This window comes from Pseudomonas sp. M1 (assembly GCF_022760135.1).
GTDB classification, from domain to species: Bacteria; Pseudomonadota; Gammaproteobacteria; order Pseudomonadales; family Pseudomonadaceae; genus Pseudomonas; species Pseudomonas citronellolis.
In genome coordinates, this window is record NZ_CP094343.1 from 2,424,675 (window position 1) to 2,482,345 (window position 57,671).

General features: G+C 65.4%; 47 protein-coding genes (1 of these 47 only partly in view). 36 read left to right on the forward strand and 11 right to left on the reverse strand.

The features are described from left to right. Positions 1-30 precede the first annotated feature (30 nt). Positions 31-765 carry a proteasome-type protease gene (locus PM1_RS10970; protein WP_009618786.1) on the forward strand — a complete coding sequence of 245 codons (735 nt, stop codon included), beginning with the start codon at positions 31-33 and terminating at the stop codon, positions 763-765. Positions 766-1,454: 689 nt separating this feature from the next. Here the strand turns inward: PM1_RS10970 and PM1_RS10975 are convergent. The 3 genes from PM1_RS10975 to PM1_RS10985 all read right to left on the reverse strand — a co-directional run bounded on the left by PM1_RS10975 (position 1,455) and on the right by PM1_RS10985 (position 6,364). Further along, a complete protein-coding gene (locus tag PM1_RS10975; protein ID WP_009618787.1) occupies positions 1,455-2,801 on the reverse strand; it encodes an HlyD family type I secretion periplasmic adaptor subunit in 1,347 nt (448 codons plus the stop codon). Positions 2,802-2,805: 4 nt separating this feature from the next. Beyond that, positions 2,806-4,968: a type I secretion system permease/ATPase gene (locus tag PM1_RS10980; protein WP_009618788.1), complete on the reverse strand. Its 2,163-nt coding sequence runs from the start codon at positions 4,966-4,968 to the stop codon at positions 2,806-2,808. A gap of 106 nt (positions 4,969-5,074) precedes the next feature. Further along, positions 5,075-6,364, reverse strand: a complete 1,290-nt coding sequence (locus tag PM1_RS10985; RefSeq protein WP_446731348.1) for a TolC family outer membrane protein — start codon at positions 6,362-6,364, stop codon at positions 5,075-5,077. A 549-nt stretch (positions 6,365-6,913) separates the two neighbouring features. On the opposite strand from PM1_RS10985, the gene PM1_RS10990 reads away from it, so the two are divergent. Next, a complete protein-coding gene (locus PM1_RS10990) occupies positions 6,914-13,267 on the forward strand; it encodes a retention module-containing protein (protein ID WP_024128636.1) in 6,354 nt (2,117 codons plus the stop codon). 168 nt (positions 13,268-13,435) lie between these two features. Beyond that, on the forward strand, positions 13,436-14,620 hold the full coding sequence (locus PM1_RS10995) for a thiolase family protein (RefSeq protein ID WP_009618792.1): 1,185 nt from the start codon (positions 13,436-13,438) through the stop codon (positions 14,618-14,620). 441 nt (positions 14,621-15,061) lie between these two features. On the opposite strand, the gene PM1_RS11000 is transcribed toward PM1_RS10995, so the two are convergent. Next, positions 15,062-15,271, reverse strand: a complete 210-nt coding sequence (locus PM1_RS11000; RefSeq protein ID WP_009618794.1) for a DUF6316 family protein — start codon at positions 15,269-15,271, stop codon at positions 15,062-15,064. A gap of 236 nt (positions 15,272-15,507) precedes the next feature. Between PM1_RS11000 and PM1_RS11005 the strand changes: the two genes are divergently transcribed. The 10 genes from PM1_RS11005 (at position 15,508) to PM1_RS11050 (ending at position 24,281) form a co-directional block, all read left to right on the forward strand. Beyond that, positions 15,508-16,146 carry a peroxiredoxin gene (locus PM1_RS11005; RefSeq protein WP_009618796.1) on the forward strand — a complete coding sequence of 213 codons (639 nt, stop codon included), beginning with the start codon at positions 15,508-15,510 and terminating at the stop codon, positions 16,144-16,146. A gap of 184 nt (positions 16,147-16,330) precedes the next feature. After that, the gene (locus tag PM1_RS11010; protein WP_009618798.1) at positions 16,331-17,338 is read left to right on the forward strand and encodes an aliphatic sulfonate ABC transporter substrate-binding protein; all 1,008 of its coding nucleotides are present in this window, start codon (positions 16,331-16,333) and stop codon (positions 17,336-17,338) included. A 3-nt stretch (positions 17,339-17,341) separates the two neighbouring features. Further along, positions 17,342-18,175 carry an ABC transporter permease gene (locus PM1_RS11015; RefSeq protein WP_009618800.1) on the forward strand — a complete coding sequence of 278 codons (834 nt, stop codon included), beginning with the start codon at positions 17,342-17,344 and terminating at the stop codon, positions 18,173-18,175. Then, on the forward strand, positions 18,172-18,921 hold the full coding sequence (locus PM1_RS11020; protein ID WP_009618802.1) for an ABC transporter ATP-binding protein: 750 nt from the start codon (positions 18,172-18,174) through the stop codon (positions 18,919-18,921). The genes PM1_RS11015 and PM1_RS11020 overlap by 4 nt, the downstream gene beginning before the upstream one ends. A 430-nt stretch (positions 18,922-19,351) precedes the next feature. Next, on the forward strand, positions 19,352-19,945 hold the full coding sequence (ssuE, locus tag PM1_RS11025) for an NADPH-dependent FMN reductase (protein ID WP_009618803.1): 594 nt from the start codon (positions 19,352-19,354) through the stop codon (positions 19,943-19,945). Positions 19,946-20,113: 168 nt separating this feature from the next. Further along, the gene (locus PM1_RS11030) at positions 20,114-21,091 is read left to right on the forward strand and encodes a sulfonate ABC transporter substrate-binding protein (protein WP_009618805.1); all 978 of its coding nucleotides are present in this window, start codon (positions 20,114-20,116) and stop codon (positions 21,089-21,091) included. Positions 21,092-21,201: 110 nt separating this feature from the next. Beyond that, positions 21,202-22,353, forward strand: a complete 1,152-nt coding sequence (ssuD, locus tag PM1_RS11035; RefSeq protein WP_009618807.1) for an FMNH2-dependent alkanesulfonate monooxygenase — start codon at positions 21,202-21,204, stop codon at positions 22,351-22,353. A gap of 63 nt (positions 22,354-22,416) precedes the next feature. Beyond that, positions 22,417-23,211, forward strand: a complete 795-nt coding sequence (ssuC, locus tag PM1_RS11040) for an aliphatic sulfonate ABC transporter permease SsuC (protein WP_009618809.1) — start codon at positions 22,417-22,419, stop codon at positions 23,209-23,211. After that, positions 23,208-24,017, forward strand: a complete 810-nt coding sequence (gene ssuB / locus PM1_RS11045; protein WP_009618811.1) for an aliphatic sulfonates ABC transporter ATP-binding protein — start codon at positions 23,208-23,210, stop codon at positions 24,015-24,017. Before ssuC ends, ssuB begins: the two co-directional genes overlap by 4 nt. Positions 24,018-24,065: 48 nt before the next feature. Then, positions 24,066-24,281, forward strand: a complete 216-nt coding sequence (locus PM1_RS11050) for a TOBE domain-containing protein (RefSeq protein ID WP_009618813.1) — start codon at positions 24,066-24,068, stop codon at positions 24,279-24,281. A gap of 90 nt (positions 24,282-24,371) precedes the next feature. On the opposite strand, the gene PM1_RS11055 is transcribed toward PM1_RS11050, so the two are convergent. After that, positions 24,372-25,172, reverse strand: a complete 801-nt coding sequence (locus tag PM1_RS11055; protein ID WP_009618814.1) for a c-type cytochrome — start codon at positions 25,170-25,172, stop codon at positions 24,372-24,374. Positions 25,173-25,843: 671 nt separating this feature from the next. Between PM1_RS11055 and PM1_RS11060 the strand changes: the two genes are divergently transcribed. The 4 genes from PM1_RS11060 (at position 25,844) to PM1_RS11075 (ending at position 31,297) form a co-directional block, all read left to right on the forward strand. Then, complete coding sequence (locus tag PM1_RS11060) at positions 25,844-27,049, forward strand: acetyl-CoA C-acetyltransferase (protein WP_009618816.1); 1,206 nt, start codon at positions 25,844-25,846, stop codon at positions 27,047-27,049. 161 nt (positions 27,050-27,210) lie between these two features. After that, positions 27,211-29,355: a 3-hydroxyacyl-CoA dehydrogenase NAD-binding domain-containing protein gene (locus PM1_RS11065; protein ID WP_009618817.1), complete on the forward strand. Its 2,145-nt coding sequence runs from the start codon at positions 27,211-27,213 to the stop codon at positions 29,353-29,355. A 454-nt stretch (positions 29,356-29,809) separates the two neighbouring features. Next, a complete protein-coding gene (locus tag PM1_RS11070; RefSeq protein WP_009618818.1) occupies positions 29,810-30,367 on the forward strand; it encodes a cysteine hydrolase family protein in 558 nt (185 codons plus the stop codon). A 192-nt stretch (positions 30,368-30,559) separates the two neighbouring features. After that, positions 30,560-31,297, forward strand: a complete 738-nt coding sequence (locus tag PM1_RS11075; protein WP_009618824.1) for an amidotransferase — start codon at positions 30,560-30,562, stop codon at positions 31,295-31,297. Between the two features lie 332 nt (positions 31,298-31,629). Here PM1_RS11075 and PM1_RS11080 read toward each other — a convergent pair whose 3' ends face one another. Together PM1_RS11080 and PM1_RS11085 are read right to left on the reverse strand one after the other, a co-directional pair. Next, positions 31,630-32,601 (reverse strand): magnesium and cobalt transport protein CorA, encoded by a 972-nt coding sequence (locus PM1_RS11080; RefSeq protein WP_009618833.1) that lies wholly within the window; start codon positions 32,599-32,601, stop codon positions 31,630-31,632. A gap of 97 nt (positions 32,602-32,698) precedes the next feature. Continuing rightward, on the reverse strand, positions 32,699-32,920 hold the full coding sequence (locus PM1_RS11085; RefSeq protein ID WP_009618835.1) for a hypothetical protein: 222 nt from the start codon (positions 32,918-32,920) through the stop codon (positions 32,699-32,701). 231 nt (positions 32,921-33,151) lie between these two features. Here PM1_RS11085 and PM1_RS11090 point away from each other — a divergent pair, with 231 nt between their 5' ends. Next, positions 33,152-33,658: a macro domain-containing protein gene (locus PM1_RS11090; RefSeq protein WP_009618837.1), complete on the forward strand. Its 507-nt coding sequence runs from the start codon at positions 33,152-33,154 to the stop codon at positions 33,656-33,658. A 71-nt stretch (positions 33,659-33,729) separates the two neighbouring features. Here PM1_RS11090 and PM1_RS11095 read toward each other — a convergent pair whose 3' ends face one another. Both PM1_RS11095 and PM1_RS11100 read right to left on the reverse strand, forming a co-directional pair. Next, positions 33,730-33,918, reverse strand: a complete 189-nt coding sequence (locus tag PM1_RS11095) for a hypothetical protein (RefSeq protein WP_009618839.1) — start codon at positions 33,916-33,918, stop codon at positions 33,730-33,732. 1,585 nt (positions 33,919-35,503) lie between these two features. After that, positions 35,504-36,193: a crotonase/enoyl-CoA hydratase family protein gene (locus PM1_RS11100; RefSeq protein ID WP_009623400.1), complete on the reverse strand. Its 690-nt coding sequence runs from the start codon at positions 36,191-36,193 to the stop codon at positions 35,504-35,506. Positions 36,194-36,418: 225 nt separating this feature from the next. On the opposite strand from PM1_RS11100, the gene PM1_RS11105 reads away from it, so the two are divergent. Both PM1_RS11105 and PM1_RS11110 read left to right on the forward strand, forming a co-directional pair. Further along, positions 36,419-37,693, forward strand: a complete 1,275-nt coding sequence (locus PM1_RS11105; protein ID WP_009623399.1) for a hypothetical protein — start codon at positions 36,419-36,421, stop codon at positions 37,691-37,693. 22 nt (positions 37,694-37,715) lie between these two features. Further along, positions 37,716-38,000, forward strand: coding sequence for a GNAT family N-acetyltransferase (locus PM1_RS11110; protein WP_009623398.1), 285 nt, complete (start codon positions 37,716-37,718; stop codon positions 37,998-38,000). A 578-nt stretch (positions 38,001-38,578) separates the two neighbouring features. On the opposite strand, the gene PM1_RS11120 is transcribed toward PM1_RS11110, so the two are convergent. Further along, positions 38,579-39,286, reverse strand: a complete 708-nt coding sequence (locus tag PM1_RS11120; RefSeq protein ID WP_152604479.1) for a hypothetical protein — start codon at positions 39,284-39,286, stop codon at positions 38,579-38,581. Between the two features lie 462 nt (positions 39,287-39,748). On the opposite strand from PM1_RS11120, the gene PM1_RS11125 reads away from it, so the two are divergent. The 4 genes from PM1_RS11125 (at position 39,749) to PM1_RS11140 (ending at position 42,301) form a co-directional block, all read left to right on the forward strand. Beyond that, positions 39,749-39,979: a helix-turn-helix transcriptional regulator gene (locus PM1_RS11125; RefSeq protein ID WP_009623396.1), complete on the forward strand. Its 231-nt coding sequence runs from the start codon at positions 39,749-39,751 to the stop codon at positions 39,977-39,979. Between the two features lie 674 nt (positions 39,980-40,653). After that, positions 40,654-41,025, forward strand: a complete 372-nt coding sequence (locus tag PM1_RS11130; protein WP_009623394.1) for a histone-like nucleoid-structuring protein, MvaT/MvaU family — start codon at positions 40,654-40,656, stop codon at positions 41,023-41,025. Positions 41,026-41,096: 71 nt separating this feature from the next. After that, the gene (locus tag PM1_RS11135) at positions 41,097-41,759 is read left to right on the forward strand and encodes an inovirus Gp2 family protein (protein ID WP_009623392.1); all 663 of its coding nucleotides are present in this window, start codon (positions 41,097-41,099) and stop codon (positions 41,757-41,759) included. A gap of 233 nt (positions 41,760-41,992) precedes the next feature. After that, complete coding sequence (locus PM1_RS11140) at positions 41,993-42,301, forward strand: hypothetical protein (protein WP_152604480.1); 309 nt, start codon at positions 41,993-41,995, stop codon at positions 42,299-42,301. A gap of 786 nt (positions 42,302-43,087) precedes the next feature. On the opposite strand, the gene PM1_RS11145 is transcribed toward PM1_RS11140, so the two are convergent. After that, on the reverse strand, positions 43,088-43,396 hold the full coding sequence (locus PM1_RS11145; protein ID WP_152604481.1) for a hypothetical protein: 309 nt from the start codon (positions 43,394-43,396) through the stop codon (positions 43,088-43,090). A 267-nt stretch (positions 43,397-43,663) separates the two neighbouring features. Between PM1_RS11145 and PM1_RS11150 the strand changes: the two genes are divergently transcribed. From PM1_RS11150 to PM1_RS11205, 12 genes are all read left to right on the forward strand, one after another. Then, positions 43,664-44,620 carry a hypothetical protein gene (locus PM1_RS11150; RefSeq protein WP_009623390.1) on the forward strand — a complete coding sequence of 319 codons (957 nt, stop codon included), beginning with the start codon at positions 43,664-43,666 and terminating at the stop codon, positions 44,618-44,620. 142 nt (positions 44,621-44,762) lie between these two features. Further along, a complete protein-coding gene (locus PM1_RS11155; protein ID WP_009623387.1) occupies positions 44,763-45,785 on the forward strand; it encodes an ornithine cyclodeaminase family protein in 1,023 nt (340 codons plus the stop codon). Between the two features lie 25 nt (positions 45,786-45,810). Next, complete coding sequence (locus tag PM1_RS11160) at positions 45,811-46,830, forward strand: dihydrodipicolinate synthase family protein (RefSeq protein ID WP_009623385.1); 1,020 nt, start codon at positions 45,811-45,813, stop codon at positions 46,828-46,830. A gap of 9 nt (positions 46,831-46,839) precedes the next feature. Continuing rightward, complete coding sequence (locus PM1_RS11165) at positions 46,840-48,315, forward strand: NAD-dependent succinate-semialdehyde dehydrogenase (protein ID WP_009623383.1); 1,476 nt, start codon at positions 46,840-46,842, stop codon at positions 48,313-48,315. A 78-nt stretch (positions 48,316-48,393) separates the two neighbouring features. Next, complete coding sequence (locus PM1_RS11170) at positions 48,394-50,070, forward strand: DUF1302 domain-containing protein (protein WP_009623381.1); 1,677 nt, start codon at positions 48,394-48,396, stop codon at positions 50,068-50,070. 39 nt (positions 50,071-50,109) lie between these two features. After that, positions 50,110-51,459 (forward strand): DUF1329 domain-containing protein, encoded by a 1,350-nt coding sequence (locus tag PM1_RS11175; RefSeq protein ID WP_009623379.1) that lies wholly within the window; start codon positions 50,110-50,112, stop codon positions 51,457-51,459. 13 nt (positions 51,460-51,472) lie between these two features. Continuing rightward, entirely contained in the window at positions 51,473-52,525 is a 1,053-nt protein-coding gene (locus PM1_RS11180; protein ID WP_009623377.1) for a WD40/YVTN/BNR-like repeat-containing protein, read from the forward strand. A gap of 14 nt (positions 52,526-52,539) precedes the next feature. Beyond that, the gene (locus PM1_RS11185) at positions 52,540-54,972 is read left to right on the forward strand and encodes an efflux RND transporter permease subunit (RefSeq protein WP_009623375.1); all 2,433 of its coding nucleotides are present in this window, start codon (positions 52,540-52,542) and stop codon (positions 54,970-54,972) included. A gap of 81 nt (positions 54,973-55,053) precedes the next feature. Beyond that, positions 55,054-56,454: an aromatic ring-hydroxylating oxygenase subunit alpha gene (locus PM1_RS11190; RefSeq protein ID WP_009623373.1), complete on the forward strand. Its 1,401-nt coding sequence runs from the start codon at positions 55,054-55,056 to the stop codon at positions 56,452-56,454. Further along, positions 56,454-56,960, forward strand: a complete 507-nt coding sequence (locus tag PM1_RS11195) for an aromatic-ring-hydroxylating dioxygenase subunit beta (protein WP_009623371.1) — start codon at positions 56,454-56,456, stop codon at positions 56,958-56,960. The genes PM1_RS11190 and PM1_RS11195 overlap by 1 nt, the downstream gene beginning before the upstream one ends. A 31-nt stretch (positions 56,961-56,991) precedes the next feature. After that, positions 56,992-57,210, forward strand: a complete 219-nt coding sequence (locus tag PM1_RS11200; RefSeq protein WP_009623369.1) for a ferredoxin — start codon at positions 56,992-56,994, stop codon at positions 57,208-57,210. Between the two features lie 16 nt (positions 57,211-57,226). Beyond that, positions 57,227-57,671, forward strand: the 5' portion of a protein-coding gene (locus PM1_RS11205) for a VOC family protein (protein WP_009623368.1). Its footprint extends 95 nt past the window's final position; 445 of the gene's 540 nt are visible here — the first part of the coding sequence; the start codon lies at positions 57,227-57,229; its stop codon lies beyond the right edge, outside the window.

Sequence of the window (57,671 nt, forward strand, 5' to 3'; positions counted from 1 at the left end):
TGCCGGGCAACCCCTGAAGAAGGCCATCCCATGACCTATTGCGTAGCCATGTGCCTGGACGAGGGCCTGGTGTTCGCCTCGGACTCGCGGACCAACGCCGGCATCGACCACATCGCCACCTTCCGCAAGCTGTTCACCTTCGGGGTGCCCGGCGAGCGCCTGATCGTGCTGCAGAGCGCCGGCAACCTGGCCACCTCGCAGTCGGTGGTGAACCTGCTGAAGCAGCGCCTGGACGACGCCAGCCAGGTGAACCTGCACAGCGTGCCGACGCTCTACGAAGCCACCGCGCTGGTGGCCGCCACCGTGCGCGAAGTGGTGGCCCGCGACGCCGCGCCCCTGGCCGGCAACACCGACCTGACCTGCTCCTTCCTGGTCGGCGGGCAGATCGCCGGCGGCCCGCCGGAGCTGTACAGCATCTACCCCCAGGGCAACTTCATCCAGGCCACCGAGGACACGCCCTTCCTGCAACTGGGCGAGAGCAAGTACGGCAAGCCGATCCTCGACCGCAACCTGGAATTCACCACCAGCCTGGCCGAGGGCCTGCGTTGCGCGCTGGTGTCCTTCGATTCGACTATTCGAAGCAACCTTTCGGTGGGCATGCCGCTGGACCTGCTGGTGTACCACCGCGACAGCCTGATCGTCCCGGCGGGCTACCGGGTGACGGAGGAGGATGCGTACTACGCGAGCATCCGCAAGCAGTGGTCGGCGGGGTTGCATGAGCTGCTGGCGGAGCTGCCGGCGCCGCCGGTGGAGTACAACATCTAGCGGAGGGTGTTGGGTTCAAGAGCGCCCTCTCCCCAACCCTCTCCCGCAAGCGGGAGAGGGGGCTGTCCTGAGCGGGGTTGGAGTCAGGCACCATCCTCCACCCTCGTCATTCCCGCGAACGCGGGAACCCAGTGACGGCCAGGTTCGCGAGCAAGCTCGCTCCTACGAAAAGCAAAAGCAAAAGCGCGTTTGCTCTTGGACTTCCAGAGAAACCTCCGAGCGCACCGAAACGCCCCTTCAGCAGGCCGAGCGAAACCGGCGCTCAGGAGGTCATGCGACATGGATGTCGCGAGAGCCCCGATGGGCTACAGGGACGTACCCTCGGGGCGGGCCTCCGTGGCGGGGGAGTTCGTGAGGGTAGCCCGACTCTGTCGGGCCCGTATGCGGGGCAAGCCTTTTTGGTTCCTTTTGTGGCGTTTGACAAAAGGGACTCGCCCGAGGGGGCGAAACAAGACGGTCGGGCAGACTCGGAGCGGCGCAGAAACACCCAAGCTAAGGCAGCTGGGTTCCCGCGTTCGCGGGAATGACGAGGGGGAGTGAGGAGTTTCAGGATGACTCCAGATTTTCCGCCTACTCAGGACAGCCCCCTCTCCCTTCAGGGAGAGGGCTGGGGAGAGGGCGCTCTTCCCCCCAACACCACAGCCCCCGGCAAACCCCATTCGCAAGCAAGCTCGCCCCCACAACACCCCTCACCGCTCCCGCAACGCCTCCCAGCGCGCCTTCAGCACCGGCTTGAGCAGATAATCCAGCACACTCTTCTCGCCCGTGATGATGTCCACCGTCGCCACCATCCCCGGAATGATCAGCAGCGGCTTGTTGTCCGGCCCCAGATGATTCTTGTCGGTGCGCACCTGGATCAGGTAGAAGGCGTTGCCCTTGTCGTCGGTGATGGTGTCCGCGCTGATCATCTCCAGCTTGGCCTTCAGGCCGCCGTAGATGGTGTAGTCGTAGGCGCTGAACTTCACCGTGGCCGGCTGGCCGGGGTGGAGGAAGGCCACGTCCTGCGGGCGGATCTTCGCTTCCACCAGCAGGTTGTCCTCCAGCGGGACGATTTCCACCATGTCGCTGCCCGGCTGCACCACGCCGCCGATGGTGTTGATCTTCAGCTGCTTGACGATGCCGCGCACCGGCGACACCACGGTGGTGCGGCTGACCTTGTCGTCGATGGCGCGGCTGGTGGCGGTGAGTTTGTTCAGCTCGGTGCGGGCCTCGTTGAGGTCCTTCAGGGCGTCGGTGCGGAAGCCCTGGCGCGACTCGTCGATCTTCCGCGCGATCTCCTGCATGGCCGCCTCGGCGCGGGGGATGGCCAGGGTGGTGGCGTTCAGCTCGCCGTTGATCTCCACCACGCTGCGGCGCAGGCGCAGCAGTTCCACCGGGGAGATGGCGCCGCTCTTGACCAGCGGCGTGGACATGTTCAGCTCCTGCTGCACCAGGCCGAGGCTGGAACGGTACTGCTGGGCCTTGGCGCGGAATTCCTGCAGCTCCTGGGTCTTCTGCCGCAGCTGTTCCTGGAGGATGCTCACCTCGCTGGCCTGGCGCGCCTGGCGGCTGTGGTAGAGCTGCAGCTGGTCGTCGACCACCTGCGGCGCGGTCTGCTTCAGGGTGTCGGAGAAGGCCGGCTCGCGGCCCTCGGCCTCGGCGCTCAGGCGTTCCACCCGGGCCTCCAGGGCGTTGCGGTCGGCCTCGGTCTCGCCCTTGTTGGAGGCGAAGCGGGTGTCGTCCAGGCGCAGCAGGGTCTGGCCCTTGTCCACCACCTGGCCTTCGTGGACGAAGATTTCCGAGACGATGCCGCCCTCCAGGTTCTGGATGGTCTGCACCTTGCTGGAGGGGATGGCCTTGCCTTCGCCCTTGGTGACTTCCTCCAGGTGCGCGTAGTGCGCCCAGGCCAGCGCGCAGACCAGCAGCGCGAGCACCGCCCAGAGGGTGATGCGCGCGGCCAGCGGCGAGTCCTCCAGCACCGTGCCCTGGACCTCGGGCATGAACTCGGTGTCGCTGCGGCCGCCGAGGTAGCCCGGCGTCGGTTGCATGCTGCTCATGGCTTCACCCCGCTGCCGGGCCGACGTGGCCCTTGCGCAATGCTTCGATCACCGCGTCCTTCGGCCCGTCGGCGACGATGCGCCCGGCGTCGAGGACGATCAGCCGATCGACCAGGGCGAGCATCGAGGTGCGGTGGGTGACCAGCAGCAGCGTCTTGTCCGCGCAGCACGCCTGCAGGCGCCGGCGCAGGGCTTCCTCGCTGCTGTTGTCCATGGCGCTGGTGGGCTCGTCGAGCACCAGGATCGGCGGGTCCAGCAGCAGCGCGCGGGCCATCAGCACGGCCTGGCGCTGGCCGCCGGAGAGCAGCTGGCCGCGCTCGCCCACCGGGCGGTCGAAGCCGGCCGGGTGCTGCCGGGCCAGTTCGCTGACGCCGGTCAGCTCGGCCACCTCCAGCATGCGCGCATCGCCGACGTAGCGCGCGCCCAGGGTCAGGTTGTCGCGCAGGCTGCCGGCCAGCAGCGGCAGGTCGTGGGCCACGTAGCCCACCTGCTGGCGCAGGTCGGCCACGTCGATCTGCCGCAGGTCCAGGCCGTCGAGCAGGATCTGCCCCTCGTCCGGCTGGTAGAAGCCCAGCAGCAGGCGCGCCAGGGTGCTCTTGCCCGAGCCGCTGCGGCCGATCAGCCCGACCTTCTCGCCGGGGGCCAGGCGCAGGCCGATCTGGCTCAGCGCCGCGGCGTTCTGCTCGGGGTAGCGGAATTCCACCTGGCGCATCTCCAGCGCGCCGTGCAGCTGGGTGCGCTCCAGCGGGCGCTGGCTGGCCTGGCGCTCCTGGGGCAGGGCCATGAGCGCGTCGGTGCTCTTCATGGTCAGGCGCGCCTGCTGGTGGCGGGTGATCAGCCCGGCGATCTGCCCCAGCGGCGCTAGCACCCGGCTGTTGAGCATGTAGCAGGCGACCAGGGCGCCGACGCTGAGCTGGCCGTCGAGGATGGCGTAGACGCCGCAGATGATCAGGGCCATGCCGGCGAACTGCTGGACGAACAGGGTGCCGTTGGTGGCCAGGGTGGCGAGGAAGCGGGCGTGGTTGTCCAGGCGGGTGAGGGCGCCGTGGGTGGCTTCCCAGCGGTACTGCCGCTCGCTCTCGGCGCCGCAGGCCTTGAGCGTTTCCAGGCCGCCGAGGGTCTCGATCAGCAGGGCCTGGCGCTCGGCGCCGAGGGTCAGGCTCTTCTGCACGGTGTCGCGCAGGCGCACCTGGATCAGGTAGGCGAAGCCGATGGTCAGCGGGAAGGCCAGCAGCGGCACCGCCACCAGAGCGCCGCCGAGCAGGCCGATGACCACGATCATCAGCAGCGAGAAGGGCAGGTCGATGAGGCTGGTGAGGGTCAGCGCGGTGAGGAATTCGCGCAGGCCCTGGAAGTCGTGGATGCTCTGGGCGAAGCCGCCGACCGTGGCCGGGCGGAACTTCATGGCCATGCCGGTGATGCGCTCGAACAGCGTGGCCGAGAGCACCACGTCGGTCTTCTTCCCAGCCATGTCCAGCAGGTGCGAGCGCAGCACCCGCAGCAGCAGCTCGAAGAGGGTGCCCAGCAGCAACCCGCTGGCCAGCACCCAGAGGGTGGAGATGGCCTGGTTGGGCACCACGCGGTCGTAGGTCTGCATGACGAACAGCGGCACCAGCATGCTCAGCAGGTTGATCAGCAGGCTCGCCACCAGGGCGTCGGTATAGAGCCAGCGCGACAGCTTTAGGGTGTCGCGGAACCAGGCCTCGACCCGCGGCACCAGCGGCTGGCGCGCCGCTTCCAGCTCGTGGCGCGGGCGGGCGAACAGGGCCAGGCCGCTGTACTGCGCGGCCAGTTCCTCGGTGCCCACCCACTGCTCGCCGCCCTCGGTCTCGCAGGGCAGGATCAGCGCCTGGCCGTCCGCGCCCCACTGGCGCAGCACCGCGCTGCGCCCGCCTTCGAGCAGCAGCAGTACCGGCAGGTTCAGCGCCGGTATGGCCTTCAGCTCGCGGCGCAGCAGGCGCCCCTGCAGCCCGGCGCGGGCCGCGGCGCGGGGCAGCAGCTCGGCGTTCAGGCGTTGCTGCGGCAACGGCAGGCCGGCGCTCAGGCTGGTGCGGCTGACCGAACAGCCGTGCAGGCGGCAGAGGATCAGCAGGCCGTCGAGCAGGGGGTCGTCGTGGCTCAGGCGGGGGTCGTCCGCTGCGGGGTTGCCGCGCTCCTGGATGATCATGGTCACGCTACTTCTCCCGGGCTTCTGCGAGCCCCGTGCGGCCGCCGCGCCCCGCAGGCGCCGCCGGCCGGACGGGGCCGGCGGCGGGCGCGGGGCGGGCAGGGCCTTATTTCATGTCGGGCAGGCGTGTCTCGGTCTTCACGTCGGACAGCGCCACGCCCTCATGGGGCGGCACGACGTTCTGCGAGCGCAGCAGGGCGCCCATGGCGGCCAGCACGCGGTAGCGCGAGTACTCCTCGGTGTAGCGCACCTGGGTGTAGCGGCGGTTGGCGGTGAACAGTTCGTTCTCGCTGTCCAGCAGGTCGAGCAGCGTGCGCTGGCCGAGGGTGAACTGCTGCTGGTAGGCCTCGCGGACCTTGCGCGTGTAGTCGGCGTATTCGCGCGCCGGGCCGGTCTGCTTGCTGGCGTTCTCCATGGCGTCCCAGGCCAGCGAGAGGTTCTCGTTGAGCAGGCGCAGGGCGTTGTCGCGGACGTCCTTGGCTTCGTCGATCTGGTGCGAAGTGGCGCCGAGGCGGTTCTTGTCGCGCATGCCGTTGAACAGGTTGTAGCGCATCACCACCTGGGCTTCCCAGTCGTTGTAGTGGCCCACTTCGCCGTCGACGTTGTTGTTCGCCGCCTTCGACAGTTCCAGGTCGAAGCGCGGGTAGAAGGGCGACTTGGCCGCCTCGTACTGCTTCTCGGCGGCGTTCACGTCGGCCTGGGCCGACTTGAGCAGCGGGTTGTTGCTCAGCACTTCCTGGCGCGCCTTGTTGATGTCGCTGGGCACCAGGGCCTTGACGGTGGAGGGCGTCTCCAGCTCGTCGGGCTGCTTGCCCACGGCGCTGTAGAAGTTGGCCTCGGCGTCGCGCAGGTCGACTTCCTCGGTGTAGAGGTTGTTCTGCGCCAGGGCCAGGCGCGCGGTGGCCTGGTCGTTGTCGGCGGTGCTGCCGACGCCCTGCTGGCTGCGCATGCGGATCTGGTCGCCGATGCGCTGGTGGGCCTGCAGGTTGTTGCGCGCCAGGCTCACCATCTCGCGGTGCTGCAGCACGTTGAGGTAGACCTCGACGGTGCGCAGCGCGGCGTTCTCCGAGGTGCCCAGCACGCGGAACGCCTTGGAATTGACGTTGGCCTCGTTGCGCGCCACCTCGTTGGGCGTGGCGAAGCCGTCGAACAGCATCTGCTGCAGGCGAATCTCGGCGTCGCCGCGGTTGAGCGTTTCCTTGTTGTGGTTGCCTTCCTGACGGGTAGAGGGGCTATCGACGCCTTCGCGGCCGTAACCCAGCAGTAGATCGACGGTGGGCAGGTAGCCGCCGCGGGCGATCTTCAGTTCCTGGTCTGCGGTCAGCCGGCTGTTCATGCTCTGGCTGATCTCCGGGTGATATTGCAGTGTGCTCTGTATGGCTTGGGTCAGGCTCATCGCGTTGGCTTGAGCGCAGGTGGCCGCCAGAAATACACCGCTCCATAGCGTCGCGTTACGACTGCGCATGGCGTTCTCCTGGTGTTCTCGACTTCGATGCTCTTGCAATTCGCCAAAAACTTGGCTTTTTTCTGATATCAAGCGTTTCACGCCTGTAACATCAGAGCTAAGAACAACTTTTCGCGAACCTCAGAAGAATTTTTCACATCCCATATTCAGAAAAAGTCTTATGACACCTGTGAAAAGCGGCACATTGTAAAACTCGCAAACCCTGATTTTTCTTGGCTATGGGGACGAATAGGGCTTGCACATACAGCCATGTACGTTTCAGGCGGCTAGGGCGGGCGTTTCCGCGAAGTACCGAAGCAAGCGTGGTCAAAAAAATGGCGGATTCATCCGCTGGCTTTTTGATGCCAAAGCGCCTTCAGGCTTCTACTTCCCTCTACGCATCACTGCGCGCCGGTGACGGCATGGCCAACTCGGAGGTCTTGGGTGCCGCCGGAGGCGGCGCCGGGCGGCAAGCGCAGAGTAAGCGCGGAGGATGCAGTCATGGCCAGCTTGGTAGGTATCGTCAGCAAGGCGGTGGGCGAGGTTTTCGCCGTGGCCGCGGATGGTTCGCGTCGCATCCTGCACCAGGGCGACAAGCTGTTCGTCGGCGAACAACTGGTGACCGGGCACGAAGGTGCCGTGGCCGTGGCGATCGCCGGTGGCGGCGAACTCACCCTGGGGCGCGACAGTTCGATGCCGATGAGCAATCAACTGGTCGCCGCCGCCCACCACCAGTACGCGGACAGCGCGCCGGCGCAGGCGCCGGTCGCGCCCAGCCAGCAGGACATCACCGACGTCAAGGCGCTGCAGGCGGCCATCGCCGCCGGGCAGGACCCGAGCCAGGTCGCCGAGGCCACCGCGGCCGGCCCGTCGTTCTCCGCCGGCGGCAACGCCAAGGCCGGTGGTGGGCACTCCTTCGTGCTGCTGACCGAGATCGGCGGCCACATCGATCCGGACATCGGCTTCCCCACCGGGCCCCTGGCCAGCGGCCCGCTGTTCCCGCGGCTGTTCGACGGCATACCCAGCCCCGAGCAGGCACAGGCGGCGCCGCTGACCCCGCCGGAACCGCCGACCCCGCCCGTCGACGGCGTGCCCAGCGCGGGCAACGCCAGCGCCGTGGTGGATGAGGACGGCCTGCCCGGCGGCATCCAGGGCAACGACGGCCTGCCCGGCGTCGGCGCCAGCGCTTCCGGCAGCCTCGGCTACGACTTCGGCGCCGACGGCCCCGGGACCTTCGCCTGGGGCACCAGCGGCCTGCCGGCGCTGACCTCCGGCGGCGTGGCCCTGAGCTACAGCGTGAGCCCCGACGGCCACGTGCTGACGGCCTCGGCCAATGGCCAGACGGTGTTCACCCTGACTCTCACCAACCTCGCCAACGGCACCTATGAACTGGTCCTGCAGCAGCCGCTGGACCACCCGCAGCACGGCGTCGAGGACGACATCGCCCTCAGCGTCCCCTACACCCTGACCGACGGCAACGGCACGTCCGCCGGCGGCAACCTGGCCATCCTCATCAACGACGACAGCCCCACCGCCTCCCTGGCCCAGGAGGGCGAGGCGCCGAGCCTGCTCAGCCATGACGAAGGCACCCGCGGCGGCGCTTCCGAGAGCGTCTCGGCGGACTTCGCCAGCGCCTTCAAGGCGACCCTGGCCTATGGCGCCGACGGCGCCGGCAGCGTGGCCTGGCACTACAGCCTGAACGTCACCAGCCAGGGCGAGGCCTCGGGCCTGAGCAGCGGTGGCCAGGGCATCCACCTCTACCTGATCGATGGCGTGGTGGTGGGCTCCACCGCCGCCAGCGCCGGCGCGGTCAGCAGCGCCAACACCGTCTTCTCGCTGGTGGTGGACGCCGCCAGCGGCAAGGTCACCCTGACCCAGTACGCCGCCATCGACCATGCGTTGCCGGGCGCCACCAGCGGCTTCGACAGCCAGCAGGTCACCCTCGGCAGCGACCTGGTGCAACTGCAGGGCAGCGTCACCATCACCGACCGTGACGGCGACCCGGCCAGCGCCAGCCAGAACCTGGACCTGGGCGGCCGGATCGGCTTCGCCGACGACGGCCCGAGCATCGGCATCGGCGCCAGCGGCGCGCAGCTGGGCAACCTGGTGACCCAGGATGCGGACACCATCGGCGGTAACTTCGACACCGCCACCACCAGCTTCGCCGCGGCCTTTGCCATCACTTCGCAGAACGCTGGCGCCGACGGCCCGGCCGCGGTGAGCTGGAGCTACGCGTTGAAACTGGACGTGGCCGAAGGCAGCCAGTCAGGCCTGAACAGTGCCGGACAGAAGATTTATCTGTACGAGCAGAATGGCCAGATCATCGGTAGCACTTCCAGCACCGAAGCCGGCATCGATTCCAGCAACACCATCTTCAACCTGAAGGTGGACGGCAGCGGCAACGTCACCCTGACGCAATACGCCGAGATCGATCATGCGCTGCCGGGTGCGACCAGTAACTATGCCGCGCAGCAGGCCTTCCTCGGCACCGGTCTGGTCAGCCTGGATGCCAGCGCGACCATCACCGACTACGACGGTGACAAGGCCTCGTCCAGCGCCAGCATCGACCTGGGCGGCAAGGTGGCCTTCGACGACGACGGCCCCTCCATCTGTATCGACCTCAGCGGTAAGGTTCCGGTGCTGCTGCACACCCAGGACGCCGACACCATCGGCAGCAACTTCGACAGCGCCACCACCAGCTTCGCCGCGGCCTTCGCCGTCACTTCGCAGAACGCTGGCGCCGACGGCCCGGCCGCGGTGAGCTGGAGCTATGCGTTGAAACTGGACGTGGCCGAAGGCACCCAGTCAGGCCTGAACAGTGCCGGACAGAAGATTTATCTCTACGAGCAGAACGGCCAGATCATCGGCAGCACCGCCAGCAGTGAAGGCGGCGTGAACGCCAGCAACACCATCTTCAGCCTCAAGGTGGATGGCAGCGGCAATGTCACCCTGACGCAGTTCGCCGAGATCGATCACGCGTTGCCGGGCGCGACCAGCAACTATGCGACCCAGCAGACCTCCCTCGGCACTGGCCTGGTGAGCCTGCAGGCCAGCGCCACCATCACCGACTACGATGGCGACAAGGCCAGCTCCACGGCCTCGCTCGACCTGGGCAACAAGGTCGCGTTCGACGATGACGGCCCTTCCATCTGCATCGACCTCAGCGGCAGCAAGCCCATCGTGCTGCTGACCCATGACGCGGACACCATCGGCTCGAACTTCGACACCGCCACCACCAGCTTCGCCGCGGCCTTTGCCATCACCTCGCAGAGCGCCGGCGCCGATACCCCGGCCGCAGTGAACTGGAGCTATGCGCTGAAGCTGGACGTGGCCGAAGGCACCCAATCGGGCCTGAACAGTGCGGGACAGAAGATCTACCTGTATGAGCAGAACGGTCAGATCATCGGCAGCACCTCGAACACCGAAGGCGGGGTGAATGCCAGCAACACCATCTTCAACCTGAAGGTGGATGGCAGCGGCAGTGTCACCCTGACGCAGTACGCCGAAATCGACCATGCGCTGCCGGGCGCCACCAGCAACTACGCCACCCAGCAGGCCCCCCTGGCCACCGGCCTGGTGAGCCTGCAGGCCACCGCGACCATCACCGACTACGACGGCGACAAGGCCAGCTCCACGGCCTCGCTGGACCTGGGCAACAAGGTGGCCTTCGCCGACGACGGCCCGTCCATCAGCGTCGGCCTGGGCAGCCAGTCCGCCGTCGTGCTGACCCAGGACGCCGACACCATAGGCGCCAACTCCGACACCGCCAGCGGCGACTTCACCGGCGCCTTCGTCATCACCTCGCAGAGCGCTGGCGCCGACGCCCCGGCCTCTGCGGTGAGCTGGAGCTACAGCCTCAAACTGCTGGCCGGGCAGGGCGCCGACAGCGGGCTGAGCAGCGGCAACGCGACCATCCACCTGTACGACGTCGGCGGCAAGATCGTCGGCAGCACCGCCACCAGCCTGCAGGGCGTGACCACGGCCAACACCGTGTTCGACCTGCGCCTGGACGGCAACAGCGGCAAGGTGATCCTCACCCAGTACTCGGCCATCCAGCACGACGGGCCGGGGGCTTCCGGCAACTACGACAGCCAGGTGGCCTGGCTGAAGACCGGGCTGGTCGGCCTGGAAGGCACCGCCAGCATCACTGACTACGACGGCGACAAGGCCAGCAGCAGCCAGACCCTCGACCTGGGCAACAAGATCGGCTTCGCCGACGACGGCCCCACCGCGGTGGACGACCACCCGGCATGCCTGCTGGTGCAGCCGCCGCCGGCGGTCAACCTGACGCTGGTGCTCGACGTCTCCGGCAGCATGCAGGGCAGCAAGCTGGCCCAGGCCAAGGCCGCGCTGATCAACATGCTGCACGAGTACGCGTCCATGGGCCTGCTGATCCAGGTCTCGCTGATCAGCTTCGCCACCTCGGCCAGCGCCGCCAGCCACTACAGCTTCGACGACGCCGGCGACAGCGGCTACACCAGCCTGGTGAACGCCATCAACGGCCTGCAGGCCGGCGGCAACACCAACTACGAGGCCGCCCTGAACCGCGCCCAGACCAGCATCAACGCCGACCTGAACGCGCCGGGGGCCGACCCCGCGGCGATCAACCGGGTGTACTTCATCTCCGATGGGCAGCCCACCACCGGTAGCACCAACGCTGCGCTGAACGCCTGGCAGAGCTTCCTCGCCGCGCACAACGGCAGCACCAACAACGTCGAGGCCTTCGCCGTCGGCGTCGGCACCTCCATCACCGACCAGGACCTGGTGCGGGTGGATAGCCACGGCACCCCGGTCATCGTCACCGACCCCAGCGACCTCAGCGCCACCCTGGTCAACCTCAGCCACCTCGACGCGGTCAGCGGCAACGTGCTGGCCAACGACCTGCCGGTCAGCGCCGACGGCACCGTGCGCATCACCCAGGTGAGCATCGGCGGCGAGACCTTCGCGGTGGACGCCAACGGCAACCTCACCAACCTCAACCCCAGCGCCAGCCATGCCACCGGCAGCTACAACGCCAGCAGCGGCCTGCTGACCATCAGCACCGACAACGGCACCCTGACGCTGTACCTGAAGGATGGCGGCGGCCACCACGCCGGCGACTACACCTACGCGGTCAAGGCCAGCGTGAGCTTCCCGGAAAGCGGGCAGATCAGCGAGTCGTTCCAGTACACCATCGTCGATGGCGACGGCGACACCGCCTCGGCCAACCTCGACATCTGCGTGAAATACGGCGCACCGATCCTGGTGGTGGGCAGCAATGCCAGCGACACCGACGGCTCGACGACGCCCCACGTCGTGCCCAGCCCGCTCGGGCCGGACCACGGCACCATCGCCGGCAGCTTCGGCAACGACGTGCTGATCGGCGACGTGGGCGGCGTTTCCGTCACCACCACGCCCGGCAAGAACTACAACATCGCGCTGATCATCGACACCTCCGGCAGCATGGCCGACGCCTCCGGGACCACTGGGCTCAGCCGCATGGCCCTGGCCAAGGCGGCGCTGATCAACCTGCTGAACCAGATCAAGGGCCACGACGGCACCATCAACCTGGCCCTAGTGTCCTTCGCCGACGGCTCGACGCTGACCCAGGTGCATGGTCTGAACAGCACCAACGTCGCCACCCTGATCAGCGCCATCAATAGCCTCGGCGCCGTGGGCGGGACCAACTACGAGGCGGCGCTGAAGTCCACCGTCGACTGGTTCAACGCCACGGTGGGCGGGGGCGCCAACGCCGCCCACGACTACATCAACCTGGCGTTCTTCCTCACCGACGGCAACCCGACCACCTACATCGGCGACAACAGCAACAGCGGCACCGTCACCAACTACCACGACATCAAGGACGCGCTGGACGTCGCCAACAACCTGCTCAACGGCGGCGGCCTGTTCAGCGGCAGCGACCATGTGTCGGTGAACGCCATCGGCATCGGCGACGGCATCAACAGCGGCATCCTGCAGTTCTTCGACAACACCAGCACCACGGGCACCGCCACCCTGCATTTCACCGGCAACACCCCGGACCTCACCGCCAACGTCGGCCAGCCGCAGATCATCAACACCGCCGAACAGCTGCAGACCGCGCTGCAGGAAGGCTTCAGCAACACCTCGCCGCAGGCGGTGGGCCACGACCACCTGGTGGGCGGCGACGGCAACGACATCCTCTTCGGCGACGTGATCAACACCGACGCCCTGAGCTGGACCGGGCACGCCGCCGGCACCCACAACGGCGCCGGCTACCAGGGCCTGGTGGACTACCTGACCGCCGCCAACGGCGGCGCCGCGCCGTCCCAGGGCCAGGTGACCAACTACATCGTCGCTCACGCCTATGAGCTCAACGTCGCCGGCGACACCCGAGGCGGCAACGACACCCTCGAAGGCGGCAAGGGCGACGACCTGCTGTTCGGCCAGGGCGGCAACGACACCCTGCTCGGCGGCGACGGCAACGACATCCTGTTCGGCGGCATGGGCGACGACACCCTTACCGGCGGCGCCGGCGCCGACCAGTTCGTCTGGCAGAAGGGCGAGGCCGGGCATGACGTGATCAAGGACTTCAACATAGGCGAGGGCGACTCGCTGAACCTGGCCGACCTGCTGCAGGGCGAGCACGCCACCGCCGATTCGCTGGCGCAGTACCTGACCTTCTCGGTCAACGCCACCACCTCGACCACCACCATATCGGTGAACCCCACCGGCGCGACAGGGGGCGCGACGACCCAGACCATCGACCTGGCCAACGTCGACCTGGTGGCCAAGTACACCGACCACCACGGCGGCGCCATCGTCTCCAGCGGCGACACCCACGCGGTGCTCAACGGCCTGCTGGCCGACCATGCGGTGAAGGTGGACACCGTCTGAGCGCGCCGCAAGGGCGCCTGCGACCGCCGCCCTTGGGCGGCGGTCGCGTATCCGCTGGGGGATGGCAGCGCATATCCGGGATGAATGATCGTCGCGCCCCGGCATTCGCTCGCCCTATGCTTGGCCGACTGCACCTCCCCAATCGAACAACAAGCAACGAGGTTTCCCATGCGTGAAGTGGTGATCGTCGACAGCGTCCGTACCGGCCTGGCCAAGTCGTTCCGCGGCAAGTTCAACATGACCCGGCCCGACGACATGGTGGCCCACTGCATCGACGCGCTGCTGGCGCGCAACGGCCTGGACCCGCTGCTGGTGGACGACTGCGTGGTCGGCGCCGGCTCCAACGAGGGCGCCCAGGGCCACAACATCGGCCGCAACGCCGCGGTGCTGTCGAAGCTGGGCATCCACGTCGCCGGCATGACCCTCAACCGCTACTGCTCCTCGGGCCTGCAGGCCATCGCCATCGCCGCCAACCAGGTGGCCTCCGGCTGCAGCGACATCCTGGTGGCCGGCGGCGTCGAGTCCATCACCCTGACGGCCAAGTCGCGCAACACCGACCACTTCGTCAACCCGCGCCTGGAAGCGGAATTCCCGGGGATCTACTACCCCATGGGGCAGACCGCCGAGATCGTCGCCCGTCGCTACAACGTCACCCGCGAGGAACAGGACCTCTACGCCCTGCAGAGCCAGCAGCGCACCGCCCGCGCCCAGGCCGAGGGCCTGTTCGACGACGAAATCGTGCCGATGAACGTGCGCTACGCCGTGGAAGACAAGGCCACCGGCGAGAAGAAGGTGGTCGAAGGCGTGGTCGACCGCGACGACTGCAACCGTCCGGACACCACCCTCGAAGGCCTCAACTCGCTGAAGCCGGTGTTCGCCGAAGACGGCTCGGTGACCGCCGGCAACGCCTCGCAACTCTCCGATGGCGCCTCCATGACCCTGGTGATGAGCCTGGACAAGGCCCTGGAACTGGGCCTCAAGCCCAAGGCCTTCTTCCGCGGCTTCACCGTGGCCGGTTGCGAGCCGGACGAGATGGGCATCGGCCCGGTGTTCTCGGTGCCCAAGCTGCTCAAGGCCCGCGGCCTGCAGATCGACGACATCGACCTGTGGGAGCTCAACGAAGCCTTCGCCTCGCAGTGCCTGTACGCGCGCAACCGCCTGGGCATCGACAACGAGAAGTACAACGTCAACGGCGGCTCCATCTCCATCGGCCACCCCTTCGGCATGACCGGCTCGCGCCAGGTCGGCCACCTGGTGCGCGAACTGCAGCGGCGCAACCTGCGCTACGGCATCGTGACCATGTGCGTGGGCGGCGGCATGGGCGCCACCGGCCTGTTCGAAGCGCTCCGCTGAGTCTGACGGCCGTCCCCACGCAGGAGGGCCGATAGCGAAGCCCCGGCAGCGATGCCGGGGCTTTTTTCGTTGGAGGGGCTTTTCGTAGGAGCGAGGGGGCACCTAGCTCGCGAATGGTGTTCTGCCGGCCAGGTTTGGCGTGCGTCTTGAAGAGCGCCCTCTCCCTAACCCTCTCCCTGAAGGGAGAGGGGACCGTTCGGTGTGCTTGGATGCTCTGGAGTCAGCCGGCCACGACGGTGGTTTCCAGCTGAACCATCCTTCCCCACTAGCACGGACAAGCCCCCTCTCCCTTCAGGGAGAGGGCTGGGGAGAGGGAAGGGAGGTCACCTGATGTGCCAGTGCATCAGGGAAACTCCCATTCGCGAGCAAGCTCGCTCCTACAGAAAAGCCCACCCCGGCACCATCAAAGAAAAACCCCGGCACCAGGCCGGGGTTCAACACCTACTGCGCCACCCGCGCATACAACCCGGCGGCCTGCTGCATCCGGCTGATGTACTGCATCACTTCGCGTTCCGCATCGAAGCGGGTGAAGAACGGCCCTTCCAGCGTGCCTTCGCGGGTCGAGAAGAAATACTGGCCATTGACCGCGCTGATCCGGTCGCTCCGATAGTGGGTGCCCGGCTCGCCGTCAGTCACTCGTTTACCGAACATGAAAATACCTCCCACACCTTGCGGGTTAATGATTTCAGTGTAGTCAGGCCGGGCGGCGGCGGGGCGCAGGCGACGAATGGACGGCGGTGGGGGCCCTGGCGGCTATGCTCAATGGCCAGTGGCGCGAGGCCAGGCGGCTGCATGTCTTTTTGGTTATAAGAAAATCAAAATATATTCTTTTTAATGCAATCCGGCCTTGTGCATAGTGAACCCCACACGAACCAGGAGCCCAACCCATGAGTCTGCGTCTTGGCGACATCGCCCCCGACTTCGAACAGGAATCCAGCGAAGGCCGCATCCGTTTCCACGAATGGCTCGGCGACAGCTGGGGCATTCTCTTCTCCCATCCGGCGGACTTCACCCCGGTGTGCACCACCGAGCTGGGCCTGACCGCCAAGCTCAAGGACGACTTCGCCCAGCGCGGCGTCAAGGTGATCGCGCTGTCGGTGGACCCGGTGGAGTCCCACGTGAAGTGGATCGACGACATCAACGAAACCCAGAACACCGTGGTCAACTTCCCGATCATCGCCGACGCCGACCGCAAGGTCTCCGAGCTGTACGACCTGATCCACCCGAACGCCAACGACACCCTGACCGTGCGTTCGCTGTTCGTCATCGACCCGAACAAGAAGGTGCGCCTGACCATCACCTACCCGGCCAGCACCGGGCGCAACTTCAACGAGATCCTGCGGGTGGTGGACTCGCTGCAACTGACCGACAACCACAAGGTCGCCACGCCCGGCAACTGGCAGGACGGCGACGAGGTGGTCATCGTGCCCTCGCTGAAAGACGAGGACGAGATTCGCCAGCGTTTCCCCAAAGGCTACCGCGCGGTCAAGCCGTACCTGCGCCTGACCCCGCAGCCCAACCGCTGATTTTCCCGCGGCTGCCCCGCGCAGCCGCGCCGTTGTTCCAAACCACGAGTAGGGTATTCGGCCGGTTCGTCCGGCCGCCTTTTTTTCCGTTCCCGCCCGGCTTCGCGCCGCGCTTTGTTTTCCCGCTCTGACTTGCCCGCCACACGGGGAGAAGACGTCAGCCACGTTGCCAAGGAGATCGACCATGGGTCCGTCCACCTGGCGCCGCAGCCTGACCGCCGCTCTCCTGGCGTGTCTGCCGTTCGGCGCCTTCACTGCCACCGCCTCCGCACAAACGCCAAGGGAAGTCCGCCTGGACTATGCCTACTACGCGCCCACCAGCCTGGTGCTCAGGCACTTCGGCTGGCTGGAAGACGCGCTCAAGCCCCAGGGCACCGAGGTGCGCTGGGTGTTCAGCCAGGGCAGCAACCGCTCGCTGGAATACCTCAACGCCGGCAGCACCGACTTCGCTTCCACCGCGGGGCTGGCCGCGGTGCTCAGCCGCGCCAACGGCAGCCCGCTGAAGACCGTGTACATCGCCTCGCGCCCGGAATGGACCGCGCTGGTGGTGCCCAAGGACTCGCCGCTGAAATCCCTGGCCGACCTCAAGGGCCACAAGGTGGCCGCCACCAAGGGCACCGACCCCTACCTGTTCCTGCTGCGCAGCCTGCAGAGCGTCGGCCTGGGCAAGGGCGACGTGGAGATCGTCCACCTGCAGCACCCCGACGGCCGCACCGCGCTGGAGCGCGGCCAGGTGGACGCCTGGGCCGGGCTCGACCCGCACATGGCGGCCAGCGAGCTGCAGGCCGGCTCGCGGCTGCTGTACCGCAACGTGAACTTCAACAGCTACGGCGTGCTCAGCGTCACCGAGCGTTTCGCCAACGAGCAGCCGCAGCTGATCAAGCAGGTCATCGGCGCCTACGAGCGGGCCCGCCACTGGGCCATCGAGCATCCGGAGGAGACCGCCAGGCTGCTGGCCGAGGAGGCCAAGCTGCCGCTGGAAGTGGCCAGGCTGCAGCTCTCGCGCACCGACTTCAGCCAGCCGCTGCCCGGCGCCGAGCAGGTCGCCGCGCTCAAGGCCGCCGCGCCCATCCTGGTGGATGAGCAACTGGTACGCCCCGGCACCGACGTGGCCAAGGTGGTGGACCAGTTGATCGACCCGCAACTGGCCGGCGAAGTCATCGGCAAGCAGCCCCTGGCCAGGGCGGAATGAACCATGGGCGTGCCGAGCCGGCCCCTCGACCTGGGCCGTAGCCGCCGCCTGGCCCTGTCGTTGCGGCCGCGCCCGCTGCGCTGGCGGGCCTGGGTGCTGCCGCTGCTGCTGTGCGCCGCGCTGGAGCTCGCGGTGCGCGCCGGCTGGCTGGCGGAGAACCAGATGCCGGCGCCCAGCAGCGTCGCGCTCACCCTCTGGCAACTGGGCCATGGCGAGCTGTGGCAGCACATCGGCGCCAGCCTGGCGCGGGTGGCCAGCGGCTTCGCCATCGGCTCCTTCGCCGCCTTGGTGATCGGCACCTGGGTGGGCCTCAGCCAGCGCGCCGAGGCCTACCTGGAGCCGAGCTTCCAGGCGCTGCGGGCCATCCCCAGCCTGGCCTGGGTACCCTTGCTGCTGCTCTGGCTGGGCATCGACGAGACGCCCAAGGTGGTGCTCATCGCCCTCGGCGCCTTTTTCCCGGTGTACCTGGCGCTGGTCGGCGGCGTGCGCGGGGTGGACCGCAAGTGGGTGGAGCTGGGCCGGCTGTACCACCTGTCCACCTTCACCCTGGCGCGGCGCATCCTCCTGCCGGCGGCGCTGCCGAGCCTGTTCACCGGGCTGCGCGGCGCCCTCAGCCTGAGCTGGATGTTCCTCGTCGCCGCCGAACTGATCGCCGCCACCCGCGGCCTGGGCTACCTGCTCAGCGACGGCCGCGAGACCTCGCGGCCGGACATCGTCATCGCCGCCATCCTGGTCCTGGCCGTGCTCGGCAAGCTCAGCGACGGCTTGCTCAAGGCCGTGGAACGCCGCGCCCTGGCCTGGCGCGACAGCTTCGAAGGCCTGGAGGGCAAGGCATGAGCGCGCTGCTGGAACTCAACAACATCCGCAAGAGCTTCGACGGCCTGCGCGTGCTCGACGACGTCAGCCTGGCGCTGGCGCCGGGGGAGGTGGTCAGCCTGCTGGGCCCCAGCGGCTGCGGCAAGAGCACCCTGCTGCGCATCGCCGCCGGCCTGGACGCCGACTTCGCCGGGCAGCTGCAGCGCAACCCGCTGCTGGGCTTCGGCCCGGACGGCGAGAGCGGCCGCGGCGGCGGCATCGGCGTGGTGTTCCAGGAGCCGCGCCTGCTGCCCTGGCTGACGGTGGCGCAGAACGTCGGCTTCGCCGACGGCTGGCTGGCCGACGACCAGCGCATCGCCCGGCTGCTGCGCGACGTCGGCCTGGAAGGCAAGGGCGGCCTGCTGCCCAAGCAGCTCTCCGGCGGCATGGCCCAGCGCGCGGCCATCGCCCGCGGGCTCTACGGCCGCCCGCAGGTGCTGCTGCTGGACGAGCCCTTCAGCGCGGTGGACGCCTTCACCCGCCTGCGCCTGCAGGACCTGATCCAGCAACTGGCCCTGGAATACGACATCAGCATCCTGCTGGTCACCCACGACCTCGACGAGGCCTTCTACCTGGGCGACCGCGTGCTGCTCCTGGGCGGCGCCCCGAGCCGCCTGCGCCGAGAGTTCCCGGTGCCCCTGCAACGCCCGCGCGACCGCCGCGCGGTGGAGCTGGCGTACCTGCGGGGAGAGGCGTTGACGGAGTTGCAGCATTCCCATGTGATCTAGATGCCGCGCTGTTCGTAGGAGCGAACTTGCTCGCGAATTGGCGTTTGCTGGTGGCGTAGGTGCTGGGTTCAAGAGCGCCCTCTCCCCAGCCCTCTCCCTGAAGGGAGAGGGGGCTTGTCCGTGCCGAGAAAGGATTTGGTGTCAGCCGGGGCTCGGTGCAAGCCGGCTAACACAGAAACACCAGCGCACTCCGAACGGTCCCCTCTCCCTTCAGGGAGAGGGTTAGGGAGAGGGAGCGGAGTCCCCCCAGAACACCGCTGCCACAAGTAACTCCCGTTCGCGAACAAGCTCGCTCCTACAGTCTTTATCCAAGTTATAAGCAAATGAATAAATAACATTTATTGGAATATCAAAACCCCTGTTAAGGTCTATGCACGTTGGTTAGCGAGCCGGCTTCAAGCCGGCTCTTTCAGTTATAAGGAAGCGTGCAATGTATGTGGTGACCCTCGCCGGCAGTCCGAGCCAGCGCTCCCGTTCCGCGGTCCTGCTGGACGTTGCCCGCCGGTGGCTGCATGAGCGTGGGGTGGAGGTGCGCTCCTACCAGGTGCGCGACTTCGCCGCCGAGGACCTGCTGCATGCCCGCTTCGACAGCCCCCAGGTGCTGGAGCTGCTGGAGCAGGTGGCGCGGGCCGACGGCCTGGTGATCGCCACCCCGGTGTACAAGGCCTCCATCGCCGGCGCCCTCAAGGTGCTGCTGGACCTGCTGCCCGAGCGCGCCCTGAGCCACAAGGTGGTGCTGCCCCTGGCCACCGGCGGCAGCAGCGCCCACATGCTCGCCGTGGACTACGCGCTCAAGCCGGTGCTGGCGGCGCTGAAGGCCCAGGAGATGCTCCACGGCGTGTTCGCCGAGGATTCGCAGATCGCCTATGCCACGGCCGATGCGCCGGCGCAGCTGGAGCCGGCCCTGGAGCGGCGCCTGCTGGAGTCCCTGGAACAGTTCCACGGCGCCCTGGCGCGGCGGCCCCGGCCCATCGACCCGAACCTGCTCAGCGAGCGCCTGCTCAAGGCACGCTGGAGTATTTGAAAGAAGCGGCTGCAGGCTGCAAGCGGCAAGCTGCAAGAAAAAGCGTGGAGCGCTACCGAGCCTCGAATAGGCAGGTGCGTGACTGCCAGACGACAAGAAATCAGGCCCTCAGCATTCCGCCAACGGGAGCGCAGGTCCGGCGAGCACACAACGACAAAGGAGCATGCAATGCGCAACCTCACTTTGCGTGGTGGACTGGCGGCCCTGCTGATCGCGGCCCTGGCCCACGGCGCCCAAGCCGAAGAACGACCCGGTACCCTGCGTATCGGCTACCAGAAGTATGGCACCCTGGTGCTGCTCAAGGCCCGCGGCACGCTGGAGAAGCGCCTGGCCGAGCAGGGCATCAAGGTGCAGTGGACGGAGTTCCCCGGCGGCCCGCAACTGCTGGAAGGGCTGAACGTCGGCAGCATCGACTTCGGCGTCACCGGCGAGACGCCGCCGGTGTTCGCCCAGGCCGCCGGCGCCGACCTGGTCTACGTCGCCAACGAGCCGCCGGCGCCCACCAGCGAGGCCATCCTGCTGCCGAAGGACTCGCCGATCAAATCCGTCGCCGAGCTCAAGGGCAGGAAGGTCGCCCTGAACAAGGGCTCCAACGTGCACTACCTGCTGGTGCGCGCCCTGGAGGAGAACGGCCTGAAGTACAGCGACATCCAGCCGGTGTACCTGCCGCCGGCCGACGCCCGCGCCGCCTTCGAGCGCGGCGCCGTCGACGCCTGGGTGATCTGGGACCCGTACCAGGCCGCCGCCGAGAAGCAGCTGCACGCCCGCACCCTGGTCGACGCCCGCGGCCTGGCCGACAACCACCAGTTCTACCTGGCCACCCGCACCTACGCCAAGGCGCACCCGCAGGTGCTGACCACCCTGGTGGAAGAAGTGCGCTCGGTGGGCGAGTGGTCGCAGAAGAACCCCGAGCAGGTCACCGAACAGGTCGCCCCGCTGCTCGGCCTGCCCGCCGACATCACCCTCACCGCGGTCAAGCGCCAGGGCTACGGCGCGCAGTTCATCACCCCCGAGGTGGTGGCCAAGCAGCAGAAGATCGCCGACGCCTTCACCCAGCTGAAGCTGATTCCCAAGGCGCTGAGCATCAAGGACGTGGTCTGGACGCCGCCGGCGGACAGCAAGGCCAAGGTGGCCCAGGCGCAGTAAGCGTTCATTGGGTTCCCGCGCACGCGGGAACCCAGCGACTTCACCCGATTCCGACACCCCATCATCGCGCGGCTACGCCACGCCGGCGCGCTCAATCTGGAGTTATAGCGATGAGCCTCAACATCTTCTGGTTCCTTCCCACCCACGGCGACGGCCATTACCTTGGCACCGCCGAGGGCGCCCGCGCGGTCGACCACGGCTACCTGCAGCAGGTGGCCCAGGCCGCCGACCGCCTCGGTTTCGGCGGGGTGCTGATCCCCACCGGGCGCTCCTGCGAGGACTCCTGGCTGGTCGCCGCCTCGCTGATCCCGGTGACCCAGCGCCTGAAGTTCCTGGTGGCGCTGCGCCCGGGGATCATTTCGCCGACCGTGGCCGCGCGCCAGGCAGCGACCCTCGACCGCCTGTCCAACGGCCGCGCGCTGTTCAACCTGGTGACCGGCGGCGACCCGGACGAGCTGGCTGGCGACGGCCTGCACCTGAGCCATGAAGAGCGCTACGAGGCCTCCGTCGAATTCACCCGCATCTGGCGCCGCGTGCTGGAAGGCGAGACCGTCGACTACGACGGCAAGCACATCCAGGTACAGGGCGCCAAGCTGCTCTACCCGCCGATCCAGCAGCCGCGCCCGCCGCTGTACTTCGGCGGCTCCTCGGAAGCCGCCCAGGACCTCGCCGCCGAGCAGGTCGAGCTGTACCTGACCTGGGGCGAGCCGCCGGCCGCGGTGGCCGAGAAAATCGCCCAGGTCCGCGAGAAGGCCGCCAAGCAGGGCCGCAGCGTGCGCTTCGGCATCCGCCTGCACGTGATCGTGCGGGAAACCAACGAGGAAGCCTGGAAGGCCGCCGACCGCCTGATCAGCCACCTCGACCAGGACACCATCGACCGCGCCCAGGCCTCGCTCGCCCGCTTCGACTCGGTGGGCCAGCAGCGCATGGCCGCTCTGCACGGCGGCAGCAAGGACAACCTGGAAGTCTCGCCCAACCTCTGGGCCGGCGTCGGCCTGGTGCGCGGCGGCGCCGGCACCGCGCTGGTCGGCGACGGCCCGACCGTGGCCGCGCGGGTGAAGGAATACGCCGAGCTTGGCATCGACACCTTCATCTTCTCCGGCTACCCGCACCTGGAAGAGTCCTACCGCGTCGCCGAACTGCTGTTCCCGCACCTGGACCTCGCCCGCCCGCAGCGGCCCGAAGCCCGCGGCTACGTCAGCCCCTTCGGCGAGATGGTGGCCAACGACATCCTGCCCAAGCAGCAGGCCGCGCAGAGCTGAAGTCGACTTTGTAGGAGCGAGCTTGCTCGCGAACCCCGCGAGCAACCCGGAGAAGCACAAGACATGAAGACAAATACTCTCAACCAAGTGGCTCAGCGCCTGGCGCCCTGGGCCCTGCCGGTGGCCCTGGTGCTGGTCTGGCAGGTGGCGGTGGAGGGCGGTTTCCTCTCCAGCCGCATCCTGCCGGCGCCCAGCGCGGTGGTCGAGGCCGGCTACCAACTGGTGAAGAGCGGCGAGCTCTGGCAACACCTGGCGATCAGCACCTGGCGCGCCGCCATCGGCTTCGTCATCGGCGGCTCCATCGGCCTGGCCCTGGGCCTGGTCACCGGCCTGTCGAAGTGGGGCGAGCGCTTCCTCGACAGCTCGGTGCAGATGATCCGCAACGTGCCGCACCTGGCGCTGATCCCGCTGGTGATCCTGTGGTTCGGCATCGACGAGTCGGCGAAGATCTTCCTGGTCGCCCTCGGCACCCTGTTCCCGATCTACCTGAACACCTACCACGGCATCCGCAACATCGACTCCGGCCTGCTGGAGATGGCGCGCAGCTACGGCCTGTCCGGCTTCGCCCTGTTCCGCCAGGTGATCCTGCCCGGCGCGCTGCCATCGATCCTGGTGGGCGTGCGCTTCGCCCTGGGCTTCATGTGGCTGACGCTGATCGTCGCCGAGACCATCTCCGCCAGCTCCGGCATCGGCTACCTGGCGATGAACGCCCGGGAGTTCCTGCAGACCGACGTGGTGGTCCTGGCGATCCTGCTCTACGCCGTGCTCGGCAAGCTGGCCGACCTCGCCGCCCGCGGCCTGGAGCGCGTCTGGCTGCGCTGGCACCCGGCCTACCAGGCCAAGGGAGGTGCGGCATGAACGCCCTCAGCACTCCGCAGAACCTCAAGCAGGGCATCCCGCTGGCGCTGAACGGCGTGGTCAAGCGCTTCGGCGAGCGCGAGGTGCTCAAGGGCATCGACCTGCGCATCCCGGCCGGCCAGTTCGTCGCCATCGTCGGCCGCAGCGGCTGCGGCAAGAGCACCCTGTTGCGCCTGCTGGCCGGCCTCGACGCCCCCAGCGAAGGTGAGTTGCTGGCCGGCTCCGCGCCCCTGGAAGAGGCCCGCGAAGGCACCCGCCTGATGTTCCAGGACGCCCGCCTGCTGCCGTGGAAGCGGGTGATCGACAACGTCGGCCTGGGCCTGTCCGGCGACTGGCGCAAGCAGGCCCTGGAGGCCCTGGAGGCGGTGGGCCTGGCCGACCGCGCCCGGGAATGGCCGGCCAGCCTGTCCGGCGGCCAGAAGCAGCGCGTGGCCCTGGCCCGCGCGCTGATCCACCGGCCGCGCCTGCTGCTGCTGGACGAGCCGCTGGGCGCGCTGGATGCGCTGACCCGCATCGAGATGCAGCGGCTGATCGAGAACCTCTGGCAGCGCCATGGCTTCACCGTGCTGCTGGTCACCCACGACGTCAGCGAGGCGGTGGCCGTCGCCGACCGGGTGATCCTCATCGAGGAAGGCGAGATCGGCCTGGACCTGAACGTCGACCTGGCCCGCCCGCGCTCCCGCGGCTCGGCGCGCCTGGCCGCGCTGGAGGCCGAGGTGCTCGACCGCGTGCTGGCGTTGCCGCCGCTGCCGCCCGAGCCGGAACCCGTATCCCCACTGCCCACGCAACTGCGCTGGGCGCTCTGATCCACCGTTCATCCGTGCACTACCGACATTCCCCATAGGAGAAACGCCATGACCATCAAAGCCATCAACGTCCGCAACCAGTTCAAGGGCACCGTGAAGGAAATCCTCGAAGGCCCGGTGCTCTCGGAAATCGACGTGCAGACCGCCGCCGGCATCGTCACCTCGGTGATCACCACCCGCTCCGTGAAGGAACTGGAACTGGCCGTGGGCAGCGAAGTGATCGCCTTCGTGAAATCCACCGAGGTGTCCATCGCCAAGCTGTGAGGCGGGGAGGGCGGCGTTTGCGCTGCCCTGGGTGCGAAAAAAAGGCGGACGCCCCTGTGGCGCGTCCGCCTTTTTCTTTGCCGGCGCGCTCTACATCAGCGCCTGGCGCCGCGCCGCCATGTGCGCGAGGTAGTCGATCAGCTGGTCCAGCTCGGTATCGTCGAGGGTTTCCGGGGCGAAGCCGGGCATCTTCGCCTGGGGCCAGCGGCGCAGGCTCTGCGGGTCGCGGATATAGGCGTGGAGGAAGTCCCTGGCGAAGTACTCGGTGGGGCTGTAGGGCTGGTTCAGGTCCGGGCCGAACTGGGCGTCGCCGGCGCCGTTCAGGCGGTGGCAGGCCAGGCAGTGCTTCTGGAACAGGGCGAAGCCGGCCTGCACGTCGGGGCTGGCGTCCTTGGCCGGGAGCAGGGCCGGGAAGCGGATTTCCACCGAATCCAGCACGCGCAGGCTGCTGACCTGGAAGGGCCATTGCTCCGGGCCGATGGCCGAGGCCTGCGGGTCGGTCCAGACCAGGTAGAAGGGCCCGGCCGAGGGCTTGCCCTGGCCCAGCGGCGGCCAGGGCTTCTTTTCGTCCTCGATGGCCAGCCAGGCCCGCGCGCCCTCTTTCTGCAGCAGCGGCGCGGCGGGCAGCTCGGCGGCGAAGCCTTCCAGCGCCACGGCCTGCACGTGGGCGCGGCCGTCCACGCCCTCCAGCAGCGCCGCCAGCGGCACCGCGCGGTAGTGCATGGTGCGCTTGTAGGCCACGTCGTCCTTGATCTCGATGTTGCGCGCCTGGGGGTTGCCCAGCAGCTCGGCGCTGCTCAGCGTGCGCGTGCCGGCGGGCAGCTCCAGGGTCAGTTCGGCGGCGAATACGGTGGGGCAGAGCAGGATCAGCAGCGACAGGATGAAGCGCATGGGCGGGCTCCAGCGATGGGCTGCGCAAACATAGCAGAGGATGCCGACGAACGGCACTGCCACCTGCGCTGCGAGGGCGCGGCCCCTCGGGCGACGCCGGCTTCGCAGCGGCAGGCGGACGGTTGGCTAGCCGACCAGGCGACTGAGGTTGGGGATGATGAGCACCACTGCGGTAACGAAGACGATCAGGCTGGCCTGCCGCCATTTCTTCGGTTGTTGATCCATCATGATGTTCCCGCCTTTCTTGTTGTTGGCCCGCTCCCGCGCGCTCATACGGCCCGGCGCCGGGTGGCTGCGACCTTGGCTTGGCATACCGGCCGCCCCGGCAAGACCCGGCAGCGACGTCCCATAGGTACTGCGAAATTTCAGTCTAAGCCCCGGCTGGCGCGGGCTTAGACGATCTGGCAGCAAATCCTATGGTTCCAGGCATATTCCATCTATATGACAACGCGGTGACGGCTCTGGCTCGCGGCCCGACCGCTCATCCGACCGCCCGTCGGGGCGCCGCCCAGAGCGGTGCGCCAGGCGACCGCCGGTCGGCGCGGCTGAGCGCGGGGGTCAATCCGCCTGAGCGATCCGGTCATTGCCGGCCGCCGCCGCGCGGTTAAGGTAGGCCGACACGCTGCCTGCGTGACCTCCACGCCAAGAGAGCACTCCCAAGAGAGAACGCCATGACCGAAGCATTGATTTACGACGCGGTGCGCACGCCCCGCGGCAAGGGCAAGAAGGACGGCGCGCTGTACAGCGTCAAGCCGGTCGACCTGATGGCCGGCCTGCTGCGCGAAGTGCAGCGGCGCAACCAGCTGGACACCGCGCAGGTCGACGACATCGTCCTGGGCTGCGTGACGCCGGTGGGCGACCAGGGCGCCGACATCGCCAAGACCGCCGCCCTGGTGGCCGACTGGGACGAGCAGGTGGCGGGCGTGCAGATCAACCGCTTCTGCGCCTCGGGCCTGGAGGCGGTCAACCTGGGCGCCATGAAGGTGCGCTCGGGCTTCGAGGACCTGGTGCTGGTGGGCGGCGTGGAATCCATGTCGCGCGTGCCCATGGGCTCGGACGGCGGCGCCTGGGCGCTGGACCCGCAAACCAACCTGCACACCAGCTTCGTGCCCCAGGGCATCGGCGCCGACCTGATCGCCACCCTGGAAGGCTTCAGCCGCAGCGATGTCGACGCCTTCGCCCTGCGCTCCCAGCAGAAGGCCGCCAAGGCCCGCGCCGAGGGGCTGTTCGGCAAGTCCCTGGTGCCGGTCAGCGACCAGAACGGCATCGTCATCCTCGACCACGACGAATTCATCCGCGCCGACTCCACCCTGGAAGGCCTCGGCGCGCTCAAGCCGAGCTTCGAGATGATGGGGCAGATGGGCTTCGACGCCACCGCCCTGCGCAAGTACAGCTACGTCGAGCGCATCGAGCACGTGCACACCCCGGGCAACAGCTCGGGCATCGTCGACGGCGCCGCCGCCATGCTCATCGGCTCCGAGGCCAAGGGCCGCGAGCTGGGCCTGAAGGCCCGCGCGCGGATCGTCGCCACGGCGGTCACCAGCACCGACCCGACCATCATGCTCACCGGCCCCGCGCCGGCCACCCGCAAGGCCCTGGCCAAGGCCGGCCTGCGCGTGGACGAGATCGACCTGTTCGAGGTCAACGAGGCCTTCGCCTCGGTGGTGATGAAGTTCATGAAGGACATGGGCGTGCCGGAGAGCAAGGTCAACGTCAACGGCGGCTCGATCGCCATGGGCCACCCCCTGGGCGCCACCGGCTGCATGATCCTCGGCACCCTGCTCGACGAACTGGAGCGGCGCAACCTGCGCTACGGCCTGGCCACCCTCTGCGTGGGCGGCGGCATGGGCATAGCCACCATCATCGAACGCGTTTAAGGATCGATCATGGGCTACTGCGCTCGGCCATGCTGCGTTGGAAATTCTCCGGGAATGCTCATTGGCTGCAGCCAACTCCGCTTGCCGAAGAATTTCCGCCTTGCCTGACCTTCGCTCGTGACGCCCCTGAAGCGATCCCCCACCCTGGGAAGAAGATAAAAATGACCGAAGCCATCCGCTACGAAAAGGGCCAGGACAACATAGTCGTCCTGACCATGGACATGCCCGGCCAGAGCGCCAACACCATGAACGGCGCCTACCGCGAGGCCATGGCCGCCACCGTCGCCCGCCTGGAGGCCGAGAAGGATTCCATCGCCGGCGTCATCCTGACTTCCGCGAAGAAGACCTTCTTCGCCGGCGGCGACCTCAACGAACTGATCAAGGTCACCAAGGCCGACGCCCCGGCCTTCTACGCCGGCATCCTGGTGCTCAAGGGCCAGCTGCGCCGCCTGGAGACCCTCGGCAAGCCGGTGGTGGCCGCCATCAACGGCGCGGCCCTGGGCGGCGGCTGGGAAATCGCCCTGGCCTGCCACCACCGCATCGCCCTGGACGAAAGCCACGTGCAGCTGGGCCTGCCGGAGGTCACCCTGGGCCTGCTGCCCGGCGGCGGCGGGGTGGTGCGCATGGTGCGCCTGCTGGGCCTGGAGAAGGCCCTGCCGTACCTCGCCGAAGGCAAGAAGGTGCGCCCGGAACAGGCGCTCAAGGCCGGGCTGATCCACCAACTGGCCTCCAGCCGTGAAGACATGCTGGCCAAGGCCCGCGAATGGATCGCCGCCAACCCCAACGCCAAGCAGCCGTGGGACACGGCCGGCTACAAGATCCCCGGCGGCACCCCGTCCAGCCCGAACGTGGCGCAGATGCTGGCCATCGCCCCGAGCGTGCTGCGCGACAAGACCAAGGGCTGCTTCCCGGCGCCGGAGAAGATCATGTGCGCCGCCGTCGAGGGCGCACAGGTGGACTTCGACACCGCGCAGCTGATCGAGGCGCGCTACTTCACCGAGCTGACCACCGGCCAGGTGGCGAAGAACATGATCGGCACCTTCTGGTTCCAGCTCAACGAGATCAACGCCGGCAAGTCGCGCCCGCAGGGCTACCCGCAACAGCAGACGAAGAAGGTCGGCGTGCTCGGCGCCGGCATGATGGGCGCGGGCATCGCCTACGTCTCGGCCGCCGCCGGCATCGAGGTGGTGCTCAAGGACGTCTCCATCGAGGCGGCGGAGAAGGGCAAGGCCTACTCCGCCGCGCTGCTGGAGAAGAAGGTCGGCAAGGGCCAGATGACCGCCGAGAAGCGTGATGCCTTCCTGGCTCGCATCAAGCCGAGCGCCAGCGAAGCCGACTTCGAGGGCTGCGACCTGATCATCGAGGCGGTGTTCGAGGACCGCGCGCTCAAGGGCAAGGTCACCGCCGCCGCCGAGGCCGCCGCGCTGCCTGATGCGGTGATCGCCTCCAACACCTCGACCCTGCCGATCACCGGCCTGGCCCAGGCCGTGGCGCAGCCGCAGAAGTTCATCGGCCTGCACTTCTTCAGCCCGGTGGACAAGATGCCGCTGGTGGAAATCATCCGCGGCGAGAAGACCGACGACGCCACCCTGGCCCGAGCCTTCGACTACGTCCTGCAGATCAGGAAGACGCCGATCGTGGTCAACGACAGCCGCGGCTTCTTCACCTCGCGGGTATTCGGCACCTTCACCAACGAAGGCCTGGCCATGCTCGGCGAGGGCGTGCCGGCGGCGATGATCGAGAACCAGGCGCGCCAGGCCGGCATGCCGGTGGGCCCGCTGGCGATCAGCGACGAGGTCTCGCTGAGCCTGATGAGCCACATCCGCGAACAGACCCGCAAGGACCTGGAGGCCGAAGGCAAGGCCCTGCCGCAGCACCCGGCCTTCGCCGTGGTCGACCTGATGCTCAACGAGTACAAGCGCCCGGGCAAGGCGGCCGGCGGCGGCTTCTACGACTACCCCGCCAACGGCAGGAAACACCTGTGGCCGGAGCTGAAGCAGCGCTTCGAGAAGCCCGACGGCATGATCCCGGCCGAGGACGTGCGCGACCGCATCCTCTTCGTCCAGGCCATCGAGACGGTGCGCTGCGTGGAGGAGGGCGTGCTGCTGTCGACCGCCGACGCCAACATCGGCTCGATCTTCGGCATCGGCTTCGCCGCCTGGAGCGGCGGCGCGCTGCAGTTCATCAACCAGTACGGTCTGCAGGACTTCATCGCCCGCGCGCAATACCTGGCCGAGCAGTATGGCGAGCGCTTCGAGCCGCCGGCGTTGTTGCTGGACAAGGCGTTGCGGGGGGAGACCTTCTGAATGGGTTTGGTGTAGGAGCGAGGGGGACGCCTAGTTCTTGCTCGCGGACGGGAGTTACCTGTGGCAGCGGTGTTCTGGGGGAACTCCGCTCCCTCTCCCTAACCCTCGGCTGCGCGCCCCGCCCTGAAGGGAGAGGGGACCGTTCGGTGTGTGCGGATGCTCTTGAGTTAGCCGGACACGCCGGCGGTTTCAGGTTAAGGCCATTCCTTCTCTTGGCACGGACAAGCCCCCTCTCCCTTCAGGGAGAGGGCTGGGGAGAGGGGACGGAGCAACCGGAAACACCATGGCCGCCGGCGAGCACCATTCGCGAGCAAGCTCGCTCCTACGAAAAGCAAAAGCCAAAGCAGGAATGCGACTCCCCCGAAAACCGCCCCCCACCGCCGGTTTTTTCTTCCCCACGACCCCCGTAGGATGGCGTTGAGCGCAGCGAAACCCATCACCCCCGGGACCCACCATGCCCAACACTCCCGCCCTGATCATCATCGACATGCAAAAAGGTATGGCCAGCACACCGGTCCCCCGCAACAACCCCCACGCCGAAGCCCGCATCGCCGAACTCCTGGCCGCCTGGCGCGCGGCCGGGGCGCCGCTGCTGCACGTCCGGCACATCTCGCGCACGCCGGGCTCGCCGTTCTGGCCGGGGCAGCCGGGGGCGGAGTTCCAGGACGCGCTGGCGCCGCTGGAGCACGAGCAGGTGCTGGAGAAGAACGTCCCCGACGCCTTCGCCAACAGCGGCCTGGAGCGCTGGCTGCGGGTGCGCGGCATCGACACCCTGGTGATCGCCGGCGTCAGCACCAACAACTCGGTGGAAAGCACCGCGCGCAGCGCCGGCAACCTGGGCTTTCGCACCTTCGTGGTGGCCGATGCCTGCTTCGCCTTCGAGCAGCGCGACTACCACGGCACCCTGCGCAGCGCCGAGGAGGTCCACGCCATGGCCCTGGGCAACCTGCAGGGCGAGTACGCCTGGGTGCTGGAGGCCGCGCAGGCGCTGGGGATGGCGCGGGACGGCTGAGCAGCCGGTCGCCATCGTTCCCGCCGGCATTGATGCGCGGCGGTTTTTCGGGTATTTCCCCTGAAATTCCGATGCAAGGAATGGGTTTGTCATCTTGTGTCGTGAAAAAACAGTGTGTAGTTTTCACGGGGCGTGCAGTTTGTTAAGAAAGCGCGCGTTCGTGCCCGCTCAACCTCAGGAACCCACCACTACATGACGCTGCAAATCTGCATTCTGGAAACCGACATCCTGCGTCCCGAGCTGATCGACCAGTACACCGGCTACGGCTGGATGTTCCAGCAGCTGTTCGCCAAGCAACCGGTGCCCGCCGAGTTCAAGGTGTACAACGTGGTGGAGGGCCATTACCCGCCCGACAGCGAGCACTACGACGCCTACCTGGTGACCGGCAGCAAGTACGACTCCTTCGGCGACGAACCCTGGATCCGCACGCTCAAGGACTACCTGCTGAGCCGCTACGAGCGCGGCGACAAGCTGCTGGGCGTGTGCTTCGGCCACCAGCTGCTGGCCCTGCTGCTGGGCGGCAAGACCGAGCGCGCCGACCAGGGCTGGGGCGTGGGCATCCATGACTACCGCATCGAAGAGCAGCCGCAGTGGATGCAGCCGCAACTGGACGACCTGACCCTGCTGGTCAGCCACCAGGACCAGGTCACCCAGCTGCCCGAAGGCGCCCGGCGCATCGCCAGCAGCGACTTCTGCCCGAACGCCGCCTACGCCATCGGCGACCAGGTGCTGTGCTTCCAGGGCCACCCGGAGTTCGTCGCCGACTACTCCCAGGCGATCCTCGACCTGCGCCGCGAGATCTTCAGCGAACCGGTCTACCGGAAGGGCATCGACAGCCTCGACCGCGAGCACCAGGGCGCCACCGTGGCCGAATGGATGATGCGCTTCGTCCAGCTGGGCCGGAAAAAGGACGAGCAGAACGCCGCCTGAGTCCGCCGCGCCCCATCAACGCCGCTCCCCGGAGCGGCGTTTTCGTTCGTGTGCCGAGGCAAACCGCCTTTCGTAGGAGCAACTGTCTGCGTCGAGGTGCTTTTCGTAGGATGGGTTGAGCTTGCGAAACCCATCGGGCCATGGTGATGGGTATCGCTTCGCTCAACCCATCCTACGGGGCTTCCTGGAACTGTAGGATCTCATCCGCGAATCGCGCCGGCACCTCCGGCTATCGCGGACAAGGTTCGCTCCTACGGCTCCAGGGACGCACGGGCGTAGGGCATTCCGCGCAGGATGCCATCCTACACAAGCGCTTTGGCGCGGTCGGCAGGTCAGAGCCAATCCGCCTGCTTGAAGCTGACGTACAGACCGATGCAGCCGATTACCAGCAGGCCCATCACCAGGAAGTAGCCGTAGTGCCAGTGCAGCTCCGGGATGTACTCGAAGTTCATCCCGTAGATGCCGGCCACCGCGGTGGGCAAGCCGAGGATTGCCGCCCAGGCGGCGAACTTGCGCTGCACCACGCTCTGCCGCGAGGACTCCAGCAACAGGCCGACCTCGATGGTCTGGCTGGCGATGTCGCGCAGCGAGTTGAGGTCTTCCAGCAGGCGGTTGACGTGGATCGCCACGTCGCGGAAGTAGGGGCGCATCTGCTTGTCGATGAAGGGGAAGTCCAGGCGCTGCAGCTCCTGGCAGATCTCCACCATGGGCGCCGCGTAGTGGCGCAGCTTGAGCACCTCGCGGCGCAGGCCGTAGATGCGCTCGATCTCCTCCTGGCTCAGCGAGGTGCGCAGGGCGCGCTGCTCCAGCACCTCGATCTCGCCGCGGATTTCCTCCACCACCGGCTCGTAGTTGCCGACCACGAAGTCGAGCAGGGCGTAGAGCACGAAGTCGGTGCCGTGGGCCAGCAGCAGCGGGCGCGCCTCGCAGCGCTGGCGCACCTGCGAGTACGACTGCGAGAAGCCGTGGCGGGCGCTGATGATGTAGCCGATGCCGGCGAACAGGTGGGTTTCCACGAACATCAGCCGGCTGTCCGCGCGCACCGGCGAGTAGATCACCATGAACAGCGCGTCGCCGAAGGTCTCCAGCTTCGGCCGGCTGTGCTTCTCCAGGGCGTCGGCGATCGCCAGCTCGTGCAGGTTGAACTGCTTCTGCAGGTTCATCAGCTCTTCCGGCGTGGGTTCCTGCAGGCCGGTCCAGACGAAGTGGTCGGGCTGGCAGGCCCAGCGATAGCCCGCCTCCAGCGGGATATCGGCGACCTTCTTGCCCTTGCAGTAGACGGCGGATGCGACGACTCGACCCATGGCGCGTTCTCCCGGCAGGCGGAGGCGGGCGGTACCGGCGGGCGCCGGCGGCGATCTGCAAAGTATGGGCAAGCTGGCGCAGGCTGCCAGCGCGGGTTCAGGAGTGCGGGCGCAGGCTCTGCTGCAGCACCGCCAGGGCGTTGGGCAGCACTTCGTTGAAACGCTGGAACAGCGCGCTCTTGTCCACGCCGTCCGGCTGGACGTTGCGGGCGCCCTGGAAGCCGCCGCTCAGGGCCAGTGCCACCAGGACCACGATGCTGTACAGGCCGATGCTGGCGAGGGCGCCGTTGCGCAGGGTGCGGGCGGTGGAGCGGTGCATGGCGAGGGCTGCCGGAAGTGGGAGTGGGGCCAGTTTCCCAGCAGTCTCGTCGATGGGATAACGAAGTTCGTTGCTTTCAACTATCGGTGGAATTGATGTTTTGCCGCCTGCCGCGAGGGGGATGCGGCCTTGATGCGGGTCAAGGTTCGCGGTGCGGCCAGGCGTAACGTGGAAATGAACGGGAGCGCAAGGCAAGGCTTCCGAGGTACTCCACCGAGCAAGGAAAGATTCATGATTCGAGAAGTTGAAGGCGACATTCTGCTGAGCAAGGCCCAGGTCATCGCCCATGGCATCGCGCCCCAGGACCCGTTCGACAGCGGCCTGGCCCTGGCCCTGCGCGAGCGCTGGCCGTCGCTGGTCCGCGACTACCGTCATGCGGCCCATGCCTCGGCGCCCGCGCCGGGCTCCATCTGGGCCTGGTCGGGGGTGGACGCCGACGGTTCGACCCGCGGCATCGTCAACCTGCTCACCCAGGACATGCAGGGCAGCGGGCGCAGCGCCAAGCCGGCCAAGGCCAGCCTGGAGAACGTCGGGCACTGCCTGCGGGAGCTGGCGAAGTACGTCGAGGGGGAGGGCGTCCGCAGCCTGGCGCTGCCATGCCTGGCCACCGGTGTCGGCGGGCTGGACTGGAAGGATGTGCGACCGTTGCTGGACAGGTATCTCGGCCATCTGGACATCCCCGTAGTGGTCTATGCGGTCTATCGCAAGGGAGTCGCCGCCGACGAGAAGCTCGGCTGAGGCGTGGCCGGCGGCCTGGCGCGTCCCGGAGCCGGGGCGCGTGGGGCCGTCGGAATGCCGGCGAGCGACGGTCAGCCCTGGTGGGCGGGGGTAGCGTCGTGCTGCTGGCTGGCGGTCCGCTCGGCCTGATGCTGCAGCGCGGCCTGGTTCAGGTTGACCATGCGGTTCTGCATCAGCGGCGATTCTTCGGCGAAGCCGGACTGGGCGCCGAGCAGAGTGGCGCTGGCGAGGAGGGCAGTGGCGATCAGTTGCAGTTTCATGATGAACACCTCGTTGGTTGCTTTTCCTGTGGGTTCATCAATAGGTTAACGCGCAATAATTTTTGAAAAAGACTGAACGGGCTTAATCAGTTTTGCCTTTTTCGTAACTATTCGAGGCGCCCCGTAGGAGCAACTGTCTTGCGCCGAGGTGCTCTTCGTAGGATGGGTTGAGCTTGCGAAACCCATGCGGTTGCGCTGATGGGTATCGCTTCGCTCAACGCCATCCTACGAAAAGCCGTGCCCGCCCGTATGGTAGGAGCGGATCTCATCCGCGAATCGCGCCGATATGTCCGGCTATCGCGGACAAGGTCCGCTCCTACGGGGAAACGCCATGCCTGATGGCGAATTGTAGGAGCGGGCCCTGCCCGCGAAATCGCGCGCAGGGCGCGCTCCTACAGGGGAATGGCATCGGCGCTCGGGCTTTCCCCTCACCCCAGCCCTCTCCCGGAGGGAGAGGGGGCCAGTCTGCGCCGAGAGAAGGCCTGGTTTCAGCCGGCAACCCCTGCGCTAGCCGGCTAACGCCGAAACACCAACGCACGCCGAACGGTCCCCTCTCCCTCCGGGAGAGGGTTAGGGTGAGGGGGCCGCAGGCCTGCTCGCTCGATTCCGTGCCCCTATGCGCTTCGTGAGGCACGGCATTTCCCCCGCACCTGTAAGCGGGCCCTGCCCGCGATATCGCGCGCAGGGCGCGCTCCTACAGGGGAATGGCATCGGCGCTCGGGCTTTCCCCTCACCCCAGCCCTCTCCCGGAGGGAGAGGGGGCTAGTCCGTGCCGAGAGAAGGCCTGGTTTCAGCCGGCAACCCCTGCGCTAGCCGGCTAACGCCGAAACACCAACGCACGCCGAACGGTCCCCTCTCCCTCCGGGAGAGGGTTAGGGTGAGGGGGCCGCAGGCCTGCTCGCTCGATTCCGTGCCTCTATGCGCTTCGTGAGGCACGGCAGTTCCCCCGCACCTGTAAGCGGGCCCTGCCCGCGAAATCGCGTGCAGGGCGCGCTCCTACAGGGGAATGGCATCGGCGCTCGGGCTTTCCCCTCACCCCAGCCCTCTCCCGGAGGGAGGGGGAGCTAGTCCGTGCCGAGAGAAGGCCTGGTTTCAGCCGGCGATCCCTGTGCTAGCCGGATAACGCCGAAACACCCATGTACTCCGAACGGTCCCCTCTCCCTCCGGGAGAGGGTTAGGGTGAGGGGGCCGCAGGCCTGCTCGCTCGATTCCGTGCCCCTATGCGCTTCGTGAGGCACGGCATTTCCCCTGCACCTGTAAGCGGGCCCTGCCCGCGAAATCGCGCGCAGGGCGCGCTCCTACAGGGGAATGGCATCGGCGCTCGGGCTTTCCCCTCACCCCAGCCCTTTCCCGGAGGGAGAGGGGGCTAGTGCCGAGAGAAGGCCTGGTTTCAGCCGGCGATCCCTGCGCTAGCCGGCTAACGCCGAAACACCAACGCACGCCGAACGGTCCCCTCTCCCTCCGGGAGAGGGTTAGGGTGAGGGGGGCCGCAGGCCTGCTCGCTCGATTCCGTGCCTCTATGCGCTTCGTGAGGCACGGCATTTCCCCCGCACCTGTAGGAACAGTGGGGCGGCGTAGGAGCACCTCAGCCCAGGTGCTGCTTGTCCTTCTCGATGGCCTGGTCGAGGGTTTCCAGCAGTTGCCGGCGCACCTTCAGCTTGGTGTTGCGGTGCGCGGTCATGTTCAGTTTCTTCAACTGCTGGGCGGCGGCGCGGGCGGTGTCCAGCAGCTCCTCGGCGCTCACCACCTTGTCCAGGAAGCCGGCGGCCATGGCCTCCTGCGGGGCGAACATCTCGGCGTTGATCACCGAACGGTTGAAGGCCGACTTGCGCAGGCGGTCGCGGGCCAGTTCGATGCCCACGTGGTGCATGGTCATGCCGATGGCCACTTCGTTCAGGCCGATCTGGAAGGGGCCGTCGACGCCGATGCGGTAGTCCGCCGAGAGCAGCAGGAAGGCGCCCTTGGCCACCGCGTGGCCGGGGCAGGCGACGATGATCGGGTAGGGGTGGGCCAGCATGCGCCGGGCCAGGGTCGAGCCGGCGGCCACTAGGGCCACGGCGTTCTCCGGGCCGGAGGTCATCACCTTGAGGTCGTAGCCGCCGGAAAGGATGCCCGGCTGGCCGGTGAGGATCACCACCGCGCGGTCCTGCTCGGCACGGTCCAGCGCCTGGTTGAAGGCCTCGATCACGGCGGGGGAGATGGCATTCACCTTGCCGTTGGCGAGGGTCAGGGTGGCGACGCCGTCGTCGAGTTGATAGCTGATCAGTTCACTCATGGCAGGACATCCGGAAAAGGGGCGTGGCGCAGAACATACTGGCGGCCACGGCGACCGTAAAGCGCTGTGTCCGACCGGCCGGTCACCGCGGTTTTGCGACGGACTTCACTCTCCGATGGGCGAGCCGGTGAATTTCGCGGGGTGTGCGTGGAGGCGCGCAGGCCGTGCTGTTAAGCTGCCAGCACCGCCGTCCGTATCAATCCGCTTACAGGGAAGTCCTTCCGAATGTCGAAACTGCTCAAGTGGGGCCTGCTCGGCATCGTGGCCGTCGCGCTCATCATCAAGGTGTCGCTGTGGCTGTCCGTGCGCAGCATCGTCGACGACGCCGTGGCGCGCCTGTCGCCGATGGTGGAGATCACCTACGGCGGGATTTCCTCTTCCTTCGACGGCCGCGTCGGCCTGAAGAACGTGGAGATCCGCGTGCCGGCCGCCCGCGACAGCCTGAAGGTGGCCCATGCCCAGCTCAGGTTCAACGGCCTGCGCGAGCTGCTGAGCTTCAAGGAGCGCCTGGCCGAGGGCAAGCTGCCCAAGCAGATGGCCATGGAACTCACCGGCGTCGAGCTGCAGGTGCACGGCCCGTTCATGCAGGCGCTGTACCAGCAGCCGGCGGAGAGCAGCGTGTTCACCGCCATGAGCGAGGTGGCCTGCGGCAACATCCGCAACATCGGCTCCGACGAGCTGCTGCAGATGGGCTACCGCACCCTGGAGTCGGACATCGAGTTCTCGTACCTGTTCGAGCCCGGCGCGCAGAAGCTGACCTTCAACCTGCGCTCGGACGCCCGCGGCATGCTCGACACCCGCGTCGGCATGTCCCTGAGCAACGTTTCCGAGCGCCCCGGCGACATGCGCGTGAACCCGCCGCGGGTGTCCCAGGTGACCGTCGAGCTGGACGACAACCAGTACCAGCGCAAGGTCCAGGAATTCTGCGCCGCGCGCCTGGGCGTCAAGCGCGAGGAGTACCTCAAGCAGGCCCTGGCGCAGTTCGACAAGGCCATGCGCAGCCAGCGCGTGGCGCTGGACCAGCCGCTGCTCGACGCCTACGCCCGCTACCTGGCCGACCCGCAGTCGCTGCGCCTGGAACTCAACCCCAGCGAGGGCATGACCTGGAGCGGGCTGCAGTTCTTCGAGGCCAAGGACGTGGTCGGCATGCTGCGCCCGGTGGTGCTGGTGAACCAGCAGGCGGTGAACCCGATCGGCTTCGCCTGGGTCGACCCGCTGAAGCACAAGGTCACCGCCGATTCGGCCACGCATAAGATTTCAGCCGAAGAAACGGTTGAGTCGGAGAAGAGAACGCAGCAATATGGCTTCGTCAGTATCGACAGCCTTGCCCAGTACACCGGCAAGCGCCTGCAGTTCATCACCTTCGATGGTGCCTATTATCAGGGTGTACTGCACAAGGTGGAGAACGGACGAGTCTATATCACGGTCCTCATGGGGACGGGCTCGGCCGAGATGAACCTCCGCCTGAACAAGATCAATCAGGTGCGTGTCGAGTTGTGAGACGCGCAAGAGGAGAGTGCAAGTGAGTGAGTCGTTGTCCATCCATCATGATGAGTCCAGCCACCAGTTCGTCACGACTGTGGACGGTCATCGTGCCTACCTGGCCTACATGGATCTGGGCAAGCAGACGCTGGACATCTACCGCACCTTCGTGCCCGACAGCCTGCGCGGCCGCGGCATCGCCGCAGCGCTCACCGAGCACGCGCTGCAGTATGCTGAGCGCAAGGGCTACAGCGTGATTCCCTCCTGCTCCTACGTCGAGCGCTACCTGGAGCGCCATCCGCGCCACGCCGACCGCATGGCCTGAGCCGCCAGCACCCATGAAAACGCCGGGCATTGCCCGGCGTTTTGTTTCTGTAATTTATTGATATCTATGAGTTAAATTTTTCTATTCGTATTTTTCCCACACCTTTACCCACACTAATTTTCATGCTGGGATTGTTGGCTTCCTCAGCCGATTCTATTCCTACCTCGTCGACCACAGGCCGGTCGGATGAGTAACCGCCAAGAACTGTGTGAGTAGGTGGTCGAGTAGGGATACGCCGCTACTACAGCTGTGCTGGCGGCTGTGTCAGTAGCACGAGATGCTTGACAGGAGCGACTACAGCATTGGAGACGGCTGAAGCGTCCTGGATAATTGGTAGCCGGCGTAGAGCGAAGCATTCTTGGCGTTTACCCCGTCGACGTTCATCTGCCAGGCCGAGCCAGCTAGTACCTGCAGAATGTTGCAAAGCGTTTTTGGTGGGCGGTAGGAAGCGGTCGGGTGTAGAGAATGTTTATATGCCCGGAGTCGGCTGAGCACAGTGCATAGCCGGAACATATAACGAAAGACCCAATTATCTCCTGGTCGCTGAACTTCATGCTCGGAGTGATGGTGTGTTGTTTTTATTCTGAGTTAATTGGCTGTTCGCGCAGTGCTTGAATTCCGGATTTTAAGTATGCTCCTTTTAAGTCTTCCATCTGAAGCAGGATCTCAATAATTCTATTTCGTGGGAGTTCGTATTTTTTGCAGAATTTTTCTAGTCGTTTAGTAGCTTTGTTAGTGAGTGTCAGGTTGCATTGTTTCTTGTTGCCGTTCTTTTCTCGGCGGAGTTCCTGTCGCCATAGTTTTCTAACTGTAGCTATACAGAAAGCTTTCTCCATGTTTGTCATCTCAAGTTTGTCGAAATACAAGAGTAGATCTTCATGGCAGCTAGGAAAGCGCTGGAAGGGGAGACGCTCTTTATGATGTTTTCTCAGCCAGTCGGAAAGTAAGCGGCAGGTGCGATCTTCGCTTTCCTTTATCCATTCCAGCTTTTTGTCAATGTCTTTTTGCTCGTCCCATTGCCTCTCGAGTTCCGCACAATACTTCAGCTTCTCCTCTTTATCTACATCCCAGCAGTCGATAGTCGCTATTAGCAAATCCCTACCTCGAAGAGTCGGAGGTGCATCGAACCCATCGCCTATTGAGTTGAGAATTTTACGCTCGATCCACTCATGCTGACGCCTGCTTTCAGTTATCCAGCTGAGTTGGTTGTCTGGAATTAAGAAGTCCCTTTCAGCCTTTTTTATTTTGGCAACGTTAATGTTTGAATCTTTGATGCTGAAAGCCATGCACTCACGCATGTCTCCACCCATTCGGTGTCGGTCGTACTTCGCCACTTTAATGCTGACCAGAAAGCACCAAAGCCAGTTGTCCCGTCGAGCACTGTAACGGGTATCGCTTAGGATTCGCGCAAGCATGTCGTCGATGTGGAAGGAGTTTTCGGGAAGTGTACGTTTTGATGGCATGAGATGATTAGGTCTCTAGAGGCGAAATAGAGCTATTGTAGAGGGTTTCTAGAATTATTATAGAAGGCTTCTAGAAGCTTTCAAGAGGCTGTATAGAGGTATTTTTTATTTTAAATTATCAAGGCGATCCCCGATTTTTCTGGGCTGTAGACATATTTTTGTGGGGGCTGGTTCCGAATCGGCTTAAGCCTAGCTCTAGCGTAGCGTGCCCGATGAAGCTATCTAGGAATCGGTAGATAAAAACAGATTCCGCCAATCCTCTGAACGAACACGAGGAGCCCGTTCATGAGGATCATCCGCCTGAAAGAAGTCATCGATTCGACTGGCTTGGCACGGTCGACCATCTACAAATACATCGGGGAAGGTACTTTCCCGAAGCCGGTGTCACTGGGCGACCGCTGTGTTGGCTGGGTAGACAGCGAGGTGCATGACTGGATCTTGGCTAGGATCGAGGAGCGTGACATGACAGAGAGTACTGCGGTGCGCCCCACCAGCCACCTGAGTGTAGCCAGCTAGAAACGATCATTTGCGCCATGGCTGGCTACGGCTGGCCATGGCGTTTATGCCGCTTGGGAAGCTTTTGTGTTCTTAGTCAACTCTTCCTGAGTGCGGTTCGGCAAATTTCATGGTGGGCCTTGGCAGGTGCATTTCATTTCCTAGGCCTCTTGGGATTGGTGTTAGTGGTCCTGATCGATGATTTATTTTCGGAGTGACGGGGTGGCAATAAATGCCTGTGTGGCCTGATAGTTCGAAATAAATTACTCAGGCTGATAGGACGGTGGGGTTTCGGTGTGGGTAATATGTTTTATATGTCTCTATTATTTGTCTAGTCATATCTGTTTAGTTACTAATTGCCTAGCTCGCAGTTGTCTGGCTGGTGCTTGTAGGATTAGCAGTTATCTAGCTGGAGCTTTTCCAGTCAGTACTTGTCCGGTCACTCACTGCCTCATGATCTTCATTCAGCCGCTCAGTTATGTTCTGATCTTGCTCGTGAATTAACCAGTTAGACTTCTGCTACTGTCTCTCTGAGGTTATACCAGGCTCGGTATCATGGCTGTATCTCCGAGTTCTAGATGTGTTTCATATGCAAGATGGACTTATGCACCCAACCAGTTTCTGATGGTATGTCAAATCTGGAGAGAGTAAAGTCTTCGATATATTCCATCTGCTGAATACGAAAAGGAGTCGCCATGTCGAAGCTTGCTGAATTCCGTGCTGCTGAGAAAGCCCTTGCTGAACAGATCGCTTACTTGGAGTCGCTGAAGAGTGATTCTGCGCTGAAGAAAGAAATCGCATTTGAGGGTGAACTGAAGGTCCTGATGCAGAGCTGCGGCAAGTCGCTGGGTGACATCATCTCGATTCTCGATCCCGAATCAGCAGGGGCTAGAGGTGTTCGCAGTAAGCGAGCTACTCAGGCCAAGCGTAAAGAGCGTCTCGTCAAGGTGTACAAAAATCCGAATACCGGTGAGATCGTGGGGACCAAAGGCGGTAATCATCGTGTCCTGAAGGCTTGGAAGGCTGAGTTTGGTCGCGATGCTGTAGAGTCCTGGCTGCAGAGCTGAATCGGTTACTGACCGTGTGAAAAATGACTCCTGGTGCAGAGGTTATGAACCTTACATCAGGAGTCATCATCGTGCCTCGTCATCCCGATAATACCAACCTCCATCTGCACCACGACAGCACCTTCGAAGGCCTACCGGTCATGGTCGAGAAAGGGCCCTTCATTGAGCAGTACCTTGCTCGCCTTAAGCGCACGATAGATCTGACACTGAGTCAGTATCCGAGGGTGATGGCCTTCCGTGTAGATCTGCGTCTGCCGGCAGGTATAGACCTGCCTGACTACGCCTACACGAATGAAGTCATCAGCCGGTTCATTGAGTCCTTCAAGGCGAAGATTGAACACGACCGGCAGAGGGCTCGTACTCGGAACCAGTATGCCCATGACTGCAAGGTCCGTTACGTTTGGGCTCGGGAGGGGAGAGTTAAGCCTCATTACCACCTGCTGATCCTGCTCAACCGTGATGCCTACTACACGCTCGGTCGCATGCACTCGGATACGGCGAACATGATCAATCGATTGCAGGAGGCCTGGGGCAGTGCCTTGGGGCTATCTGTAGACCTAATGGATGGATTGGTGGAGATTCCTGATAACGCCACGTATCGGATCAACCGAGATGTCCGTGTGGGGCAGGAAGACGAGTTGCCTGACCTTTTTCGCCGAGCCAGCTACCTCTGTAAGGCTGTCACGAAAACCTATGGTGATTGTCATCATGGGTTCGGCTGCAGCCGAGGCTAGTGGTGGATTCTGGACTGGATGGTTTGCCATCCAGTTGTTAAAGCTCTGCTCTTGGTGATCGAAGCAGAAAGTGGGGGTTGGCGACCAGATGCATGATGCGTTGCCCGCCCGGTATTCTTTGTTGATTGCGGGAGCGGAGGTTTTCGCGTGGTGAAAGACGAGGCAAGTCAGTCAGATGGCGCATCGATAATCGAAAAGAGTGTCGGCTTGGTGGAGCGTGCTTGGGATGCGCAATGGTCGTTGCGTCTGCTATTCGTGGTGTTGTTTTTCGATGGGGCAATGTTGCTGCGTACTGGTCGGGGCTGTGGCAATGGTCCGAGGCCGGCCCGGGACTACTCAATGATGTCGGCTGGCTCGCCAGCATCGTCGTTGCATTTTGTGTGGCTGCTGCCATCATGATGCCGACGGTGCTGACCCTGCTTACTTTGTCTATCAGTTCCGTTATTTACGCATTGCCGTCTATCTTCTGGCTTGGCGGCCAACGGAACGATCTACCTTCCTTTGGAGAGGTTCGGCATCGACTGTGCGCGACGAAGCGCTGAGCCAGAAGGACGACTTGTTGTTACGTCTCTATGAGAATGATGAGCGTGAGCGTCGGGAAGGAGAGAAGAGTCGGCGGCGGATTGGCAACTGCGCTGCTGGCTTTGTTGGTCGATGCATGGGGTGGTCATTGTGCTGCCGATGGTCTTATCTTGGTCGGTGTGCTCATTGAGGCCTTGGGTCGTTGGTCTCCGGGAGTCATCACAATCCTCCTGATTCCCGTCGTGCTGTGCCTGAAATGGGCTTGGTTTCCACCTTATGCCCCCAAATACATTTACTACCCGCCTTTGGTCGGGAAGCGGCGAAGATAATTCCCGTGTCAAAAGTAACTGCCTTCGCAGTGGTATGAAAATTCCCGACTAGGTAGGAAGGATGGATAGCCATTTCTTGTACTTCTCAAATCAGCTCCACAAATCATCAATGACTCGCCAGATTGGGGATCTGGTGCGGGCCATTCGGCGTAGCAGCCGACCAGCCAAATACGTAATGCAGAGGTATTTGGAGGGGAGGTTTGATGCCGGGGCTGATCACATGAAGCACCTGCTCATTCTTGGGCGAATGTACGACTTTGTTGCCGCACTCGACTCAGCGGAGTGCGCCATGGAGCTTGTAGCCTTTCGAGAGGCATGCATCTCCATTGGAGTCGACGTTTTTCCGGGCGTGGGACTGGTTTGCTTGCGAAAGGGTGAATGCGGTTATCTCAGTGACGAAGAGACGTTGGATCTCTTGGCCAATCGCATACGCACCTGTTCCACACACTGTGTGGAGTGAGAGGCAAGTACTCTGCTTCAGAATCGTTCGTCCTTGCGCCGTTGCTTCCGACGACGAACGACTATGAAGGGCGTGCATTCCATTCTGACTTTGTTCACGTGATGCACCTCAACTGACTCCGGAATGACCTCCAGAGCTTCTCGCGGCGTGCCATCATCCCAAAGATCGAGGAATATGCTGCTGAATTCGGGACGCCGGTGTGTAGTCGTTGCATCATCTGAGGTCCCGGATTGGACTTCCTCCCAGACCTCATAATCCGGATAGACGCCAACTGTGTCATAGCCGACTGTACGGGCTGAAATCTGCACGTCTTCCGGCAGGTCCATTTCCCGTACCTGCGGAGAAAAGCTACGGACCTTCCGAGAGGCCTGCCAGGATAACTGGGTACCCGCCGGCAAGGTGTGATACCCGTTCGCTTACGAAGGATGGCCAGCACCTGCGGATGAGGCCTGCAAGGGCTCGTTGCTTCCGCGTGGGACGACGGCAGAAGTTGTTCCGTGGCATCCGGTAGGGCGGGGTAGGTTTCAGGCCGACTCAGTAGAAAAAAACCAATCCGGCACCTGGTATGAAACCCAACAACCAGGTGCCGTGCCATGATCAACTTTTCTTATCCCCAGCCACGCCAACTGTCTCAAGCTGATGCTTCCATGATGATTGATCACTTCGTGGAACACATCGAGCTCTCTAGTGAGCCTGCGCTCATCATCACGACTAGCCGCTCTGGGGAGGAGCGCGCCGTAGCCACTTCGGTTGGACAATTCCTCGTGGATCTCCAACCGATGTATGACTTCGCGATCTCTACGGACGGCCACGCAGTCAGCGAAAAGCTACGGGTTTTTCGGGAGGCTTGCCAGGACGTCGGCATTGAGTTCAGTCCGTTGGTAGGCATCACCTGCCTGGACGAGAGTGAAAGCCGTTACCTCAGCGAGGTGGAGACGTTCAATTGGCTCGTGGATCGAATCCGTGAGAGAGCCTGTGGTAAGCGCTACCTGCGTGAGCGGTACGACTGCCGTTACCGGACCGAGAAGAACCAGGTGGCGGTTTTCAACTATGCGAAGGCAGTACTGGAAAAACGTTCTCGAACGGTGATCGTGCGGATCGACTTCTCGTATCTCGGTGGTGCTTTGGTGGATGTGCAGGTGAAGCAGCTCTTCGAAGATCTGAGGCGCTTCATGCTCCAAAGGAGGAGTAGCTCGATCTTCAAGCATGAGGTAGGGCACACCTACTTGGTGGGGCAGGATGTGGACAAGGGATACTTCATCCGTACGATTTTCTTCTTCGATGGTACCTACGTCAAAAGCGACTGGAACAAGGCGAGAAGCATCGGCGGGTTCTGGAGAAGGGTGACTCAAGGCAGAGGAGGCTACGTCAGTTCGAACCATGACATGAGCCGCTACTGGGGCGAACTGGGTGTTGGAGTATTCGACCATCCCGATGAGAGAGCCATAGTCAACATCGCTCATGCAATACGTCGTTTATCAGGCTTCGCAGAGCCTCTTCGTATCAAGCCAGTAGGCGCCAGATGCTTCCATCTGGGAGCGGTTCGATAGTTTGGGATGATGGTCGAGTTCCCGCCTTTCAGTAGAGCGGGGCGAGTTCTGCATTTTCTGCATATCTGGTTTAGACCCCGTCGCCTAGCTGCCCCAGACGGCCCGTCCATACACTCCGGCCCAACGCAACCGGAGAGTGGTCATGGACACGGCGGTATCCGACAACAACAGTCCCGAACTTTCGACACCCTTCCTCCGCGACACCGACGTCGCGGTCCTGGCCGACTGGGCGAAGGCCATTGCCGCCCTGGCCGATGCCTATTCGCGGCCGATCACCCCGGCCATGGTGCCGTCGCGCCTGATGGCCCGCGGCGACGGCTTCTGGCTGCGCGGTATGTGCGCCGTGTCGCCGTCGGGCGAGTACTTCGGCAGCAAGCAGATCGCCGCCTCGCCGAAGATCCGTCGCGCCAGCTACCTGATCTCGCTGTTCGACCAGCGCACCATGGAACTGGCGGCGCTGGTCGACGGGCGCCGCATCACCGACATCCGCACCGCCGCTACGGCGGTGGTCGCGGCTAACGCGATCAACCCCGAGGGCGCGCTGCGCGTCGGCGTGATTGGCTCCGGCGCCGTGGCGCAGAGCATGCTCACCGCGCTGCTGGCCGTGCGCGAGGTCTCTCAGGCCCGGGTCTACAGCCCGACGCCTGCCAGCCGCGAGAAATTCGCCGAGCTGTTCCGAGCCTCCCATGGGCTGAACGTCGAGACCGCCGGCAATCCGCCGGCCGCCATCGATGGCGTCGACCTGGTGATCTGCGCCGCTCGCAGCCGCGACGAGTCCCCGGTGTTGCTGGGGGAGTGGCTACAGCCGGGCATGGTGGTGCTGTCCATCGGCTCGACCCTGCCTGAACAGCGCGAAGTCGACGTCAGTGCCATGGCCCGCGCCGACCTGATCGTCGCCGATATGCCCGAGGAAGTCCTGCACGAGACCGGCGACGCGCTGGTCGCCGTCCGCGAGGGCGTGGACGTGGCGGGCAAGACCGTCGGCCTAGCCGAAGTCGTGTCCGGCGCCGTCAAGGCCCGCCGGTCCCCCGGCGACATCGTCATCTACAAGTCGGTCGGCACTGCCCTGCAGGACGTGGTCACCGCCGAGATGCTGCTGCGCGAGGCCCTGGCCAGCGGGCAGTACCAACGCCTTCCCACCGGCATCGTGACCATCGATCGCTGAAAGCCCCACACCGGAGAACAACAAGATGGCCAACTACCAACGCAACGACGCCCGCGCCTGGGCCAGCGAAATGCTGGTCGGCTGCTCGGGAGTCACCATCCCCAGCTACAGCGCCGACCTCAAGCGTCTGAACGAGCGCGGCATCCGCCACGACATCGAGAAGATCGTCGGCCTGGGTTACACCTACACATTGCTGTGCACCGAGGTGGCCATCACCCCGGAAGAGAACGCGCAGTTCACCGCCTGGGCCAAGGACACCGCCGGCGACAAGCTCGGCCTGTTCTTCCACGCCGGCTTCGGCACCCTGGCAGAGAACATCGAGGCAGTGAAGCTGGCCGAGAAGGCCGGTGCCGATATCGCCCTGTTGTCCTACCCGTCGAACTTCTGGCCGACCAGCGAGCAGGAGATCTACGACTATACCCGCGCCTTCTGCGACGCCACCGAACTGGCGGTGATGCTCTTCCCCATCCCGCTCTGGGGCTTTGAGCGCGTGCATCCCCAAGGCATGTCCCCAGCGCTGATCCGCCGCCTGCTGGATGACTGCCCGAACATCGTGGCGATCAAGGCCGAGCAGGGTTTCCCGCACGTCGGCGGGTTGATCGAGACCTACCACCGCTTTGGCGAGGAAGTGGTCATCAGTTGCCCGATCGAGAGCGACGTGATCCCGCTGATGAAGTTCATGGACCTGCAGTTCTCCGGCACCAGCTACACGCAGTGGATGGGCGACACCTTCCCGCGCACCTTCGAACTGGCCCGCAACGGCCAGTGGGAGCAGGCAATGGAACTGTACTGGAAGGTACAGCCGGCGCGCGGCGCCGTGGGGGCTGCCACCGGTGCCTACATGCCCGGCTCCAACTACATCAACCGGGCCCACTGGAAGTACATGGACTGGCTGGCCGGCTTCAATGGCGGCCCGTTGCGCGCCCCGGCCGCACGCATCCCCGACCGCCTGATGAAGGTGCTGCGCCAGGGCCTGGTGGCTTCCGGGCTCGAATGCACTGGCGACGACGACAGCCAGTTCCTGGTTGGCCGCTACACCTGCTGAGGCCGCGCGATGAGCATCGAACTTCTGAAAGACCGGGGCCTCTGGCGCCAGGCCGCGTTCATCGACGGCCATTGGATGGAAGAGTCCCCGCACGGCAAATACGCCTTGCGCAACCCTGCCACCGGCGAGGTACTGGTGGAGCTGCCGGTGTGCCGCGAGCCCGAGACCGAGTTCGCCGTGAAGGCCGCCCATGCTGCCTTCCAGCGCTGGAGCAGGGTGCCGGCCAAGCAGCGTGGCGAGATCGTCAACCGCTGGTACCAACTGGTGGTTGAACACAAGGAAGACCTGGCGACCCTGATCACCCTGGAGGAGGGCAAGCCGCTGGCCGAGGCCCGGGGCGAGGTGGACTACGCCGCGTCGTTCCTGCAGTGGTTCTCCGAAGAGGCCAAGCGTGTGCGCGGCGATGTCATCCCGGCGCACAAGGAAAGCCAGCGCATAGTCGCGCTGAAACAGCCGATCGGTGTCTGCGCGGCCATCACGCCGTGGAACTTCCCGGCTGCGATGATTACCCGCAAGGCCGGCCCGGCGCTGGCCGCGGGCTGCTCGATGGTGGTCAAGCCGGCCAGCCAGACGCCGCTGACCGCACTGGCCCTGGCCGAGCTGGCGCATCGTGCGGGCGTACCGGCCGGCGTGTTCAGCGTGGTCACCGGCAACGCCACGCGTCCGGTGGGCAACATGCTCACTGGCCATCCGCTGGTGCGCAAGATCACCTTCACCGGTTCCACCGAAGTGGGCCGCCTGCTGCTGGCGCAGTCCGCCGAGACCATCAAGAAGTGCTCCATGGAGCTGGGTGGCAACGCGCCGCTGATCGTCTTCGATGACGCAGACCTGGACCTGGCGGTGGAGGGCATCCTCAACGCCAAGTTCCGCAACACCGGGCAGTCGTGTATTGCCGCCAACCGCGTACTGATCCAGGACGGCGTCTACGAGCGCCTGGCCGACCGCCTGGCTGCGCGCACCGCCGAGCTGAAGGTCGGCAACGGTCTGGAAGAAGGCGTGCAGATTGGCCCGATGATCGACACCCAGGCCGTGGCCAAGGTCGAAGAGCACCTGGCCAACGCTGTGGCCGGCGGCGCCCGGGTATTGGTCGGCGGTCGCCGCCATGCCCTTGGCGGGGCCTTCTTCGAGCCGACGGTGGTGGCCGGGGTGGACCTGGGCATGACCATCGCCCAGGAAGAGACCTTCGGTCCGGTGATGCCGCTGCTGCGCTTTTCCACTGAGGCGCAAGCCATCGCCATGGCCAACGACACCGATTTCGGCCTCGCCGCCTACCTGTTCAGCCGCGACGCGGCGCGCATCTGGCGCACCGCCGAGGCGCTGGAGAGCGGCATGGTCGGCATCAACACTGGGCTGATCTCCAACGAGGTCGCGCCCTTCGGCGGGGTCAAGCAGAGCGGCCTGGGCCGCGAGGGCTCGCATTACGGGATCGAGGAGTTCCTCGAACTGAAGTACCTGTGCTGGGACGGCCTGATCGGCATGCCCTGACGCGGCGAACGGGCCGCGGTACGTGGCCGCGGCCCTTCATGAACGTGGCGCCTAGAACAATCACAAGAGCGTAGAGCCATGAACCACGAGAACAACAAGAAGGTCAGCTTCACCCCCGCCGTCCTCGCCAGCGCAATCGCGCTGGGCAACCTGCTGCCGGCAGCGGCTTGGGCCGCCACCAGCTGGGAAGGCGACGGCTACAAGATCGACTGGACCAACTCGCTGCGCTACTCGGCCGAGTCGCGCCTGAAGGGCCGCGACAGCAAGCTGCTGTCCAGCCCCAACCTGGACGACGGCGACCGCAACTTCAGCACCGGGCTGATCTCCAATCGCTTCGAGCTGTTCAGCGAACTCGACGCGGTGACCGACAGCGGCTTCGGCGCGCGGGTCAGCGGCATCGCCTGGTACGACACCGTCTACAACCGCAAGAACGATAATCCCGGCCCGGACGGCGGCGCGGCGCCGAACCATACCAGCAGGGACTACGACGAATTCACCACCACCACCCGCGACCAGCAGGGACGCCAGGCCGAGCTGCGCGATGCATTCATCTTCGGCCGCATGGACATCGGCAACACCCAGCTCAGCGGCCGCCTGGGCCAGCACTCGCTGGTCTGGGGCGAAAGCCTGTTCTTCGCCAATAACGCGGTGGCCGGGGCGCAAAGCCCGTTCGACACTACTCGGTTGATCGACGACCCCACCGCCGAGGCCAAGGAGTTCGTACTGCCGGTACCCCAGGTCTCGGCACAGTGGCAACTGACCGACTCGGTGTCGCTGGCGGCCTATTACCAGTTCCGCTACGTGCACAACCGTATCCCCTCGGTGGGTAGCTACTTCTCCGTCTCCGACGTGGTCGGCGGCGGCGCCGAGCGGTTGATCCTCGGGCCGGGCCTGGCGGCGGTGCGCGAGTCCGACCGTGATGCCAGGGACAACGGCCAGTTCGGCCTGCAACTGCACTGGCAGGTGGGCGAGACCGACCTGGGCTTCTATGCGTTGCGCTTCCACGACAAGGACTTCCAGCAGGTCACCGTGCTGGGCATGCCGCTGCCCGGCGTGGTCATGCCCACCAGCTACTACCTCGCCTACAACGAAGACACCAAGCTCTACGGTTTCAGCGCCAGCCGCAGCTTCGGCGACCTCAACCTGGCCTTCGAGACCTCCATCCGCAAGGACCAGGCTCTGGCCACCACCGGCGCGGTGGACAGCTCCGCGCTTGGCGGCCCACTCACCAACAACAGCGGCCATCCGGCCTACGCGGTGGGCGATACGGCCCATGCCAACCTCTCGGCGATCTGGAGCGTGCCGCGTACGCCGCTGTGGAACGAGGCCAACCTGGCTGCCGAAGTGGCCTGGACCCACCTGATCCGCTGCACCGAGAACTGCAACGCCCGCGGTGGCGACATCGCCGCCTTGGATCCCAACGCGAGCAAGAACGCCACCTCCCTGCGCGCCGTGTTCAGGCCCATGTATCGGCAGGCCCTGGTCGGCTGGGACATCAGCCTGCCCATGGGTGTCGGCTACAGCCCGCACGGTTCGCGCAACGTCCTCGGCCCGGCCGCGGTACCGCCGGAAGGCGGCGGCGACCTGACCTTCGGGGTGAGTGGCCTGTACATGAACGAATGGGACATGACCCTGGCCGTCACCCATTTCTTCGGCGGCGCCGGCACCTTCCTGGACGGGAGCAATGCCTACAGCTACCAGCAGGCGCGCAAGGATAGGGACTTCGTTTCCTTCACAGTCCGTCACAGTTTCTGAAGCGCGCTTCAGGACAAGAACAAGAACGAGGAGGCACCAATGAACAAACTTCTTGCCATGGGGCTGCTGGCCTGCGCCATCGCCGCTCCCGCCCACTCCGCGGTGACCGATGAGCAGGCGCAGCACCTGAAGAGTGACCTGACGCCCTTCGGTGCGCAGAAGGCCGGTAACGCCGACGGCTCCATTCCCGCCTGGACCGGCGGGCTGACCACGCCGACAGCGGGCGACGTGCCCGGCGGCCGCCGCGGCGACCCGTTCAAGGACGAGAAACCGCTGTTCTCCATCAGCGCCAAGGACATGGACAAGTACGCCGGCAACCTCAGCGATGGCACTAAGGCACTGCTGAAGAAGTATCCCGAGTTCCGCCTGGACGTGTACCCGACCCATCGCACCGCTGCTGCGCCGCAGTGGGTGTACGACAACACCTTCGCCAACGCCACCCGCGCGAAGATGGTCGACGGCGTGCCTACCGGGGCCTACGGCGGCATCCCGTTCCCCATTCCGCAGTCCGCGGAAGAGGTCGTCTGGAACCACGTGCTGCGCTGGCGCGGCATGCGCTTCCAGCACTTCAACGACTGGTACCAGATCCTTGCCGACGGCCGCGCGGTGATGGTCACCGACGGCGAGATCAACGAGCAGTTGCCTTACTACGACCAGAACGGCAACGCCGAACAGTTCGCGAAGGACAACAAGCCGTTCTGGCAGGTCGCCATCCGCAACATCGGCCCGCCGCTGCGTGCCGGTGAGGCGCTGCTGGCCCACGAGTACCTGGACCAGAACAAGACCCAGACCTGGGTCTACCTCAAGGGCCAGCGCCGCGTGCGCAAGCTTCCCAACGCCTGTTGCGACACGCCGACGCCGGCCGCTGCGGGGGTCATGACCTTCGACGAGATGTATACCTGGACCGGACGCCTGGATCGCTTCGACTGGAAGCTGATCGGCAAGCAGGAGATGTTCATCCCCTACAACGCCAACCGCCTGTTGCAGCCGACCCGGGATGAGCAGGTGCTCGCCGGGCATACCCTCAATCCCGACCACGTGCGCTGGGAAAAACACCGTGTCTGGGTGGTCGAGGCCAACCTGCGTGCCGGCCAGCGCCACCAGGCGCCGAAGAGCCGCTACTACTGTGACGAGGACACCTGGATCTGCACCCTGGCCGACCGTTGGGATGCCAATGGCCAGCTCTGGCGCACCCTCTGGTCGATGCCCATCGTGCTGCCGGAACTACCCGGCATGGCCATCGCCACCTTCGGCTACAACGATCTGCTCGCCGGCACCGCCTTCGTCGCCCAACTGCACAACACCAAGGACAAACAGTACGTGCTCAAGCAGGGCGGCAACGACCTGGTGTTCTCGCCGGACGGCCTGGCCGGCAACAGCGTGCGCTGACGAGGTGGGTCCGATGAACGGCAAACTGAAAGCCCTCTGCGTTACCAGCCTGGCTCTCGTGGCCCTGCTGACGGGCGCCGTGGCAGAGGCCGCGGCCAGCGGCGAACCCCAGGGCAGGGCGGCGCTGGCCGTCGCCCACCCGGCCGGCGCCGTGCTGATGGCGGCGGCTGCCGCCGAGGGTGGGCGCCTGGTGGCAGTGGGCGAGCGCGGCCTGGTGATTCTCTCCGAAGATGGTGGCCGACATTGGCGCCAGGCCCAGGTGCCGGTCAGCGTGACTCTCACTTCGGTGCGCTTCGTCGGCGGCCGCGGGGTGGCGGTCGGCCATGGTGGCGTGGTGCTCGTCTCCGGCGATGGCGGCGAGCACTGGAGCCTGGCTCTGGACGGCAAGCGTGCCGCGCAACTGGCCTTGGCCGATGCGCAGACGGTGGACGACCCGGCGCTGCTGCAGAATGCCCGGCTAATGGTCGAGGAGCAGCCGAACAAGCCGCTGCTCGACGTCAGCCTGGGCGCCGACGGGCAGATTCTCGTCGTCGGGGCCTATGGCCTGGCCCTGTACTCGGCTGACTTCGGCAAGACCTGGAGCTCCTGGATGAGCCGCCTGGACAACCCCGACAGCCTGCACCTGTACGCCGTGCGCCAGAGCGGGCCGGTGCTGCTGCTGGCCGGCGAACGCGGCCTGGTGCTGCGCTCCGCGGATGGCGGGGCGCACTTCCAGCGACTGCAGTTGCCCTACGCCGGCAGCCTGTTCACCGCCGAACTGACGTCGGCCGACGACATGCTGGTCGCCGGCCTGCGCGGCAGCCTGCTGCGCAGTCGTGATGGCGGACGTAGCTGGCAGCGTGCGGAGAACACTGGCAATGCCTCCTTCACCGCTTCCAGCCCGGGTGCCGACGGCACGCTCTACCTGGCCAACCAGGCCGGCCAGGTATTGCGCTGGCGAGACGGCGCCTTGGCACCGCTCAACCAGCAGGCCCTGCCGTCGATCAACGGCGTGCTGGCTGGCCCCGAATCGATCGTAGTGCTCGGCAATCTCGGCGTGTCCACGCTGCAGTTGGCCGGGCAATGAGAGGACATGCGCCAATGAACCTGAATGCCGCGCCGAAGGGCAGGGGAGAACTGCCGGAATTCGATCCTCGCTCGGGCTCCTTCGTCGAGAGGGCGATCTTCAACCATCGCCTGCTGGTGGTCCTGCTCTGCACCCTGCTGACGCTGTTCTTCGCCAGCCAGCTGCGCCACCTGCAACTGTCGGCCAGCTTCGAGAAGATGATTCCCCAGGGCCACCCCTACATCCAGAACTTCAGGGCGCACGAGAAGGACCTGGTGGGTTTGGGCAACGCCGTCCGCATCGCCCTGGCCAATCCCGCGGGCAGCATCTATGACGCGCGTTACCTGGATGCCCTGCGCCAGCTCAATGACGAGGTGTTTCTGCTGCCTGGCGTGAACCGCATGCAGATGAAGTCGCTGTGGACGCCCACCACCCGCTGGGCCGGCGTCACCGAGGACGGCTTGGAGGGCGGTCCGGTGATTCCCGAGGGCTACGATGGCTCAGCGAAGAGCTTGCAGCGGCTGGCCGCCAACCTGATGCGCTCCGGCGAGATAGGCCGCACCGTGGCCACCGACTTCCGCTCCACCGCCATCTACGTGCCCTTGCTGAGCACCGATGCCCAGGGCAGGCCGCTCGACTACGCGGCGTTGTCGAAGTCCCTCGACCAGTTGCGAGACAAGTACCAGGCCAAGGGCTACCCGGTGCATATCACCGGCTTCGCCAAGCTGGTGGGCGACCTGATCGACGGCGTGCGCAGTGTCGCCCTGTTCTTCGCCATCACCCTGTTGGTCAGCGCCGCCGTGCTGTTCTGGTACACCCGCTGCTGGCGCTCCACCGCAGCAGTGGTGGTGGCCTCGCTGATCGCCGTGGTTTGGCAACTGGGCATGCTGCCGATCCTGGACACTGCGCTGGACCCTTACTCGATACTGGTACCCTTCCTGGTCTTCGCCATCGGCATGAGCCATGGCTCGCAGAAGATGAACGGCATCCTCCAGGACGTCGGCCGTGGCGCCGACAAGCGCATGGCCGCGCGCCTGACCTTCCGCCGCCTGTTCGGCGCCGGCCTGGCGGCGCTGGTGATCGATGCGGTGGGCTTCGCCGTGCTGCTGGTGATCGACATCCAGGTGATTCGCGAACTGGCACTGGCGGCGTCCATCGGCGTGGCGATCCTGGTCTTCACCAACCTCATCCTGCTGCCGGTGATGCTCAGCTATGTCGGCGTCTCGCCGGCCGCCGCGGCGCGCAGCCTGAAGTCCGAGCAGAACGCCGCCATGGGCGGCGAGAAGCACCCGGTATGGCGCTTCCTCGACCGCTTCACCGAGCGCCGCTGGGCCAGCGCCGCCATCGCCGGTGCCGTGCTGCTGGCCGTGGGCGGCTGGCTGGTGGCGCACCAGCTGCAGATCGGCGACCTCGACCCGGGCGCGCCGGAATTGCGCCAGGACAGCCGCTACAACCGCGACGTGGCCTACCTCAACGAACACTACGGTGCCTCCAGCGACGTGCTAGCGGTGATGGTGAAGACGCCGGCCGGCTACTGCTCCGCCTACGACACTCTGAACAAGGTCGACGAACTGGAATGGCAGCTGCGCCAGCTACCCGGCGTGGACAGCACCGACACCCTGGCCCTGCTGACCCGCCGCATGAGCGCCGCGCTCAACGAAGGCAATCCCAAGTGGTACGACTTCGTCGACAACCAGGACATGCTCAACACCATCACCGCAGGCGCCCCGCGAGGCCTCTACGATGACGCCTGTTCGCTGCTGACGCTCTACGTCTACCTGGCCGACCACAAGGCCGCGACCCTCGCGCGGGTGGTGCAGCACGTGGAGGCCTTCGCCAGGGCCAACGATACGAAGGACGTGCAGTTCCAACTGGCCGCCGGCTCTGCCGGCATCGAGGCGGCCACCAACATAGTGGTCGCCAATGCCTGGCGCACGATGAACCTGCTGGTATATGCCATAGTCGCGCTGCTGGCGCTGATCACCTTTCGCTCCTGGCGCGCGGTGATCGTGGCCATCCTGCCGCTGATGCTGACCTCGGTACTGGCCGAGTCGCTGATGGTGGTCCTGGGCATGGGGGTGAAGGTCGCCACCCTGCCGGTGATCGCCCTGGGCGTGGGCATCGGCGTGGACTACGCGCTCTACATCCTGTCGATCATGCTGGTGCAGCTCAAGGCCGGGCAGCCGCTCTCGGTGGCCTACTACCGTGCCCTGACCTTCACCGGCAAGGTGGTCATGCTCACCGGCATCACCCTGTCCCTGGGGGTGGCCACCTGGCTCGGCAGCCCCATCAAGTTCCAGGCCGACATGGGCGCGCTGCTGGCCTTCATGTTCCTCTGGAACATGCTCGGCGCCATGGTGCTCGTTCCCTCGCTCTCGTACTTCCTGCTCGGGCCGGGCAAGGCCCGGGAGGCGCGCGGCGAGGTCCTGCCCGGCAAATTGCTCACAGGCGCGCTGGAAAGACAATAGGACCAACGCCCAGGCCCCACCCGGCCGGGCACGCGGTATTGCTGTACGCACAAGAACAAGTGAATCAGGAGAACAACAAAGATGAACTACGACCTGATCTATCCCGGCAACCCCGACCAATACCTGGACGATCTCTGCCGACGTGTCGACCAGGGCATGGACGAGGGCCTGCTGCCGGTCGAAGTCTTCCGTGACGACGCCGTGTTCCGCGCCGAGATGGAGCGTATCTTCGCGCGCAACTGGATCTTCGTGGCGCACACCTCCGAGATCCCCAACAACGGCGACTACGTCCTGCGCCGCCTGGGGATCGACAAGGTGATAGTCACCCGCGACGACAGCGGGCAGATCAACGTCATGCTCAACCACTGCCGCCACCGGGGCACCGAACTGTGCCACCACGACAAGGGCAACGCTCGCCACTTCAAATGCCCGTACCACGGCTGGGTATACCGCAACAACGGCGAATGGGCCGGTGCGCCGCACCTGAAGGAGGCCTATGACGGCCCGCTGGACAAGAAGGAATGGGGCCTGCTCAAGGCCGCCAGGGTCGAGTCCATCCACGGCTTCATCTTCGCCTCGCTGAACCCCGACATCGCCCCGCTGCGCGAATACCTGGGGGGCGCCGCATGGATGATGGATGCCATCTTCGGCTTGCACCCGGATGGCATGAAGGTGCTCAAGGAGCCCGAGCGTTTCATCGTCAAGGCCGACTGGAAGAGCGGCGCCGAGAACTTCAGCGGCGATGCCTATCACGTCAGCACCGCGCACCTGTCGGCGGCGCTCTCGGAGTTCATCCCCGGCGTCAACCAGGTCAGCAGCATGGCTAGCGGCTATGACTTCGGCAACGGCAACAGCTTCATCGGCCACGCCTTGCCGGACTTGATCGCACCCATGTTCGACATGTGGGGCTATACCCCCGAGCAGCGTGAGAAGTTCGATCTCTCTACCCTCGACGAAGTGCAACTGGAAATGCTCCGCAGCGTGCCGCCGACCATCGGCACGATTTTCCCGAACTTCAGTTTCCTGCGCTTCCCGCAGCCGGACGTCCCCGGGCAGATGCCGGTACCGTTCACCAGCATCCGCATGTGGCAGCCGGTATCGCCGGGCGTGATGGAACTGTGGAACTACGAGTTCGAGTACGCCTGCCTGCCGGAGGAGTTCCATGAGCGCGCCTATATGGCTGGGCAGTTTGGCTTCGGCTCCGGCGGCATTTTCGAGCAGGACGACACGGCGGTCTGGGAAGGGATCGCCAAGGTCGGCGGCAGTCCCTGGGCGCGCACCAAGGGCATGCGTCTGCACTACCAGCAGAAACGCGGCGGGCCGGACCCGGACTGGAAGGGGCCGGGCGAGTTCCATCCGTCGATCTACGGCGAGTACAGCCAGGAGCGCTTCTGGCGCCGCTGGGTGAAGGAAATGCGTGAAGGCAAGGGTGCCTCGCGTTCGGTCGCCGACCAATGCCTGGGCCAGGGGGAGTGTGAGTGATGAACAACCTGCATGAACTGCGCGCCATCGCCGCCGACTTCCTCGCCCGCGAGGCGCTCATGCTCGACGAGCGGCGCTTTCGCGACTGGCTGGCGCTGCTCGACGAGAACATCGACTACGACGTGCCGATCCGTATCGCCATGCGCGACTACAAGGACGAGTTTCCCGAGGGCGCGTTCCGCATCAAGGACTGCATGGCCCACATCAAGACCCGCATCGCCCGCCTGGAAAGCGACCACGCCTGGGCCGAGGTGCCGCCCTCACGCACCCTGCGGGTGGTCGGCAGCATGATCGTCGAAGCCACCGACAGGCCCGACGAGGTGGCGGTGACCAGCGCCATGATCCTCTACCGCCAGCGCGGCAGCGAAGACCTGGGCGATGTCATCCCGGTGCGCCGCCATGACGTGCTGCGCATAGGCGCCGACGGTTCGGTGAAGTTGCTCAAGCGCCGCGCGCTGATCACCGAAACCGTGCTGCACACGCCGAACCTGGGTGTGTTCCTTTGACCCGCAACCACAAGAACAAGAGAGAGCCGAAATGGCAAACCAGAGAGTTGAAGTGATCCTGGATACCCAGAAGTGCCAGGGCTATGGCCTGTGCCTGGGCTCGGACGACGTCTTCGAGATGGATGACGCCGCCAACATCGCGCGCCTGAAGGTGCGCTTCGTCGACCTCGCCCGCCATGGCGAGATCGAGCAATTGGCGAGGGACTGCCCGGCCATGGCCATCAGTTGCCGCGTCGTCGACGCCGAATGAATCCAGGAGTCCAGCCATGAGTGACATCGCCAGCCGGCTGATCGGCCGCAAGTTCGACCAGATCTGCTTCGTCGTCCCGGACATCGAGGCAGCCATCGCTACCTGGAAGAAGACCAACGGCGTGCAGGTCTGGAACATCGCCTACGACCTGGCCAGGGAGCAGACCCAGAAGGAATACCGCGGCGAGCCGGGTGACTTCCAGTTCAGCTGCGCCTACGGCTTCGCCGGCGACACCCTGATCGAACTGGCCCGCCACGACGGCGGCCGCAGCCTGTACAAGGACTGGATCGACAGCCGTGGCTACGGTCCGCACCACATCGGCTTCCGCCAGAACGACGCCGGGGAATACGCCCAGGCCGAGCGCCACTACCGGGACCTGGGCCTGGAGAAGGCCATGGCCGGTTTCTTCGAAGGCCCCTTCGGCAACTGTCGCTGGAGCTACTGGGACACCCGCGAGCTGA

Excerpts from the sequence above, each read along its gene's own strand:
- PM1_RS10970 (WP_009618786.1), top strand. The coding sequence starts at position 31 with ATGACCTATTGCGTAGCCATGTGCCTGGACGAGGGCCTGGTGTTCGCC.
- PM1_RS10975 (WP_009618787.1), bottom strand. The coding sequence starts at position 2,801 with ATGAGCAGCATGCAACCGACGCCGGGCTACCTCGGCGGCCGCAGCGAC.
- PM1_RS10980 (WP_009618788.1), bottom strand. The coding sequence starts at position 4,968 with ATGATCATCCAGGAGCGCGGCAACCCCGCAGCGGACGACCCCCGCCTG.
- PM1_RS10985 (WP_446731348.1), bottom strand. The coding sequence starts at position 6,364 with ATGAGCCTGACCCAAGCCATACAGAGCACACTGCAATATCACCCGGAG.
- PM1_RS10990 (WP_024128636.1), top strand. The coding sequence starts at position 6,914 with ATGGCCAGCTTGGTAGGTATCGTCAGCAAGGCGGTGGGCGAGGTTTTC.
- PM1_RS10995 (WP_009618792.1), top strand. The coding sequence starts at position 13,436 with ATGCGTGAAGTGGTGATCGTCGACAGCGTCCGTACCGGCCTGGCCAAG.
- PM1_RS11000 (WP_009618794.1), bottom strand. The coding sequence starts at position 15,271 with ATGTTCGGTAAACGAGTGACTGACGGCGAGCCGGGCACCCACTATCGG.
- PM1_RS11005 (WP_009618796.1), top strand. The coding sequence starts at position 15,508 with ATGAGTCTGCGTCTTGGCGACATCGCCCCCGACTTCGAACAGGAATCC.
- PM1_RS11010 (WP_009618798.1), top strand. The coding sequence starts at position 16,331 with ATGGGTCCGTCCACCTGGCGCCGCAGCCTGACCGCCGCTCTCCTGGCG.
- PM1_RS11015 (WP_009618800.1), top strand. The coding sequence starts at position 17,342 with ATGGGCGTGCCGAGCCGGCCCCTCGACCTGGGCCGTAGCCGCCGCCTG.
- PM1_RS11020 (WP_009618802.1), top strand. The coding sequence starts at position 18,172 with ATGAGCGCGCTGCTGGAACTCAACAACATCCGCAAGAGCTTCGACGGC.
- ssuE (WP_009618803.1), top strand. The coding sequence starts at position 19,352 with ATGTATGTGGTGACCCTCGCCGGCAGTCCGAGCCAGCGCTCCCGTTCC.
- PM1_RS11030 (WP_009618805.1), top strand. The coding sequence starts at position 20,114 with ATGCGCAACCTCACTTTGCGTGGTGGACTGGCGGCCCTGCTGATCGCG.
- ssuD (WP_009618807.1), top strand. The coding sequence starts at position 21,202 with ATGAGCCTCAACATCTTCTGGTTCCTTCCCACCCACGGCGACGGCCAT.
- ssuC (WP_009618809.1), top strand. The coding sequence starts at position 22,417 with ATGAAGACAAATACTCTCAACCAAGTGGCTCAGCGCCTGGCGCCCTGG.
- ssuB (WP_009618811.1), top strand. The coding sequence starts at position 23,208 with ATGAACGCCCTCAGCACTCCGCAGAACCTCAAGCAGGGCATCCCGCTG.
- PM1_RS11050 (WP_009618813.1), top strand. The coding sequence starts at position 24,066 with ATGACCATCAAAGCCATCAACGTCCGCAACCAGTTCAAGGGCACCGTG.
- PM1_RS11055 (WP_009618814.1), bottom strand. The coding sequence starts at position 25,172 with ATGCGCTTCATCCTGTCGCTGCTGATCCTGCTCTGCCCCACCGTATTC.
- PM1_RS11060 (WP_009618816.1), top strand. The coding sequence starts at position 25,844 with ATGACCGAAGCATTGATTTACGACGCGGTGCGCACGCCCCGCGGCAAG.
- PM1_RS11065 (WP_009618817.1), top strand. The coding sequence starts at position 27,211 with ATGACCGAAGCCATCCGCTACGAAAAGGGCCAGGACAACATAGTCGTC.
- PM1_RS11070 (WP_009618818.1), top strand. The coding sequence starts at position 29,810 with ATGCCCAACACTCCCGCCCTGATCATCATCGACATGCAAAAAGGTATG.
- PM1_RS11075 (WP_009618824.1), top strand. The coding sequence starts at position 30,560 with ATGACGCTGCAAATCTGCATTCTGGAAACCGACATCCTGCGTCCCGAG.
- PM1_RS11080 (WP_009618833.1), bottom strand. The coding sequence starts at position 32,601 with ATGGGTCGAGTCGTCGCATCCGCCGTCTACTGCAAGGGCAAGAAGGTC.
- PM1_RS11085 (WP_009618835.1), bottom strand. The coding sequence starts at position 32,920 with ATGCACCGCTCCACCGCCCGCACCCTGCGCAACGGCGCCCTCGCCAGC.
- PM1_RS11090 (WP_009618837.1), top strand. The coding sequence starts at position 33,152 with ATGATTCGAGAAGTTGAAGGCGACATTCTGCTGAGCAAGGCCCAGGTC.
- PM1_RS11095 (WP_009618839.1), bottom strand. The coding sequence starts at position 33,918 with ATGAAACTGCAACTGATCGCCACTGCCCTCCTCGCCAGCGCCACTCTG.
- PM1_RS11100 (WP_009623400.1), bottom strand. The coding sequence starts at position 36,193 with ATGAGTGAACTGATCAGCTATCAACTCGACGACGGCGTCGCCACCCTG.
- PM1_RS11105 (WP_009623399.1), top strand. The coding sequence starts at position 36,419 with ATGTCGAAACTGCTCAAGTGGGGCCTGCTCGGCATCGTGGCCGTCGCG.
- PM1_RS11120 (WP_152604479.1), bottom strand. The coding sequence starts at position 39,286 with ATGGCTTTCAGCATCAAAGATTCAAACATTAACGTTGCCAAAATAAAA.
- PM1_RS11125 (WP_009623396.1), top strand. The coding sequence starts at position 39,749 with ATGAGGATCATCCGCCTGAAAGAAGTCATCGATTCGACTGGCTTGGCA.
- PM1_RS11130 (WP_009623394.1), top strand. The coding sequence starts at position 40,654 with ATGTCGAAGCTTGCTGAATTCCGTGCTGCTGAGAAAGCCCTTGCTGAA.
- PM1_RS11140 (WP_152604480.1), top strand. The coding sequence starts at position 41,993 with ATGGTCGTTGCGTCTGCTATTCGTGGTGTTGTTTTTCGATGGGGCAAT.
- PM1_RS11145 (WP_152604481.1), bottom strand. The coding sequence starts at position 43,396 with ATGGACCTGCCGGAAGACGTGCAGATTTCAGCCCGTACAGTCGGCTAT.
- PM1_RS11150 (WP_009623390.1), top strand. The coding sequence starts at position 43,664 with ATGATCAACTTTTCTTATCCCCAGCCACGCCAACTGTCTCAAGCTGAT.
- PM1_RS11155 (WP_009623387.1), top strand. The coding sequence starts at position 44,763 with ATGGACACGGCGGTATCCGACAACAACAGTCCCGAACTTTCGACACCC.
- PM1_RS11160 (WP_009623385.1), top strand. The coding sequence starts at position 45,811 with ATGGCCAACTACCAACGCAACGACGCCCGCGCCTGGGCCAGCGAAATG.
- PM1_RS11165 (WP_009623383.1), top strand. The coding sequence starts at position 46,840 with ATGAGCATCGAACTTCTGAAAGACCGGGGCCTCTGGCGCCAGGCCGCG.
- PM1_RS11170 (WP_009623381.1), top strand. The coding sequence starts at position 48,394 with ATGAACCACGAGAACAACAAGAAGGTCAGCTTCACCCCCGCCGTCCTC.
- PM1_RS11175 (WP_009623379.1), top strand. The coding sequence starts at position 50,110 with ATGAACAAACTTCTTGCCATGGGGCTGCTGGCCTGCGCCATCGCCGCT.
- PM1_RS11180 (WP_009623377.1), top strand. The coding sequence starts at position 51,473 with ATGAACGGCAAACTGAAAGCCCTCTGCGTTACCAGCCTGGCTCTCGTG.
- PM1_RS11185 (WP_009623375.1), top strand. The coding sequence starts at position 52,540 with ATGAACCTGAATGCCGCGCCGAAGGGCAGGGGAGAACTGCCGGAATTC.
- PM1_RS11190 (WP_009623373.1), top strand. The coding sequence starts at position 55,054 with ATGAACTACGACCTGATCTATCCCGGCAACCCCGACCAATACCTGGAC.
- PM1_RS11195 (WP_009623371.1), top strand. The coding sequence starts at position 56,454 with ATGAACAACCTGCATGAACTGCGCGCCATCGCCGCCGACTTCCTCGCC.
- PM1_RS11200 (WP_009623369.1), top strand. The coding sequence starts at position 56,992 with ATGGCAAACCAGAGAGTTGAAGTGATCCTGGATACCCAGAAGTGCCAG.